This window comes from Nocardia noduli (assembly GCF_019038455.1).
Classification (GTDB): Bacteria; Actinomycetota; Actinomycetes; order Mycobacteriales; family Mycobacteriaceae; genus Nocardia; species Nocardia noduli.
Genome location: NZ_JAFMPL010000028.1, coordinates 1 through 56249, shown reverse-complemented (window position 1 = coordinate 56249; position 56249 = coordinate 1). Strand labels below are relative to the sequence as shown.

General features: G+C 67.1%; 58 protein-coding genes (1 of these 58 running past the window's edge). 28 read left to right on the top strand and 30 right to left on the bottom strand.

The window, feature by feature from the left end; genetic code table 11:
- The 3 genes in view from zwf to tkt are tightly spaced (at most 5 nt apart) and all read right to left on the bottom strand, a layout consistent with a single transcriptional unit that may run on beyond the window.
- A protein-coding gene (gene zwf, locus JZ792_RS17810; protein ID WP_216911585.1) for a glucose-6-phosphate dehydrogenase crosses the window boundary here: on the bottom strand, positions 1-523 show its beginning. Its footprint begins 1034 nt before the window's first position; the window shows 523 of its 1557 coding nt (coding positions 1-523); the start codon lies at positions 521-523; its stop codon lies off the left edge, out of view.
- A 3-nt stretch (positions 524-526) separates the two neighbouring features.
- Entirely contained in the window at positions 527-1663 is a 1137-nt protein-coding gene (gene tal / locus JZ792_RS17805; protein WP_216911584.1) for a transaldolase, read from the bottom strand.
- 5 nt (positions 1664-1668) lie between these two features.
- Positions 1669-3810: a transketolase gene (gene tkt / locus JZ792_RS17800; protein ID WP_216911583.1), complete on the bottom strand. Its 2142-nt coding sequence runs from the start codon at positions 3808-3810 to the stop codon at positions 1669-1671.
- 403 nt (positions 3811-4213) lie between these two features.
- Here tkt and JZ792_RS17795 point away from each other — a divergent pair, with 403 nt between their 5' ends.
- Positions 4214-5230: a heme o synthase gene (locus JZ792_RS17795; protein WP_308165338.1), complete on the top strand. Its 1017-nt coding sequence runs from the start codon at positions 4214-4216 to the stop codon at positions 5228-5230.
- 7 nt (positions 5231-5237) lie between these two features.
- On the opposite strand, the gene JZ792_RS17790 is transcribed toward JZ792_RS17795, so the two are convergent.
- Positions 5238-6668, bottom strand: a complete 1431-nt coding sequence (locus tag JZ792_RS17790) for an FAD-dependent monooxygenase (RefSeq protein WP_216911582.1) — start codon at positions 6666-6668, stop codon at positions 5238-5240.
- A gap of 88 nt (positions 6669-6756) precedes the next feature.
- Between JZ792_RS17790 and JZ792_RS17785 the strand changes: the two genes are divergently transcribed.
- Positions 6757-7359 carry a TetR/AcrR family transcriptional regulator gene (locus tag JZ792_RS17785; RefSeq protein ID WP_216911581.1) on the top strand — a complete coding sequence of 201 codons (603 nt, stop codon included), beginning with the start codon at positions 6757-6759 and terminating at the stop codon, positions 7357-7359.
- An 81-nt stretch (positions 7360-7440) separates the two neighbouring features.
- Here the strand turns inward: JZ792_RS17785 and JZ792_RS17780 are convergent, their stop codons facing one another.
- Positions 7441-8406, bottom strand: coding sequence for a quinone oxidoreductase family protein (locus JZ792_RS17780; RefSeq protein WP_216911580.1), 966 nt, complete (start codon positions 8404-8406; stop codon positions 7441-7443).
- Between the two features lie 59 nt (positions 8407-8465).
- Here JZ792_RS17780 and JZ792_RS17775 point away from each other — a divergent pair, with 59 nt between their 5' ends.
- The gene (locus JZ792_RS17775) at positions 8466-8816 is read left to right on the top strand and encodes a hypothetical protein (RefSeq protein ID WP_216911579.1); all 351 of its coding nucleotides are present in this window, start codon (positions 8466-8468) and stop codon (positions 8814-8816) included.
- A 3-nt stretch (positions 8817-8819) separates the two neighbouring features.
- On the opposite strand, the gene JZ792_RS17770 is transcribed toward JZ792_RS17775, so the two are convergent.
- Entirely contained in the window at positions 8820-9065 is a 246-nt protein-coding gene (locus JZ792_RS17770; RefSeq protein WP_216911578.1) for a hypothetical protein, read from the bottom strand.
- Positions 9066-9202: 137 nt separating this feature from the next.
- On the opposite strand from JZ792_RS17770, the gene JZ792_RS17765 reads away from it, so the two are divergent.
- Positions 9203-9679 (top strand): GNAT family N-acetyltransferase, encoded by a 477-nt coding sequence (locus JZ792_RS17765; RefSeq protein WP_216911577.1) that lies wholly within the window; start codon positions 9203-9205, stop codon positions 9677-9679.
- A gap of 206 nt (positions 9680-9885) precedes the next feature.
- Here JZ792_RS17765 and JZ792_RS17760 read toward each other — a convergent pair whose 3' ends face one another.
- Positions 9886-10266, bottom strand: coding sequence for a GFA family protein (locus JZ792_RS17760; protein WP_216911576.1), 381 nt, complete (start codon positions 10264-10266; stop codon positions 9886-9888).
- 233 nt (positions 10267-10499) lie between these two features.
- The gene (locus tag JZ792_RS17755) at positions 10500-11057 is read right to left on the bottom strand and encodes an AAA family ATPase (protein ID WP_216911575.1); all 558 of its coding nucleotides are present in this window, start codon (positions 11055-11057) and stop codon (positions 10500-10502) included.
- A 184-nt stretch (positions 11058-11241) separates the two neighbouring features.
- Between JZ792_RS17755 and JZ792_RS17750 the strand changes: the two genes are divergently transcribed.
- The gene (locus JZ792_RS17750) at positions 11242-12207 is read left to right on the top strand and encodes a TIGR00341 family protein (protein ID WP_308165337.1); all 966 of its coding nucleotides are present in this window, start codon (positions 11242-11244) and stop codon (positions 12205-12207) included.
- Between the two features lie 12 nt (positions 12208-12219).
- Here the strand turns inward: JZ792_RS17750 and JZ792_RS17745 are convergent, their stop codons facing one another.
- Positions 12220-12846 (bottom strand): ABC-2 transporter permease, encoded by a 627-nt coding sequence (locus JZ792_RS17745; protein ID WP_216911573.1) that lies wholly within the window; start codon positions 12844-12846, stop codon positions 12220-12222.
- 192 nt (positions 12847-13038) lie between these two features.
- Between JZ792_RS17745 and JZ792_RS17740 the strand changes: the two genes are divergently transcribed.
- From JZ792_RS17740 to JZ792_RS17725, 4 genes are all read left to right on the top strand, one after another.
- Entirely contained in the window at positions 13039-14949 is a 1911-nt protein-coding gene (locus tag JZ792_RS17740) for an alkyl/aryl-sulfatase (protein ID WP_216911572.1), read from the top strand.
- A 169-nt stretch (positions 14950-15118) separates the two neighbouring features.
- Positions 15119-15610 carry a MarR family winged helix-turn-helix transcriptional regulator gene (locus tag JZ792_RS17735; RefSeq protein ID WP_216911571.1) on the top strand — a complete coding sequence of 164 codons (492 nt, stop codon included), beginning with the start codon at positions 15119-15121 and terminating at the stop codon, positions 15608-15610.
- Positions 15603-17246 (top strand): MDR family MFS transporter, encoded by a 1644-nt coding sequence (locus JZ792_RS17730; protein ID WP_254189966.1) that lies wholly within the window; start codon positions 15603-15605, stop codon positions 17244-17246. Before JZ792_RS17735 ends, JZ792_RS17730 begins: the two co-directional genes overlap by 8 nt.
- Positions 17247-17606: 360 nt before the next feature.
- Positions 17607-17996 (top strand): VOC family protein, encoded by a 390-nt coding sequence (locus tag JZ792_RS17725; RefSeq protein ID WP_216911570.1) that lies wholly within the window; start codon positions 17607-17609, stop codon positions 17994-17996.
- 73 nt (positions 17997-18069) lie between these two features.
- Here the strand turns inward: JZ792_RS17725 and JZ792_RS17720 are convergent, their stop codons facing one another.
- The 4 genes from JZ792_RS17720 to mptB all read right to left on the bottom strand — a co-directional run bounded on the left by JZ792_RS17720 (position 18070) and on the right by mptB (position 22624).
- Complete coding sequence (locus tag JZ792_RS17720) at positions 18070-19044, bottom strand: COX15/CtaA family protein (protein ID WP_216911569.1); 975 nt, start codon at positions 19042-19044, stop codon at positions 18070-18072.
- Positions 19045-19106: 62 nt separating this feature from the next.
- Entirely contained in the window at positions 19107-19898 is a 792-nt protein-coding gene (locus tag JZ792_RS17715) for an ABC transporter permease (RefSeq protein WP_216911568.1), read from the bottom strand.
- Positions 19895-20827, bottom strand: coding sequence for an ABC transporter ATP-binding protein (locus tag JZ792_RS17710; protein WP_109526955.1), 933 nt, complete (start codon positions 20825-20827; stop codon positions 19895-19897). Before JZ792_RS17710 ends, JZ792_RS17715 begins: the two co-directional genes overlap by 4 nt.
- A 54-nt stretch (positions 20828-20881) precedes the next feature.
- Entirely contained in the window at positions 20882-22624 is a 1743-nt protein-coding gene (gene mptB, locus JZ792_RS17705; RefSeq protein WP_438804341.1) for a polyprenol phosphomannose-dependent alpha 1,6 mannosyltransferase MptB, read from the bottom strand.
- Between the two features lie 205 nt (positions 22625-22829).
- Here mptB and JZ792_RS17700 point away from each other — a divergent pair, with 205 nt between their 5' ends.
- The 8 genes from JZ792_RS17700 (at position 22830) to JZ792_RS17665 (ending at position 29969) form a co-directional block, all read left to right on the top strand.
- Positions 22830-23723 carry a helix-turn-helix transcriptional regulator gene (locus tag JZ792_RS17700; protein WP_216911567.1) on the top strand — a complete coding sequence of 298 codons (894 nt, stop codon included), beginning with the start codon at positions 22830-22832 and terminating at the stop codon, positions 23721-23723.
- Positions 23720-25180, top strand: a complete 1461-nt coding sequence (gene sufB, locus JZ792_RS17695) for a Fe-S cluster assembly protein SufB (protein ID WP_216911566.1) — start codon at positions 23720-23722, stop codon at positions 25178-25180. Before JZ792_RS17700 ends, sufB begins: the two co-directional genes overlap by 4 nt.
- Positions 25180-26391 (top strand): Fe-S cluster assembly protein SufD, encoded by a 1212-nt coding sequence (gene sufD / locus JZ792_RS17690; protein WP_216911565.1) that lies wholly within the window; start codon positions 25180-25182, stop codon positions 26389-26391. Before sufB ends, sufD begins: the two co-directional genes overlap by 1 nt.
- A 39-nt stretch (positions 26392-26430) precedes the next feature.
- Complete coding sequence (gene sufC, locus JZ792_RS17685) at positions 26431-27207, top strand: Fe-S cluster assembly ATPase SufC (RefSeq protein ID WP_216911564.1); 777 nt, start codon at positions 26431-26433, stop codon at positions 27205-27207.
- Position 27208: 1 nt separating this feature from the next.
- Positions 27209-28471, top strand: a complete 1263-nt coding sequence (locus JZ792_RS17680; protein WP_216911563.1) for a cysteine desulfurase — start codon at positions 27209-27211, stop codon at positions 28469-28471.
- Positions 28472-28474: 3 nt separating this feature from the next.
- Complete coding sequence (gene sufU, locus JZ792_RS17675; RefSeq protein ID WP_216911562.1) at positions 28475-28975, top strand: Fe-S cluster assembly sulfur transfer protein SufU; 501 nt, start codon at positions 28475-28477, stop codon at positions 28973-28975.
- On the top strand, positions 28972-29376 hold the full coding sequence (locus JZ792_RS17670; RefSeq protein ID WP_216911561.1) for a metal-sulfur cluster assembly factor: 405 nt from the start codon (positions 28972-28974) through the stop codon (positions 29374-29376). Before sufU ends, JZ792_RS17670 begins: the two co-directional genes overlap by 4 nt.
- A 161-nt stretch (positions 29377-29537) precedes the next feature.
- A complete protein-coding gene (locus JZ792_RS17665; RefSeq protein ID WP_216911560.1) occupies positions 29538-29969 on the top strand; it encodes a DUF4189 domain-containing protein in 432 nt (143 codons plus the stop codon).
- Positions 29970-30038: 69 nt separating this feature from the next.
- Here the strand turns inward: JZ792_RS17665 and JZ792_RS17660 are convergent, their stop codons facing one another.
- On the bottom strand, positions 30039-30671 hold the full coding sequence (locus JZ792_RS17660) for a hypothetical protein (RefSeq protein ID WP_216911559.1): 633 nt from the start codon (positions 30669-30671) through the stop codon (positions 30039-30041).
- Positions 30672-30792: 121 nt separating this feature from the next.
- Entirely contained in the window at positions 30793-31284 is a 492-nt protein-coding gene (locus JZ792_RS17655; RefSeq protein WP_216911558.1) for an SRPBCC family protein, read from the bottom strand.
- An 86-nt stretch (positions 31285-31370) separates the two neighbouring features.
- Between JZ792_RS17655 and JZ792_RS17650 the strand changes: the two genes are divergently transcribed.
- Positions 31371-31709 carry an ArsR/SmtB family transcription factor gene (locus tag JZ792_RS17650; RefSeq protein WP_216911557.1) on the top strand — a complete coding sequence of 113 codons (339 nt, stop codon included), beginning with the start codon at positions 31371-31373 and terminating at the stop codon, positions 31707-31709.
- Positions 31702-32217: an SRPBCC family protein gene (locus JZ792_RS17645; RefSeq protein ID WP_216911556.1), complete on the top strand. Its 516-nt coding sequence runs from the start codon at positions 31702-31704 to the stop codon at positions 32215-32217. Before JZ792_RS17650 ends, JZ792_RS17645 begins: the two co-directional genes overlap by 8 nt.
- Positions 32218-32252: 35 nt before the next feature.
- Here the strand turns inward: JZ792_RS17645 and JZ792_RS17640 are convergent, their stop codons facing one another.
- The 9 genes from JZ792_RS17640 to JZ792_RS17600 all read right to left on the bottom strand — a co-directional run bounded on the left by JZ792_RS17640 (position 32253) and on the right by JZ792_RS17600 (position 41215).
- Complete coding sequence (locus tag JZ792_RS17640; protein WP_216911555.1) at positions 32253-32813, bottom strand: GNAT family N-acetyltransferase; 561 nt, start codon at positions 32811-32813, stop codon at positions 32253-32255.
- Positions 32814-32847: 34 nt separating this feature from the next.
- Complete coding sequence (locus JZ792_RS17635; RefSeq protein WP_308165336.1) at positions 32848-34404, bottom strand: polyamine aminopropyltransferase; 1557 nt, start codon at positions 34402-34404, stop codon at positions 32848-32850.
- A gap of 5 nt (positions 34405-34409) precedes the next feature.
- Complete coding sequence (locus tag JZ792_RS17630; protein WP_216911554.1) at positions 34410-34829, bottom strand: DUF4247 domain-containing protein; 420 nt, start codon at positions 34827-34829, stop codon at positions 34410-34412.
- Positions 34830-34905: 76 nt separating this feature from the next.
- A complete protein-coding gene (gene ku, locus JZ792_RS17625) occupies positions 34906-35835 on the bottom strand; it encodes a non-homologous end joining protein Ku (protein WP_216911553.1) in 930 nt (309 codons plus the stop codon).
- Positions 35836-35942: 107 nt separating this feature from the next.
- On the bottom strand, positions 35943-36575 hold the full coding sequence (locus JZ792_RS17620) for a TetR/AcrR family transcriptional regulator (RefSeq protein WP_216911552.1): 633 nt from the start codon (positions 36573-36575) through the stop codon (positions 35943-35945).
- Between the two features lie 155 nt (positions 36576-36730).
- Positions 36731-37669: an alpha/beta hydrolase gene (locus tag JZ792_RS17615; RefSeq protein ID WP_216911601.1), complete on the bottom strand. Its 939-nt coding sequence runs from the start codon at positions 37667-37669 to the stop codon at positions 36731-36733.
- A 71-nt stretch (positions 37670-37740) separates the two neighbouring features.
- Entirely contained in the window at positions 37741-39102 is a 1362-nt protein-coding gene (locus tag JZ792_RS17610; protein WP_216911551.1) for a flavin-containing monooxygenase, read from the bottom strand.
- Positions 39103-39255: 153 nt separating this feature from the next.
- Positions 39256-40389, bottom strand: coding sequence for a lycopene cyclase family protein (locus tag JZ792_RS17605; RefSeq protein WP_308165335.1), 1134 nt, complete (start codon positions 40387-40389; stop codon positions 39256-39258).
- A gap of 61 nt (positions 40390-40450) precedes the next feature.
- Positions 40451-41215 (bottom strand): SDR family oxidoreductase, encoded by a 765-nt coding sequence (locus JZ792_RS17600; protein WP_216911550.1) that lies wholly within the window; start codon positions 41213-41215, stop codon positions 40451-40453.
- Between the two features lie 260 nt (positions 41216-41475).
- Here JZ792_RS17600 and JZ792_RS17595 point away from each other — a divergent pair, with 260 nt between their 5' ends.
- Both JZ792_RS17595 and JZ792_RS42060 read left to right on the top strand, forming a co-directional pair.
- Positions 41476-43107 (top strand): ABC-F family ATP-binding cassette domain-containing protein, encoded by a 1632-nt coding sequence (locus JZ792_RS17595; protein WP_109526973.1) that lies wholly within the window; start codon positions 41476-41478, stop codon positions 43105-43107.
- A gap of 83 nt (positions 43108-43190) precedes the next feature.
- Complete coding sequence (locus tag JZ792_RS42060; RefSeq protein ID WP_109526974.1) at positions 43191-43424, top strand: helix-turn-helix domain-containing protein; 234 nt, start codon at positions 43191-43193, stop codon at positions 43422-43424.
- A 173-nt stretch (positions 43425-43597) separates the two neighbouring features.
- On the opposite strand, the gene JZ792_RS17590 is transcribed toward JZ792_RS42060, so the two are convergent.
- The 4 genes from JZ792_RS17590 to JZ792_RS17575 all read right to left on the bottom strand — a co-directional run bounded on the left by JZ792_RS17590 (position 43598) and on the right by JZ792_RS17575 (position 46312).
- Positions 43598-44536 (bottom strand): MvdC/MvdD family ATP grasp protein, encoded by a 939-nt coding sequence (locus JZ792_RS17590; RefSeq protein WP_308165334.1) that lies wholly within the window; start codon positions 44534-44536, stop codon positions 43598-43600.
- Between the two features lie 36 nt (positions 44537-44572).
- Complete coding sequence (locus JZ792_RS17585; RefSeq protein ID WP_216911548.1) at positions 44573-45034, bottom strand: hypothetical protein; 462 nt, start codon at positions 45032-45034, stop codon at positions 44573-44575.
- Positions 45035-45321: 287 nt separating this feature from the next.
- Positions 45322-45738 (bottom strand): acyl-CoA thioesterase, encoded by a 417-nt coding sequence (locus JZ792_RS17580; protein WP_216911547.1) that lies wholly within the window; start codon positions 45736-45738, stop codon positions 45322-45324.
- Positions 45739-45805: 67 nt separating this feature from the next.
- Complete coding sequence (locus JZ792_RS17575; protein ID WP_216911546.1) at positions 45806-46312, bottom strand: cupin domain-containing protein; 507 nt, start codon at positions 46310-46312, stop codon at positions 45806-45808.
- A 98-nt stretch (positions 46313-46410) separates the two neighbouring features.
- Here JZ792_RS17575 and JZ792_RS17570 point away from each other — a divergent pair, with 98 nt between their 5' ends.
- The 4 genes from JZ792_RS17570 (at position 46411) to JZ792_RS17555 (ending at position 48878) form a co-directional block, all read left to right on the top strand.
- Entirely contained in the window at positions 46411-46938 is a 528-nt protein-coding gene (locus JZ792_RS17570; RefSeq protein WP_216911545.1) for a MarR family winged helix-turn-helix transcriptional regulator, read from the top strand.
- A 170-nt stretch (positions 46939-47108) separates the two neighbouring features.
- Positions 47109-47636 (top strand): YbaB/EbfC family nucleoid-associated protein, encoded by a 528-nt coding sequence (locus JZ792_RS17565; protein ID WP_216911544.1) that lies wholly within the window; start codon positions 47109-47111, stop codon positions 47634-47636.
- Positions 47626-47964: a hypothetical protein gene (locus JZ792_RS17560; protein WP_216911543.1), complete on the top strand. Its 339-nt coding sequence runs from the start codon at positions 47626-47628 to the stop codon at positions 47962-47964. The genes JZ792_RS17565 and JZ792_RS17560 overlap by 11 nt, the downstream gene beginning before the upstream one ends.
- Positions 47964-48878, top strand: coding sequence for a WXG100-like domain-containing protein (locus JZ792_RS17555; protein ID WP_216911542.1), 915 nt, complete (start codon positions 47964-47966; stop codon positions 48876-48878). Before JZ792_RS17560 ends, JZ792_RS17555 begins: the two co-directional genes overlap by 1 nt.
- Before the next feature lie 18 nt (positions 48879-48896).
- Here the strand turns inward: JZ792_RS17555 and JZ792_RS17550 are convergent, their stop codons facing one another.
- Both JZ792_RS17550 and JZ792_RS17545 read right to left on the bottom strand, forming a co-directional pair.
- Positions 48897-49463 carry a TetR/AcrR family transcriptional regulator gene (locus tag JZ792_RS17550; RefSeq protein ID WP_109526982.1) on the bottom strand — a complete coding sequence of 189 codons (567 nt, stop codon included), beginning with the start codon at positions 49461-49463 and terminating at the stop codon, positions 48897-48899.
- Between the two features lie 92 nt (positions 49464-49555).
- The gene (locus JZ792_RS17545; protein ID WP_216911541.1) at positions 49556-52372 is read right to left on the bottom strand and encodes an aconitate hydratase; all 2817 of its coding nucleotides are present in this window, start codon (positions 52370-52372) and stop codon (positions 49556-49558) included.
- Positions 52373-52728: 356 nt separating this feature from the next.
- On the opposite strand from JZ792_RS17545, the gene JZ792_RS17540 reads away from it, so the two are divergent.
- From JZ792_RS17540 to moxR1, 3 genes are all read left to right on the top strand, one after another.
- Positions 52729-53298, top strand: a complete 570-nt coding sequence (locus JZ792_RS17540; protein ID WP_216911540.1) for an Rv1476 family membrane protein — start codon at positions 52729-52731, stop codon at positions 53296-53298.
- A gap of 266 nt (positions 53299-53564) precedes the next feature.
- Positions 53565-54983, top strand: a complete 1419-nt coding sequence (locus JZ792_RS17535) for an NlpC/P60 family protein (RefSeq protein WP_216911539.1) — start codon at positions 53565-53567, stop codon at positions 54981-54983.
- 172 nt (positions 54984-55155) lie between these two features.
- Positions 55156-56249, top strand: a 1094-nt coding sequence (moxR1, locus tag JZ792_RS17530) for a chaperone MoxR1 (RefSeq protein ID WP_216911538.1), incomplete at its 3' end; no start/stop codon positions are given.

Below are 56249 nucleotides of genomic sequence, written 5' to 3'. Positions count from 1 at the left end.
GACGCCACGGTGTGCGGCCCTGCGCGTCGACGATGTCGGGCTGGGCCAGCTTGTGTTCGGAGAGCTGATCGAGCACCACCGGGAACATATTCGGCGGAATCGACAGGTAGAAGGCGTGATTGCCTCCGGTACCGCGTTCGGTGTCCAGATTCGCCAGCGTGGTGGCGAGACGGCCGAAGGCGGCGTCGTCGTCGAACGTGCCCTGTACGAATCGGATGCCCTCCGCCAGGTGGTCCCAGACCTCCTGGCGGAAAGGCGTGCGCGCGTGCGCGCGCACCGAATCGAGGACGACTTTCGCGAAATCCTCGTCCGCGTAGTCACGCCGGGCGAAGCCGACCAGGGCGAAACCGGGGGGGAGCAGCCCCCGGTTCGCCAGGTCGTAGATGGCCGGCATCAGTTTCTTCCGGGACAGATCCCCGGTGACACCGAAGATCACCATGCTGCACGGTCCCGCGATGCGTGGGACGCGCTTGTCCCGCTCGTCGCGCAGCGGGTTCTTCCAGATCTCTGCTGTGCCGGCCATGGATCAGGCGCTTTCGCCCGAAGCGGCGCCCAACTCCTCTGTCGTCGCGGAAAGTAGTTCCTCCCACGACTTCTCGAACTTGTCGACGCCCTCGGTCTCGAGCACGGTGAAGACGTCGTCCAGGTCGATTCCGACGGCGGACAGCGCGTCGAAGACCGCCTGTGATTCGGTAGCCGTCCCGCTGAGGGTGTCACCGCGGACATCGCCGTGGTCGGCGACGGCCTCGAGGGTCTTCTCCGGCAGGGTGTTCACCGTGTTCTTCGCCACCAGTTCGGTGACGTAGAGGGTGTCGGAGTAGTCCGGGTTCTTGACACCGGTCGACGCCCACAACGGCCGCTGCCGGTTCGCGCCCGACGCCGCGAGATGGGCGTAGGTCGAGGTGTGCGCGCCGCCGTCGAAGACGTCCTGGTACTCGGCGTAGGCCAGTCGGGCGTTGGCGACGCCCGCCTTACCGCGCAGCGCGAGGGCCTCGGGGGTGCCGATGGCCTCGAGGCGCTTGTCGATCTCGGTGTCCACGCGGGAGACGAAGAACGAAGCGACCGAGTGGATCCGGGCCGGATCGTGACCGGCGACCTTGGCCTTGGCGATACCGTCGAGGTAGGAGCCCATGACCAGGCGGTAGCGCGCGACCGAGAAGATCAGCGTCACGTTCACGCTGATGCCCTCGGCGAGCACCGCGCTGATGGCGGGCAGGCCCGCCTCGGTCGCGGGGATCTTGATGAAAAGATTCGGCCGGTCGACGATCTTCCACAGCTCGACCGCCTGCGCGGTGGTCTTCTCCGCGTCGAAGGCCAGGCGCGGATCGACCTCGATGGAGACGCGCCCGTCCACCCCGTTGGTCGATTCGAACACCGGGAGGAAGACGTCGCACGCGGCGCGCACGTCGTCGGTGGTGATCGTGCGGATCGCGGCGTCGGCGTCGGCGCCGAGGGCGGCGAGATCCTTGATCTGCGCGTCGTAGGCATGACCCTGGCTCAGGGCGCCCTGGAAGATCGTCGGGTTGGTGGTGACTCCGACGACACCGCGGGTGGCGATGAGTTCGGCGAGGTTGCCGGACTGGATCCGGTCCCTCGACAGGTCGTCGAGCCATACCGAGACGCCTGCGGCCGAGAGAGCGGCGACGTTTTCGTTCTGTGTCATGGGGGTTATCCCTTCACGTTTTCGAGCGTGCGCTGCGCGGCGGCGACAACGGCTTCCGCGGTGATCCCGAACTCGCGGAACAGGGTCTTGAAATCGGCGGAGGCGCCGAAATGCTCGATCGACACGATCTCGCCCGCGTCACCGGCGAACCGGTGCCACGGCATGGCGATTCCGGCCTCGACGGTGACTCGCGCGCGCACCGTCGGGGGCAGCACCTCGTCCCGGTAAGCCTTGTCCTGCGCGTCGAACCACTCGACACACGGCATCGAGACCACGCGGGTTCCGATGCCCTGTCCCTCCAGCGTAGTGCGGGCGGCCATGGCGAGCTGGAGCTCGGAGCCGGTAGCGATCAGGATCACCTGCGGCGTGCCGGTGGACGCCTCGGCGAGGACGTAACCGCCGCGTTTGACGCCTTCGTAGCTGGTGCCCTCGAAGATCGGCAGATCCTGACGGGTCAGCGCCAGCGCCGACGGTCCGTCCTGGTGCGGGGCGTCCGACGGCACGAAATGCGAGGTGCGCTCGCTGGAGTCGCGCTCGAGGATGGTGCGCCAGGCGTAGCTGGTCTCGTTCGCGTCACCCGGGCGGACCACGTTCAGCCCGGGAATGGCGCGCAGCGCGGCCAGATGTTCGATCGGCTGGTGGGTCGGGCCGTCCTCGCCGAGACCGATCGAGTCGTGGGTCCACACGTAGATCGCGGGTACCCGCATCAGCGCCGCGAGGCGGACCGCGGGACGCATGTAATCGGAGAAGACCAGGAAGGTGCCGCCGTAGGGGCGGGTCGGCCCGTGCAGCGCGATGCCGTTGAGGATCGAGCCCATCGCGTGCTCGCGCACACCGAAGTGCAGGGTGCGGCCGTACGGGTTGGCCTTCCACATGCCGGTAGAGATGGATTCCGGCCCGAAGCTCGGCGTGTCCGGCATGGTGGTGTTGTTGGATTCGGCGAGGTCGGCCGAACCGCCCCACAGTTCCGGCAGCACCGGGGCCAGCGCGGCGAGCACCTTGCCGGACGCCTTGCGGGTCGCCACGCCCTTGGGATCGGCCTCGTAGGTGGGCAGGTTCGCGGCCCAGCCCTCGGGCAGATCACGCTTGGCGAGCCGGTCGAACAGCGCCTTGTTGGCCGGGTTGGCCTGCGCCCACGCGTCGAAACCCCGCTGCCAGTCGCGATGGGCCTGCTGTCCGCGCTCGATGACCTCGCGGGTGTGTGCGATGACGTCGGGATCGACGTCGAAATTCTTCTCGGGATCGAATCCGAGCACCTTCTTGGTGGCGGCCACCTCGTCGACGCCCAGCGCCGCGCCGTGGGCGCCACCGGTGTTCATCTTGGTGGGGGCCGGGTAGCCGATGATGGTGCGCAGCACGATGATCGAGGGCTTGGAGGTCTCCGCCTTCGCGGCCGCGAGCGCGTTCTCGATGGCGACGACGTCCTCACCGCCCTGCACGACCTCGACGTGCCAGCCGTAGGCGGCGTAGCGCTCGGCGACGTCCTCGGTGAAGGCGATGGTGGTGTCGTCCTCGATGGAGATCTTGTTGTCGTCGTAGATCAGCACGAGGTTGCCGAGCTGCTGGGTGCCCGCCAGCGACGACGCCTCGGAGGTGACGCCCTCTTCCATATCGCCGTCGGAGGCGATCACGTAGACGAAGTGGTCGAACGGGCTGGTCCCCGGCGCGGCCTCGGGATCGAACAGGCCGCGTTCACGCCGGGCCGCCATCGCCATGCCCACCGCCGAGGCCAGGCCCTGACCGAGCGGGCCGGTGGTGATCTCGACGCCGTCGGTGTGCCGGTACTCGGGGTGGCCGGGGGTGAGCGAACCCCATTTGCGCAGGTTCTTCAGATCGTCGAGTTCGAGACCGAAGCCGGCCAGGTACAGCTGGATGTACTGGGTCACGCTGGAATGGCCGCAGGACAGCACGAAACGGTCCCGGCCGACCCAGTGCGGGTCGCTCGGATCGTGACGCATCGTGCGCTGGTAGAGCGTGTAGGCCAAGGGCGCGAGGCTCATCGCGGTACCGGGGTGACCGTTTCCGGCGTTCTGCACCGCGTCGGCGGCGAGGACGCGGACGGTGTCGACGGCCTTGGTGTCCAGATCCGTCCAGTCGTCCGGGTGGTTCGTCTGAGTGAGGGCGCGGATGTCATCTGTCACTGGCACGACCGAGGTTCTCCTGACATTGGTTTCGTCGACGGCGGTGTTGTTGGCGGCCCGATTTCTGCCGCGAGACGCACGGCGGCTGCGCGATGCGTGTCCGAGTGTCGACACCAGCCTAGATGTGCCCTCTGACCGGCATTGCGGGAACCCGGCTCTACCGGGGCCCGTGTCGCTGATTCACCGCGTGGCGTGGCGCGCCGGTGTCCGTTTTGCCCGTGTATGCGGGGCCGGTGCGCTACACGGCCGTCGGAGGCTGCCAGGGGCGAGGAGAGGAGTGCGGTCGGCGAGGGTCTACCATCCTCTGTAGTAGTAGCCGCGCCGCACTGTGCTGTGCATCGGAACATCAGGACCGAGCGCGCTGCTCGTTCCATTGCCGGATGTGATGCACAGCGTGCGAGGAGAGATAGTGCGGATTGGGCAACAGCCGGGTGGCAGCGGTGCGCACGGCTCCTCCGCGACGGCGCACGATACCTCCGCCTCCGCTTCCGAGCAGGTCGAGAAATCGCGGGGCGACGGCGTGGTCTCCCGGGTGCTGCGTCGCCCGCTGGCCTACATCGCGCTGACCAAACCACGCGTCATCGAACTGCTGCTGGTCGCGACCATCCCGACCATGCTGCTCGCCGACCGCGGCACCGTCGATATCCGGCTCATCCTGGTCACCCTGTTCGGCGGCTGGATGGGCGCGGCGAGCGCGAACACGCTCAACTGCGTCGCCGACGCCGATATCGACAAGGTGATGAAGCGGACCGCCAAGCGTCCGCTGGCCAGGGAAGCGGTTCCCACCTCGCACGCCGCGATCTTCGGCGTGACGCTCGGAATCGCCTCGTTCGCCTGGCTGTGGTGGCAGGCCAACCTGCTGAGCGGCGTGCTCGTGGTCGCCACGATCCTGTTCTACGTCTTCGTCTACACCCTCGGGCTCAAACGGCGTACCTCCCAGAACGTGGTGTGGGGCGGCGCGGCCGGATGCATGCCCGCGCTCGTCGGCTGGTCCGCCGTCACCGGCGGTATCGGCTGGCCCGCGATCGCGCTGTTCGGCGTCATCTTCTTCTGGACGCCGCCGCACACCTGGGCGCTCGCCATGCGCTACAAGGAGGACTACCGCGCGGCGGGCGTGCCGATGTTGCCGGTGGTCGCCACCGAGCAGACCGTCACCAAGCAGATCGTCATCTACACCTGGCTCACCGTGCTCACCACCCTCGCGCTGGTCCCGGCGACCGGGGTCGTCTACGCCGCCGTGGCGCTGGTGGCCGGAGCGTGGTTCCTGCTCATGGCCCACCAGCTGTACTCCGGCGTGCGACGTGGCGAGTCGGTGAAACCGCTGCGCCTGTTCCTCCAGTCGAACAATTACCTGGCGGTCGTGTTCTGCGGCCTCGCGGTGGATTCGGTGCTCGGCTGGGACACGGTCGGCAGCTTCTTCGGCTGATCCGCCGTCAGTCGCGGCGGGCGAGGTACCCGTCGGGACGGATCTCGACGATATCGCCGTCGGTCGCCGCGTAGGCGTCGAAGGCGTGCCCGTCGACGTCGACCACGTACCGCCCGCTCGCCGTCGTCCCCGGCCGGATCACCCGATACACCTTGGCGTCGGTCGCCCTGGGCAGTTCGCCCCTGTCGCCGAACACCAGCACCGTGGCGTGCGGCCCGCGGAACAGGTCGAACAGCCGGACGGGCTGCCCGTCGACATCCTTCAGCGGCGCGTCCGGGGCCCGATCGCCCGCGACGAGTCGGCCGGTCGCGCCGGGTTCGCGATAACTCACGCTCAACTGGCGGGCCTCCTCGCCGCGTTCCATGGCGTCGGCCTTGCCTTCCACCAGTTTGTCCAGCAATTCGGTGCTCAGGCCGAGGACCCGCGCGGCGACCGTGCGGCGTTCGGGTTCGTAGGTCCGCAGCGGCACGAGATCTCCCAGCAGCGCCGCGGCCAGCTTCCAGCCGAGGTTGTACGCGTCCTGGATGCCGGTGTTCATGCCCTGACCGCCGGTCGGCGGATGGACGTGGGCCGCGTCGCCCGCGAGGAAGACCCGGCCGTCGCCGAACCTGGCGGCGAGCCGGATATTCGGCCGCCACACGGTCACCCAGGTCAGGTCGGTGAATTCGAGATCCATCGTTCCCGTGTAGCGGTCGGCCATGACCTGGAGCACCGCGAGCGTGGGTTCGGCGTCGGCGTCGAGCGGCGCGCCGAATTGGAAATGACGCCCGCCGGGCAGGGGCGAGAGCGCGAAACCCTCCATCGGGCGTTCGGCCGAAGCGGCGAACCAGTGGCCGTAGTCGTGGTCGAGCACATCCGCCCGCACATCGCCGAGCAGCATCCGTATCGAATCGTCGGTGGAACCCTCGAACGGGATGCCGAGGGTTTTGCGCACGGTGCTGCGTCCGCCGTCCGCGCCGACCAGATAGGCCGCGCGCACCGTCTCGACGCCGTCGGCGGTGGTCAGCGTCGCGGTGACGCCGTCGTCGTCCTGCGTGAGGTCCGTCAGCGCGGTGCCGAGTTCGACGCGCACGCCGAATTCGGCCAGTCGCGCGCGCAGGATCGCCTCGGTGCGTGACTGCCCGAGGAACCACGGGTTGGGATAGGGGATCGCGGGGGTGGGTTCGGCGGGCTCGAACATCCGCCGTTCGCCGACGAACTCGCCGCCGAAGTAGGCCCGCATGACGGGGGCGGGAATGCCCGCGTTCGTCACCGCTTCCAGGACGCCGAGATCGTCGAATACCTCGAGGGTGCGGGGCAGGATGCCGTCGCCCCTGGAACCCGCGAAGAACTCGTCCGCCTTGTCGACCACGCGGACCGGGATGCCGCGGCGGGCGAGATCGATGGCGAGGGTCAGGCCGGTCGGCCCCGCACCCGCGATGAGTACCTGGTTCGTCACGATTCCTCCAAGAGTGAATTTAATTTCAGTGAATCTGAATTCAGTATTGGACTTGGTAGGTTCTGCTGTCAAGAGGAGGTGGGTGCCGGTGGCGACGAGTAGGCAGGAACGGTCGGCCGAAACGGAGCGTGCGCTCAAGGACGCCGCGCAACGGCTGTTCGCCGAACGCGGCTACCTCAACACGAAGATCACCGACATCACCGCCGCCGCCGGACGTGCGGCGGGCTCGTTCTACAACCATTTCGCGAGTAAGGAAGAACTGCTCCAGGCCTTGCTGCGGGATCTGGCCGACGCGGGGGACGTGCGCGCCGAACATCCGGACCACAATCCGGATTTCAGCGATCCGGACGCCGTGCGCTACCACATCGCCGGTTACTGGCATTTCGCCCGCGAGCACGCCTCGGTACTGCGCGCCGTCGGTCAGGCCGCGGCCGTGAACGAGGATTTCGCGCGTCTGCTCCAGCAGTTCGGCGTCGAACAGCGGGCCGATATCGCCGACCACCTGAAAGGTCTGGTCGACAACGGATTCCGGTTACCGAGCACCCCCGACGCCAGCCTGGCGGTCATGTTCATCGCGACACAGGGACTGCTCGCGGCGGTGGAGGACGGCGCGGTCGAACTCAGCGACGAACAGGCGATCGACGGGCTGACCCGATTCGTCTACCGGGGACTGACCGGACGCGATTACTGACACACGGCGGATCGGATCTTCGCGGATTCCGTCACCGACGCGATCACCGCGGGCGCGTCGCCGATCGAGGACGCGCCCGGGTCAGGGCAGCAACACGATGGATCCGGTGGTCCGGCGACCTTCCAGATCCCGGTGCGCCCGCTGCGCCTCGGCCAGCGGATACGTCGCGCCGATCCGGACGTGCAGTGAACCGTCGGCGACGGCGGCGAGCACATCGCCCGCGCGCCAGAGCAATTCGGCCCGGTCACGGGTGTAGTGGACCAGCGTCGGCCTGGTGACGAACAGTGAACCCGCCGGATTGAGTCGTTGCAGGTCGAACGGCGGGACCGGTCCACTGGCCGCGCCGAACAGCGCCAGCGTGCCCCGGACGCGCAGCGAGGCCAGACTCGTCTCGAAGGTCGACCGGCCCACCCCGTCGTAGGCCGCGGCCACGCCGATTCCGTCGGTGAGCGCACGCACGCGCTCGGCGAGATCGTCGGTGTAGCGCAGCACTTCCGCGGCTCCGGCGGCGCGCGAGAGCGTCTCCTTCTCGTCGGAGGACACCGTCGTGATGACCCGGACCCCGCGCGCGACCGCCATCTGGGTCAGGATCAGACCGACCCCGCCCGCTCCCGCGTGCACCAGGATCGACTCACCGGATTCCGGTTTGTAGACCGATTCGATCAGATAGTGCGCGGTCATGCCCTGGAGCAACACGGACGCGGCGACCGAGGCGGGCACGCCGTCGGGAACCGCGATCGCCACCGCCGCGTCCACCACGACCCGCTCGGCGTAACTACCGGGCGCGGCGGCCCAGGCGACCCGGTCGCCCACCGAGAATTCGGACACCTCCGCACCGACCTCGGCGATCACGCCCGTCCCCTCCGCGCCGGGGATGTACGGCACGGACTGGGGATAGACGCCGGTGCGGATATAGGTATCGATGAAATTGATACCTATGGCCTCGGTCTCGACGAGCAGCTGACCGGGTCCGATCGAAGGCCGCGGCACCTCCGTGTAGGTCAGGACCTCGGGACCACCGTGTTCGGAAACCTGGATGGCACGCATGGACTCCGTTCTACACCCGTGGTCGATGAGCCGGCCTACCGGTCGGTAAACTCGGCGGAATGAGCGTTGAAACTGCCCCGGTCGAAGCCAAGTTGTCGGGTGCCCTGGTGGATTCCGTCAAGGGTTTCCTCGCCGAGCACGGCGGTTCGGCCACGGCCGTTCTGCAACCCATCGGGCGCCTCGGCGTGCGTGTCACGCTGGTCGGCGAGGACGGCGTCATGGGTGATCGCGTCGTCGCCGATCTCGCCACCGCCAAAGCGCTCGTCGAGGCCGTCGACGGGCTCACCGAGGCCGACGAGTGGGATCGTGCGCTGACCTCGATCGTCACCCCGCGCAAAGGCCACTGGGCGCAGATGGCGGGCTGGGTCGCCCGTCAGACCCGCTTTCCCAAGGCGCGCAACGAGAGCTGAGCTCTACATCCGGTCGTCGGCGGGATCGAGCAACTCGCCGACGCCCCAGTGCAATATGCGCCCGGCCACCGCGAGATAGGCGACGACCGCCATCGCGATCAGCACCGTGCCGTAATCGGCGGCCCAGCCGGGAATCCGATCCGATCCGGCCACCGCGACCAGCACCATGATCACGCCGAGCATGACCGCGAGCGACGCCAACGGTGCGGTATCGGGCCTGCCCGGACAGCGGGTGGGGCGATTCGTCATCGGACGGGCCTCTCTTCTCACGCAACACCGCGCTCCGTCCCTCGCGGTGTGGTCTGTTCATCGCCGAACGTCACCGATTCGTTATCACCACGCCTCATATTCGTGATCAGAACTTCCGCCCGATTACCGTGACTTCGATGCAGAGGGTGCGGATCGCCCCCGCCGACCCCGAAGATCGCGGCGTGGCCGAACTGCTCTTCGCCGCGATCGGCGGTGATCGCGCCCGTCTCGCGGCGGCCACTCGGCGCTACCTGATCGACGGACCGACCGAACTCGTCGCGGCGACCATCGGCGACGAACTCGCCGGTGTCGCCGGGTACGAAATCCGCCGCGACCGCCTCGTGCTCCTCCATATCGCGACCGCCGACACCCGCCGTCGATCCGGCATCGGTCGCCTGCTCGTCGCGGAGATCGGCTCGCGCCACCCCGATCTGCCGGTGGTCGCCGAAACCGACGGCACATCCGTGGACTTCTATGCCGCCATCGGATTCACGACCGTGCCTCTCGGCGAGAAATACCCCGGTGTCCGACGGTTCCGGATGACGCTGGCCTCCGATTCGGCCCGCGCTAGGGCTGGGCCCGCCGCAGACGATGCGGGAACATCGAGCGTGTGATCGGTGGGTGGCCGGTGCTGGAGGCATTCAGGTGAGGCGTCGCGATCCACCCGCGCTCGGCTCGGCGCAGGTCCGCGAGGTCCTCGACACCGGAATGGTCGGCCTCGACCAGGGTGTGGTGTCGAATCCGGCCGCGCCAATCGGTACGAGCGCGTCGTCGATCTGGAGTATCCGCAAAACAGCGGGCAAGCCGGTCCGGTCGATGATCAAAGGCGGGAGACGGTTTCGATGATCGGCAACCACGGCACCGCGTTGTCCTTGAAGGACTGGTGTACCGGTGTCAGCGCGGTGTGATCGTCGAGCGACATCATCGTGACGCCGATATCGTCGCTGCCGTCATCGATGGCGGCCACCGTGGATCCGCAGTCGGGGCAGAAACCGCGTCGGGTGGACTCGAAGGTGTTGTACCAGCGGGGTTCACCGGCCTCGCCGGTCCAGGTGAAGCTGTCGGCGGGGAAGCCGACCCAGGCCATCACCGGTCCGCCGCTCAGACGCTGACAGTGCGGACACGAGCACAGGTGCGGCCAGTCGGCCTCCGCGTCGGCACGGAATCGGATCCGTCCACACAGGCAGCCACCTTCGTACATCGGTCACACTCCTCGGCTCGAATCGGGTTGGCGCAATGGAGAATCGACGTCCGCCGCGGCGGCACCGGCCAGAGTAGAGCAGGGGACCGACACGGGAGGGAAGTTCCCGCGTGACCCTTCCGTGTGGAGTGCCCGACCCGCTGTTCGGGGCCGAGCACGATGAAGTTCGGAGCGACCGTCTTGCCGATGTCGGAGTTACGGCGGTGGGAGGCCGCGGATCAGCGGTGAGACGGCTACCGAGAGACCTCGGCCGGTCGCGTCGCGAATCGGAGCACGGTGGTGATGTCCGGCCGGTAACCCTCGGTGGTGTCAATGATCAGTGTCGGTACGTCCATCGCGATCGGGACGAAGGTATCGGCTCCCGCGTCGATGCTCGCGATACGGTCGGCGTCGTTGTGCGCGTGTCGGTGCGGGTCTGCGCCCATCCGACGGGTCATACGCGCGCGGGTGACGAGTGTCGGTGCGGTGCAGTGGACGACACGAATATCGGCGATCTCGGCGAGTGGCTGTAGGTTCGGGCGCCAGAGGCGGTCCTGGAACGCGGCCTCGGCGACGACCCCGATGCGCGCTTCGGCCAGGACGGTGAGGGTGGCGAAGAACGCGGTCAGCACCGGGATATCGAGGTGGGAGTATCCGGAGTTCTCCGACGAGCGGGCGGTGGCGACCATGCCTTGTTTCAACTCGTCGCGGATGATCGCGGGGCAGCCGATCCCGAGGGCCAGGGCGTGCGCGAGAGTGGTCTTGCCGGTGCCGGGAGGTCCGCTGACGACGGTCAGGATCGGTGCGGCCATAGGCGCATTGTGGCAGTTCGGCCGTGACCGCAGGCGGGCGGCACTGGATCCCGGCATCGAATTTTCATCCTTCCCGGGTGACGTTCGATGTTCGTGGCCCCGCGCATACTCGGCCGGGCCGTCGCTCGTTTCCGGCGAGGGCTCGGAGCGCTCGAACGTGTCGATCGATCGAGAAGGAGCGGCCGTGCAGGTGCTGCTACCGCCGAGTCAACGGCGGACATCGGAAGAACTGGTCGAGCGGCTCGATCTGGACGTCGGGGACACGAAAGCCAAACGCTCCGCGTTCTGGATCATGCTGACCCTGTCCAGCGTCATCGCGGTCTCCGGTGTCATCGGCGATTCGACGGCGACGGTGATCGGCGCGATGATCGTCGCGCCGCTGTCGCTGCCGATCCTCGGTGTGGCGCTCGGCATCGCGATGGGCCGGGTGGCGTTGATCGCACGGAGCCTGCTGTTGGTCGCGGCGGGGGTCGTGCTGGTCATCGTGATCGGGTACCTGTTCGCGCAATTGCTACCGAATCCGACGAATGTGCTGGCCAATTCGCAAGTGACCGGGCGTACTTCACCGAAGTTGATGGATCTCACGGCGGCTCTGGCGACGGGGTCGGTCGGTGTGATCGCGCTGATCCGGCGCGATGTCGGCGATGTGCTGCCCGGTGTCGCCATCGCCATCTCCTTGGTCCCGCCGCTGGGTGTGGTCGGGGTCTGTCTGGGCTCGCACGCGCCGGGTATGGCGTTGGGCGCGTTCGTGTTGTTCGCGTCCAATATGGTCGCCATGATCGTCACCGCGACCGTGGTGCTCGTCGTGACCGGGTACGCGCGTGAAGCCGGGGTGGGCGAGGCCCGTCGCGGTCGCGCCTACGCGGTACTCGCGGCGGCACTGGTGCTCGTCGCGGTGCCGATGGTGGCGAACTCGCTGTCGTCGCTGTGGGCCGATCGGATCGCGACCGCGACCAGGAGCTGGCTCGACGCGGTGCCCGGCGCCGAGGTCAGGCAGGTGACGGTGCACAGCGACACGGCGACCGTCGAAGTGCTCGCCCCCACCGACCTCCCGCCGATCAGCGAACTACAGGACCGGGTGAACCGGGTCGTGCCGTGGAACCCCCGGGTCGTTCTCGTGCACACGGTCGGCAGTCGGGTGGACGACTGACTCGCGGCGCGTTCATCTGCTCGGCCATTTCCCGCCGATATTGTGGCCCTGCTCGTGCGGTTCGTCGTCACCGGCGAGATGTTGGATTCCCAGTTTCTCGGCGAACAGATGGCGCTGGGTGATCCAGCCCGCCGCCGACAGCGCGATCCATGCGGCAGTGAAGGTGACCTGCTGCCAGCCCGGATCGGGGTCGTGCAGGAAGGCCATGGAATCATCGATTCGGGCGAGGCCGCTGAGCATCATGCTCGCGCCGCCGATGGAGGTCAGCCACAGCAGGGCGCGGGCGCGGAACTTCTCGGCGAGGAACGCACCGGTCACGCCGACCGCGAGTATCACGATCATGCTCAGCGCCCAGTTCTTGTCGCCGGGTTGCAGGACCGTGGCCAGCTTCGCCCCGACCATCGCGCCGGTGAGCCCGCCGATCAGATACGACGCGAATCCGAAGACAAGTGCCGTGATCACCCACGCGGCGACTGCCCCGATCAGCCCGAACAGCAACAGGACAGTGAACGAGGGTTCGAACAGGTCGGCGATCAACCAGCCGAGCCCGAATCCGATCGCCAGCAGTCCCAGATGCACGGATCGGACCCCGTAGAAGCACAACAGCGCACCGACCAACGTCAAAACAATGCCCGACATCCGTCATCCCTTCGGCCCGCGTCCTCGTCCCGAATGAAATCCCGCACATTCACAGTAAACCTATTTCCCTCGCCGCGACCGGCCGCGACCGCCTTTCACCCGTCACGGATGACGTCGCGGGTACGCGCCGAGATTTGACTGTGGTCGACCCGCCGTGTCACGTGGGCAGGCGGCAGCGACGAGAGGTGTGTCATGGCCGATTCGACGAAGCCGGCGACCGAATTCACGGCCGATGTGAACGCGGCCGCGGTGGCGAAATACGCGATGGACGACCGCGCCGATTTCTACGACGTCGATCGCGGATTCATCGCGGAGTTCCCGCCCCAGCTGTACTCCGACGACGGTCTGCTGATTCGCGACACGTCCCTGCTGGATTACATCAGCGACGACACACCCGCTCCGGCATCGGTGAACCCGAGCCTGTGGCGACAGTCCCAACTGATCAAACGCGGCGGTCTGTTCGAAGTCGTCGAAGGTCTCTACCAGGTCCGATTGGGGGCACACCTGACGATCGTCGACGCTCCCGACGGCTTGGTCATCATCGACACCACACCCAGCCGGGATATCGCGCAGGCGGGGCTGGCACTGTTCCGTCGCGAACTGGACAACGACAAACCGGTGGTCGCGGTGATCTACACCCACACCCATTTCGACCATTACGGCGGGGTCAAAGGCGTTGTCGACGAGGCGGATGTGGTGGCGGGGAAGGTGCCGATCATCGCGCCGGGCACGATCGCCTCGTTCAACAAACACGCGATCGGTGAGAACGTGATCACCGGCAACGCCATGTCCAGGCGGATGGGTTACACCTTCGGTCTGCTGTTGCCGCACTGCGACTGCGGGCTGGTCACCCTGGGACTGACCAGCAGCAACGAACCCAGCGAGAACCTCCGCCTTTCCTATATCGCGCCGACCGACCCGATCACGAAAACGGGGGAGACCCGCGACCTGGGCGGGTGGACCTTCGAATTCCTCTACGCCCCCGATACCGAGGCGCCCGAGGAAATGCATATCTGGATTCCGGAGATCAATGCGTTGACCTGCGCGGAGAACGCGAATCACTCCATGCACAACATCCAGACCATTCGCGGCGCGCGTACCCGCGACGCCCGCAATTTCGCCCGCTATCTCGACGAGACGCTGGTTCGGTGGGGCGCGCGAGCGCAGGTGCACTACGGCCCGCACACCTGGCCGGTCTGGGGCAACGACAATGTCGTTTCGTTCCTGGAGAACCAGCGCGACATGTACAAATACATCCACGATCAGTCACTGCGATTGGCCAATCAAGGGTTGACCCCGCTGGAGGCGGCCGAGATCGTCGAGCTGCCCGACGCCCTCGGCAAGAAGTGGTACAACCGCTACTACCACGGCGGACTGCACCACAATGTGCGCGCGGTCTTCCACAAGGAACTGGGCTTCTGGGACGGCGATCCGGCCACCATCCTCCCGCTGCTTCCCGACGACAACGCCAAACGCCATGTCGAATTGATGGGCCGCGACACCATTCTCACCGAGGGACGTCACGCGATCGACACCGGCGACTACCGATGGGCCGTGCAGATCCTGCACCACCTGGTCTTCGCCGACCCCGACGACACCGAGGCCGAGCAGTTGCAGGCCGACGCCTACGAACAACTCGGCTACCAACAGGAAGTACCGCAGTATCGGGCGATCTTCCTCACCGCGGCCAAGGAATTGCGCGAAGGCGTGGCCAGCGAGGGCCAGATCAACACCGACAATCTCGACACGATCCTGGCCATGCCGATCGATCTGCTCTTCGACTACCTCGGGGTGCACATCATCGGGGACCGCGCCGCCGACGTCGACATTCGGATCAATGTCACCTTCGCCGACGGCGGCGGCGACTGGACGATGTGGGTGCGCAACGGCGTCCTCAACGCCCGGGCCGGACACGCCGCCGACGCCGGATTCGCCGTCAGCGGTCCGAAAGCGGCCCTCGCGGCACTGTTGTTGCAGCCGAAACAGGCCGTCGCCGTCATCGGCAAGTACGACCTCGCCACCGAGGGCGACATCGCCGTGCTCGATGAACTCGCGGGCGTCGTCGACGAATTCGACGCGCATTTCGATATCTCCACTCCCTGAGGAGGGCCCGCGGTCTGCTTCGGTTGCCCGCCGAGGTCTGCCCGACGCCGCTGACGTGGACGGCGTCGGGTGATCGTCGACACTCGACCCCCGAAAAGTAGTTGATTAGCGAAAGCAATGATAATATAGTTGTGTTCCGCAAGTAAGTATTCTCGTGCTGGGAGTGGCCATGGCTGTGTCATCGGATACGGCGCAAAGCCTGATCAAGGAGCTCTACCTGATGGGCCGGGCGATGCGTGTCGTCCTGTTGCATCCGGAGGAGGGGCAGCTGCTTCCCGGCGGGGTCGGGGTGCTCGGCTCGCTCGAAGCCAGGGGCGAATGCCGCCAGGTCGATCTGGCGACGGATCTGTGTATCAGTCCGTCGGCGTTGAGCAGGCATGTCGCCGAATTGGTCGGGGCGGGCTACATCAGCCGTCACGCCGACCCGGGCGACGGCCGCGCCACGCTCATCCGGATCACCCCGGAAGGGCGCGAACTGCTGTGCCGCGTCCGGGTCTCCCGCGCGAGGGGATTGCAGACCGCGCTCGCCGACTGGAGCGAGGGTGACGCCGAACAGGCGTACCTGGCCGTCGCGCAGCTGAGAAACGCACTCATCGCACATCACACCGCACCGGGACAGCGTCGCCCCGGTCCGAAACAGAATCAGGAAGCAGATGTCTAGTTCAGTCGAGGCGGTGACACCGCGTGATCCCTTCGCGATGACGCACCGCGAAATCCTCGAGGCGATGACCGGACTGCTCGCGGCGCTTTTCACGGCGCTGCTGAGCACCACGATCGTCGCGACCGCCCTGCCCACCATCATCGGTGACCTGAAAGGCTCGCAGACCGCCTACGCCTGGGTCATCACCACGGCGCTGCTCGCCAACGCGGCCTCCACGCCGATCTGGGGCAAGTTCGCCGATCTGTTCAACAAGAAGGTGCTGGTTCAGACGGCCATCGTCATCTTCGTGCTCGGCTCGATCGTCGCCGGTTTCGCGCACAGTGTGCCGCTGCTGCTCGTGGCGCGCGTCGTGCAGGGTGTCGGCATGGGCGGTCTGACCGCGCTCGTCGTCGCCATCATCGGTTCGATCGTCGCGCCCCGTGAGCGCGGCAGGTATTCCGGTTACATGGGCGCGGTCATGGCCGTCGCCATGTCGGGCGGACCCATTCTGGGCGGCGTCATCGTCGACAGCCCCCTCGGGTGGCGCTGGTGCTTCTTCGTCTGCGTGCCGCTGGCCGTCATCGCGCTGGTGCTGTTGCAGCGGACCCTGCGTCTGCCGACCGAACGCAAGACCGGTGTCTCCATCGACTGGCTCGGCGCCGCGCTGCTGACCGGTGGCGTGTCGGTACTGCTCATCTGGGTGTCCTTCGCGGGCAAGGCGGGCTACTACGACTGGATCTCAACTGAGTCCGCGCTCTACGTCGGCGGCGGTCTGCTGCTGTTGCTGGCGATGGTGTGGGTGGAATCGCGGGCCGAGTCGCCCATCATTCCGCTGCCGATCGTCACCGAGCGCACCACCGGCCTGGCGATCATCGCCTCGATCGCCGTCGGTATGGGTATGTTCGGCGCGACCACATTCCTCGGCCAGTACTTCCAGACCGCGCGCGGATTCTCGCCGACGATCGCCGGTGTTCTCACGATCCCGATGGTCGCGGGCATGCTCGCCGGTTCGGTGGGCTCGGGACAGCTGATCACTCGCTTCGGCAAGTGGAAGGGTTTCGTCGTCGCAGGCGCCACCTCGCTGGTGATCGGCCTCGGACTGCTCTCGACGATCGACCACGCCACGAGCCTGTGGCAGGTCGGTATCTACATCGCCCTCGTCGGACTCGGCGTCGGCATGATGATGCAGAACCTGGTGCTCGCGGTGCAGAACACGGTGAGCGTGCACAATATCGGCGCCGCCTCCAGCAGTGTCGCGTTCTTCCGCACCTTCGGCGGCGCGATCGGAGTCTCGGTGCTCGGTTCGGTACTGGCCACCCGGGTGGGCGAACTGTCCGCACAGGGCTTCGACCGGATCGGCGTCCAGGCGGGCTCCTCCGGCGGCAATCTCGACATCGGCGCACTGCCCGCGCCCATCGCCGCGATCGTGCGCGCCGCCTACGGTGACGCCACCGGACGGATCTTCCTGATCGCGGCAGGCGCGGCGATCGTCGCACTGCTCGCCGCGATGCTCCTGCCGAACAATCCGCTGCGCCGCACCATCGACATCGACCCGGACCTCGATCCCATGCGGGCCGAGAACGATGAGGACGACGCCCCGGTGGGCGAGTTCGACGGTGACCGGCAGAAGGTCGGCGCCGGTTCGGGCTCGGCGTAACCGCTCGGTAGTTCTCGCACCGCCCTCGATGATCACCGCCCCCGCTGTCGCAGCGGGGGCGGTGGTCTGTGTATGGGCGGCTGGGTCCGTGTATCGCCATGAGGTGGCGTCCGCCTATAGGTGCGTCGCGGGCAGGAAGTGCGGGCGCGCGTCGTGGTGAATGCTCACCTGGCGCCCTGTGAGAGTTCGGCGGGGGCGTGTCCGAGTTGCCTGCGGCCTGCGCGGACAATCTCCCGCCGAACACGCAGGATTCCCTCATTCGGGGCGCGGATTGTCCGCGGAGGCCGGGTTCCCAAGTCGACCGAGCCGACCGAATAACTCTGTACAATGTACTGAGTTATTCGGTGTCGGAGGAGGAATATGAAGGTCGTCGAGTCCATCGCCTGTCTGAATGTCGATGATGTGCCGGGTGCGGTGGCGTTCTTCGCGAAGTACTTCGGGTTCGAGGAACTGTTCGCGGCCGACGGGTTCGCGTCGCTGTCGCGCCCCGACTCGGGCATGAAGATCGCGCTGCACCGCAGGGGGTTGGAGGTCCTGCCGGAGGGGTTTCGGGATCAGCGGATGTCGGGGGTGATGCTCGCTTTCCAGGTCGACGACCTCGAAGCCGAGGAGCGGCGGTTACAGGCGGAGGGTGCGCCGTTCCTCTTGCCGATGACCCGGCAGGAGTGGGGCGAGAGGGCGCTGCTCGTCGCGGGGCCGGACGGGATCGTCGTCGAACTGTGCGACTTCCCGGAGGCTCCGGGAGCGTAATCCCTTGTCGATCGGAGGCGGGGTCCGAGATCTGTCCGCGCGGACAGAAGCGGTTCTGTGAGTCGCTTGCCGCTCAGACGGCCTGGGCGGCCGCGGCGGGCAGTGGCGCGGTCACCTTCTCGCGCGTGCGCAACGAAGCCCAGAGTGCGGCGGTGGCGGCGGTGCACGCGCCCGCGCCCGCGACGTGGAAGACGACGAGCACGGCTGGGACGTCGGTGAAGTACTGCACGACGCCGATGAGCGCCTGCGAGCAGACCAGCGCCAATAGGGTGAACAGCCGGGCGCGGACGGCGGGGGTGATGCCGACGGCGAACAGGCCGAACGCCAGGCCGATCAGCAGCGCCAGATAGCCGACCAGCAACTGGGAATGCAGGTGGACGAGCGTGACGATCTCGACCTCGAGTCGCGCGACCGGGCGGTCGATGCTCTTGTCGCCCGCGTGCGGTCCGGCGGCGGTGACGAGCGTGCCCGCGACCAGGACGGCGGCCAGCGCGGCGGCGCTGAGGGCGGTGAGCCAACGCAGCGGCGCGGGGGCGCGCACGGCTTCTATTCCGTCGTCGGGTTCGGAGACCTTGGCGTACAGCACGGTCGCCAGCCACACCATCAGCATGGAGACGAGCAGGTGCACCGCGACGGTCCACCAGAGCAGTCCGGTGCGGACGGTGATCCCGCCGATGACGGCCTGCAATACCGTGCCGCCCGGCATCAGCCACGCGTACACCAGAACGTCGTGGCGGCGTCGGGCCCTGATCACGGCGAGCACGATCAGTCCGGCGAAGAGGCTGACCACGAAGGTCAGCATGCGGTTGCCGAATTCCACCGCCTGGTGCACGACCGCGACTTCGGACACCCCGATGGGGGTGAAACTGCCGGGGAAGCATCGCGGCCAGGTCGGGCAGCCGAGTCCGGAGGCGGTGACCCGGACGATCGACCCGGTGACGGCGATCCCGGCCTGGGTGAGGATCACCGCGAACGCCGTCAGCCGCTGCACTCGCAGTGAGGGCAGCGGGAGGCGATCGACAAGTCCGACGAATGCGCGATACAGCACCCGACGATGGTAGCGGCAGCCGATCCGGCCACCGCACCCGGACTACTACAAGGCGTCGTTAGTCAGTGGAAGCGGAAGAATCGCGTGCCGAGGAAGGCGCAGACCGCACCCCACACCGCGAGCACGACGAGCCCGAACCAATCGATGGAACCGCGCAGCGCTTCCTCCAGCGTGACGGCGAGCGCGCCGGAGGGAACCAGCCGGGCCAGCACGTTCACCACGGTCGGCAGATCGTCGGAGGCGAAGACGATACTGGCGATGCCGAGCATGACGAACCAGAGCACATTCGCCAGCGCGAGCACGACCTCCGCCTTGAGGGTGCCGCCGAGCAACAGGCCCATGGTGGCGAAGGTGAACGTGCCGAGGGCGATCACCAGGGCGCCGAGCAGCAGGCCGGTCGGCTCCGGTCGCCAGCCCAGCGCGACGCCGATGAGGCCGAGCACGATCGCCTGGAGCACCACGACTATCAGCACCGCGGCGCTCTTGCCCGCGATGATGCCCCAGCGCGGAAGTGCCGTGGCGCCCAAGCGTTTCAGCGCCCCGTATCGGCGATCGAAACCGACCGCGATGGCCTGGCCGGTGAACGCCGTCGACATCACCGCGACCATCATCACCGCGGGCACGATCGTGTCCACCCGGTCGTCGCCGAGTCCGCCGAAGGGCAGCAGGGCCAATCCGACGAGCAGGGTGATCGGGATGAACAGCGTCAGTAGCAACTGTTCGCCGTTGCGCAGCAACAGGATCAGTTCGAGTCGGGTCTGCGCGAGCAGCATGGCGGTGCGCGCGGCCGGGCGCGGCGCGGGGGAGAAGGTGCCGGGCGCGAAGCGGTTGGCCGCGGGATCGACGTTGGTCATCCGCGCAGATCCCGTCCGGTGAGTTCCAAGAAGACGTCCTCCAGCCGACGCTGATCGATGCGGATATCGGTGGCGAGGACATTGAGCCTGGCGCACCACGCCGTTGTCGTCGCCAGCACCTGTGGGTCGATCTCGCCTTCGATCAGGTAGGAGCCCGGCGTGGTCTCGCGTGGCGAGAACCCCTCCGGCAGCGCTGATTTCAGCAATTCGAGATTCAACTTCGGCGGGGCGGTGAAACGCAGTTGCCCGGCCGCTCCGTGCGCGGTGACCTCGGCGGGCGTGCCCGCGGCGACGATCTGCCCGTGGTCGATGATGATGAGCTGATCGGCGAGCTGTTCGGCCTCGTCCATCAGATGCGTGGTCAGTACGACGGTCACCCCGTCGCGGCGCAGCGCGTCGATGAGTTCCCAGACGATGAGGCGGGCCTGGGCGTCCAGACCGGCGGTCGGTTCGTCGAGGAAGACGATCTCCGGGCGTCCGACCAGCGCGCACGCGAGGGCGAGGCGCTGTTGCTGCCCGCCGGACAGGCGACGGTAGGGGGTGCGCCGATTGTCCTGGAGACCGAGTGTGCGCAGCAGCCAGTCCGGATCGAGCGGATCGGCCGAGTAGGCGGCGACCAGTTCGAGCATCTCCCCGGCGCGGGCGCCGGGGTAGGCGCCGCCGCCCTGCAACATGACACCGATCCGCGAACGCAGCCGCTCGGAGTCGGCGATCGGATCCGCGCCGAGTACCCGGACCGATCCGGCGTCGGGGGTGACGAACCCCTCGCACATCTCGACGGTGGTGGTTTTGCCCGCGCCGTTGGGGCCGAGGAGCGCGAGCACTTGGGCCCGTTCGACGTCGAAGGACAGGCCGTCTACCGCGGTGGTCTCGCCGTAACGCTTGACGACTCCATCGACGCGGACGGCGGGTCCAGAGGCAACGGTCACGGTGTCACACCGTATGCCTCGGGCCGATGTGACCTGGAAGACACCCCCGCACGGTCAGTCGCCCGACCTCGCCGCGGGCAGCGCGCTCTCCGCGCCGGATCTGTTCAACCGCCACGGCAGCGATTTGCGGGTGGCCAGAATCATCAGCAGGCAGGTGACGATGGTGATCGCCGCGGCGTAGATGAGGACGAACGGGGTGATATCGCTGCCCGACGGCATCAGCAGTACGGCCACCGTCGCCGAGGCCACCGTCGCCGGGACGCGGAAGGCGGGGCGGTTGGCCCACGCGGCCAGCGGCACGATGCCCCACAGCAGGTACCACGGCTGCACCACCGGGAACAGCAGCACGACCGCGCCGAACGCGACACCGAGCGCGCCGACCGGATGCAGGCGACCGCTCCAGGTCGCGATCAACAGCCGCACCACGATCAGCGCGGCGGCGGCGGCGGCGATCGGGCGGGTGATACTGAGCAGCGCGGTGGTGTGATCGCCGAGACCGAGCAGGACGCCGCCGAATCCGGTGGCGACGCCGAGGGCCGTCGGCAGTGACATCCAGCTGCGCACCGTGCTCGCCGTGTTGAGCGTGTCGATCCAGCCGAATCCGAGTCCGCTGCCGAAACACACCGCCAGCAGCACCGTCGCCGTCGTGGCGCCGAGTAGGAGCGCCGCGCTGCATATCGCGCGCCAACTGCCGCCCCACCGTCTGCTCAAGGCCATCCAGACGAAGGCGAGCGCCAGCATCGACGGGATCTTGACGGTGGCCGACAGCGCGATCACCGTCGTGCCCGCCAGTAACAGGGTCAGCGTGTGACCGCGTATCGGGCCGGTGCGACCGAGCGCGGCCAGGCACAGTTCCAGCCCGACCAGCATCAGGCCGATCATCATCGCCTCGTTGTGCACGCCGGACACCAGGTGGAATATCACCAGCGGATTCGCGGCGCCCAGCCACAGGGCGGCGACACCGGACACGCGGCAGCGCTGCGCCAGACGCGGCAGCGCCCACACGATGCACGCGATGCCGACCAGCGCGAGCAGGCGATGCAGTAGTACACCGGCCAGAATGTTCTCGCCGGTCAGTTCCGCGATGCCCTTGCCGAACCAGATCGACAACGGCCCGTACGGCGCGGGGGAGTTCTGCCAGATATTCGGGACGCTGCGGGTGAGCACATGGTCCTGGCCCAGTCCGGTCACCGGGCCGACGTCGTAGGGATCGAGTCCGCGCGCCGCGATCTCGCCCTGGGCCAGATAGGAATACACGTCCTGGCTGAACATGGGCGGCGCGACCGAGAGCGGAATGATCCACAGCAGCAGCGTGCGATCCAGTTGCGACCGACTGAGCCTGCGGACCCGATTCGATTGCAGGCCGAGGGCGAACCGGCCGAGCAGCAGCCAGGCCAGCATGACGATGACGGTGCCGAGCATGGTCACCGCCAACCCGGAACTGTGCACCCGGGCGGGCAGGCCGAGGATGGCCTTGCCGTAGGTGGGGTTCTGCAAGGTCGGCTGCGCGCCGAGTCCGAGCGCGCCGATCGCCATCATCACCGAACCGGTCGCGCCGAGCAGTCTGACCCGGCGCAGCTGGCCGGTCTCGTTGACATTGAGACCGGCGGCCTCGGGTTCGTTGACGTGCAGCGCTTCGCTGACGGTGTGATCGGGCGGAACATCGAGTCCGATGACGCGCCTGCCGAGGGCGACGACGGAGGCGAACGGCTTGGTCGCGCGCAGTCGGGTCAGGGTTCTCGAGGGGGCGGATCGATCGTCATCGACACCGTCTGCACCCTGTTGGCCTGACTTCACCGGGTCAGCGTAGCCGATCGGGGGTGGGCGTTCCGTGGTCGGAAGCACGGCGCTGATCCCCTGTTCGCGACGGGGTTCGGGGGCGCCCGAGCTGGTCGATCCCACGTCGCGCGGACCCGATACGTGGATTCACGCGGTGTGCTGCGCGTCACTCACGACGGCGGTCGGTCACCGCGCGCAACCGACGTTTAGCACGGTCACACGTATGGATGTCCGATTTTCCGCAGGTAGAGCACTACTTCTAGTCAGGGCACCCTTATTAGATTTCGGGAACGAATTCCGCCACACTGATGTTGTGAAAAGCGTGGGCTTGCGGAAAAACGACGGAAGGCCCGGTCGTCCGGCCGGTGCCGCGTCCTCCGCTGCCTCCGTTCCGGCGGGCGCGGAAGGACCGACGCGAGCTGCCATCGTGCAGTTGCTGCTCGAAGAGGGGCCGATCACCGCGACCGCCATCGGAACGAGACTCGGTCTCGCCCCCGCGGGCGTGCGCCGTCACCTCGACGCCCTGATCGACTCCGGTCAGGCACGCGCGGCTCGTTCCGCGCCGTGGCAGCAGAAGGGGCGCGGCCGTCCCGCCAAGCAGTACCAGCTGACGGCGACCGGCCGAGGCAAACTCGGTCACGCCTACGACGATCTCGCGGGTGCCGCGATCCGGCAACTCGGTGAGATCGGCGGCGAGCAGGCGATCACCGAATTCGCGCGCAGACGGGCACGCACTATCGTGGCCGGGATCGACGCGATCGGGGAGCACACCCCGGAGAAAACCGAGGCCAAGGCCGAGGAGATCGCCGAAGCGTGCACCGAGGCGGGTTTCGCCGCCACCACCCGCAAGGTGGGTGCGGGCGTGCAGATCTGCCAGCACCACTGCCCGGTCGCCCATGTCGCGGAGGAATTCCCGCAACTGTGCGAGGCCGAGCTGGAGGTGTTCCGCGAACTGCTCGGCACCCATGTGCAGCGGCTCGCCACGATCGCCAACGGTGACTGCGCGTGCACCACGCACGTGCCGCTGATGGTGATGCCGACCCCGAAAACCTCTCCATCCTCCGTCGCACAGCCCGCGGCGGTACGAACGAACGACTCCGGAAGGAGTGCCGAATGACGACGACCTCCGCGGCGAGCCGCGAATCAGCCGCTGTCCAGGTTCAGCCTTTGACTCAGGAAGAGACGATTGCTTCCTTGGGGAAGTACGGTTACGGCTGGAGCGATTCGGACGCGGCCGGTGCCAGCGCGCAACGAGGCCTGTCCGAGGCTGTCGTCCGCGACATCTCGGCCAAGAAGAACGAGACCGAATGGATGCTCGAACAGCGACTCAAGGCGCTGCGCATCTTCGATCGCAAGCCCATGCCGAACTGGGGTTCCAGCCTCGACGGCATCGACTTCGACAACATCAAGTACTTCGTGCGCTCGAGCGAGAAGCAGGCCGAGAGCTGGGAAGACCTGCCCGAGGACATCAAGAACACCTACGACCGGCTCGGCATCCCGGAAGCGGAGAAACAGCGTCTGGTCGCCGGTGTCGCCGCGCAGTACGAATCCGAGGTGGTCTACCACTCGATTCGTGAGGACCTGGAGAAGCAGGGTGTCATCTTCATGGACACCGACACCGGTCTGCGCGAGCACCCGGAGATCTTCGAGCAGTACTTCGGTTCGGTGATCCCCGCTGGTGACAACAAGTTCTCCGCGCTGAACACCGCCGTGTGGTCGGGTGGCTCGTTCATCTACGTGCCGCCCGGCGTGCAGGTCGACATCCCGTTGCAGGCCTACTTCCGGATCAACACCGAGAACATGGGCCAGTTCGAGCGGACCCTGATCATCGTCGACGAGGGCGCCTACGTGCACTACGTCGAGGGCTGTACAGCGCCGATCTACAAGTCGGATTCGCTGCACTCCGCGGTGGTCGAGATCATCGTGAAGAAGGGCGGCCGCTGCCGCTACACCACCATCCAGAACTGGTCGAACAACGTCTACAACCTGGTCACCAAGCGGGCCAAGGCCGAGGCGGGCGCGACCATGGAGTGGATCGACGGCAATATCGGCTCCAAGGTCACCATGAAGTACCCGGCGGTCTGGATGACCGGCGAGTACGCCAAGGGCGAGGTGCTCTCGGTGGCGTTCGCCGGCGAGGGCCAGCACCAGGACACCGGCGCGAAGATGCTGCACCTGGCGCCGCACACCTCATCGACCATCGTGTCGAAGTCGGTGGCGCGCGGCGGCGGTCGCGCCTCCTACCGCGGCCTGGTCCAGATCAACAAGGGCGCCTACGGCTCGAAGTCGACGGTGAAATGCGACGCGCTGCTCGTCGACACGATCAGCCGCTCCGACACCTACCCCTACGTCGATATCCGCGAGGACGACGTGACCATGGGGCACGAGGCGACCGTCTCGAAGGTGTCGGCGGATCAGCTGTTCTACCTCATGAGTCGCGGTATGAGCGAGGACGAGGCGATGGCGATGGTGGTGCGCGGCTTCGTCGAGCCCATCGCCAAGGAACTGCCGATGGAATACGCGTTGGAACTGAACCGGCTCATCGAGCTGCAGATGGAAGGAGCCGTCGGCTGATGGCGACTGGCGTAATCGGAGCGGTCGAGGGCGAGAACCCGACGATCAAGCCGATCCAGAACCCGGGTGCCGGCGCGGCGACCAACAAGGGCGAGGTCTTCACCTCGTTCGATGTGGACGCCTTCGAGGTGCCTTCGGGTCGTGACGAGGAATGGCGGTTCACCCCGCTGCGCAGGTTGCGCGGTCTGCACGACGGCAGCGCGACCCGCGACGGCGCGGCCACCGTCGAGGTAGGCGCGGTCGAGGGTGTGACGGTGGAAACCGTCGCACGCGACGACGTGCGCTTGGGCCGGGCCGGTGTGCCCTCGGACCGGGTCGCCGCGCAGGCGTATTCGGGTTTCGAGACCGCCACCGTGGTGTCGGTGCCCGCCGAGACCGAGGTCGCCGAACCGGTCGTGGTCACGGTCACGGGTCCAGGCGAGGGCAAGACCGCCTTCGGCCACCTGCAGATCGCGCTCGGCAATTTCGCGGTCGCCACGGTGGTCATCGACCAGCGCGGTAGCGGAACCTACGCCGAGAACGTCGAATTCGTGCTCGGCGACAGCGCCAAGCTGACCGTCGTCGCGGTGCAGGACTGGGCCGACGACGCCGTCAACGCGACCGCGCATCACGCGAAACTCGGCCGCGACGCCACGCTGCGCCATATCGCCGTCACGCTCGGCGGGGATCTGGTGCGCCTGACCGGCCGGGTGAACTACGACGGGCCCGGCGGCGACGCCGAACTGCTCGGCCTGTACTTCGCCGACGCGGGGCAGCATTTCGAACAGCGCCTGCTGATCGATCACTCGCAGCCCAACTGCAAATCTAATGTGCTGTACAAGGGCGCGTTGCAGGGTGATCCGCATTCGCCCAAGGGCGATGCCCGCACCGTGTGGGTCGGCGATGTGCTGATCCGCGCGGCCGCCGAGGGCACCGACACGTTCGAGGTGAACCGCAATCTGGTGCTCACCGACGGCGCGCGCGCCGATTCGGTGCCGAACCTGGAGATCGAGACCGGCGAGATCGCGGGCGCCGGACATGCCAGTGCCACCGGTCGTTTCGACGACGAGCAGCTGTTCTACCTGCGTGCCCGCGGCATCCCCGAGGATGTGGCCCGGCGGCTGGTCGTACGCGGGTTCTTCCACGAGATCATCCAGAAGATCGCGGTCCCCGAGATCAGGCAGCGGCTGGAGACGGCCATCGAGGTCGAACTCGCCGCCATCGGCGTCTGATCCGCACACATCAACTTCCCACGAAGGAATTCGAATTCGATGACCACCTTGGAAATCAAGGACCTGCACGTCGAGGTCGCCAACCCGGACGAGGCGGGCGAGCCCATCAAGATCCTGAACGGCGTCGACCTCACCGTGAGATCCGGCGAGACGCACGCCATCATGGGCCCCAACGGCTCGGGTAAGTCCACGCTGTCCTACGCGATCGCCGGACATCCCAAGTACACGGTGACCAAGGGCTCGATCACGCTCGACGGTGAGAGCGTCCTCGAGATGCCGGTCGACGAGCGGGCGCGGGCCGGGCTGTTCCTCGCCATGCAGTACCCGGTCGAGGTGCCTGGCGTCTCGATGTCGAACTTCCTGCGCACCGCGGCCACCGCGGTCCGTGGCGAGGCCCCGAAACTTCGCACCTGGGTCAAAGAGGTGAAGGAGGCGATGGGCGAACTCGAGATCGACGCCGCCTTCGGCGAGCGCAGCGTGAACGAGGGTTTCTCCGGCGGCGAGAAGAAGCGCCACGAGATCCTGCAACTGGGCCTGCTCAAGCCGAAGATCGCCATCCTGGACGAGACCGACTCCGGCCTCGACGTCGACGCGCTGCGGATCGTCTCCGAGGGCGTCAACCGCTACCGGGAGCGTGAGAACGGCGGCGTGCTGCTGATCACCCACTACACCCGCATCCTGCGCTACATCCAGCCGCAGTTCGTGCACGTCTTCGTCGGCGGCCGCATCGTCGCCGAGGGCGGCCCCGAACTCGCCGAGGAACTCGACGCCAACGGCTACGTGCGTTTCACCCAGACTGCTACCGCTGGAGCCTGATATGACAGCAGCGTCCGTGACGGGCAACGCCGTCGACGTGGCCCGAGTCCGGGCCGATTTCCCGATCCTGAGCCGCACGGTCCGGGACGGGAAGCCGTTGGTGTACCTGGATTCCGGCGCGACGTCGCAGCGACCGACCGAGGTGCTCGACGCCGAACGCGCTTTCCTGATCACCAGTAATTCGGCGGTGCATCGCGGCGCGCATCAGTTGGCCGAGGAGGCGACCGACGCCTACGAGGGCGCCCGCGCCGATATCGGCCGCTTCGTCGGTGTCGAAGCCGACGAGATCGTCTTCACCAAGAACGCGACCGAATCGCTGAACCTGGTGACCTACTCCTTCGCCGACGAGCGGTTCCCGTACCACGTCGGACCGGGTGACGAGATCGTCATCACCGAGTTGGAGCATCACGCGAATCTCGTTCCGTGGCAGGAACTCGCGCGCAAGACCGGGGCCACCCTGAAGTGGTACGCGGTGACCGAGGAGGGGCGGATCGATCTCGACTCGCTCGAATTGTCGCCCGCCACCAAGGTTGTCGCGTTCACCCACCAGTCCAATGTCACCGGGGCGATCGCGCCGGTGGCCGAGCTGGTGCGCCGCGCGAAGGCGGTCGGCGCGCTCGTCGTACTCGACGCCTGCCAGTCCGTGCCGCATATGCCGGTGGACTTCCGTGAACTCGGCGTCGATTTCGCCGCCTTCTCGGGGCACAAGATGCTGGGCCCGTCCGGTGTCGGCGTGCTCTACGGCCGCCGCGCGCTGCTCGAGCAGACCCCGCCGTTCATCACCGGCGGCTCCATGATCGAAACCGTCTTCATGGATCACAGCACCTACGCCCCGCCCCCGCAGCGTTTCGAGGCGGGCGTGCCGATGACCTCGCAGGTGATCGGATTGGGTGCGGCGGTGCGGTATCTCGAGGCCATCGGCATGGACGCCGTCGCCGCGCACGAACACGCGCTCGTCGACGCCACGCTTGCCGGTCTCGCCGCGATCCCCGGCGTGCGGATCGTCGGACCGACCGAGAATGTCGAGCGCGGTGGAGCGGTGGCGTTCGTCGTCGACGGCATCCACGCGCACGACGTCGGCCAGATCCTCGACGATCAGGGTGTCGCTATCCGGGTCGGACACCACTGCGCGTGGCCGCTGCACCGCCGTTTCGGCGTCGCGGCGACGGCGCGAGCGTCCTTCGCCGTCTACAACACGCTCGACGAGGTCGACGCATTGGTCGCGGCCGTGCGGAAGGCCAAGAGCTTCTTCGGGGTTGAATAACACATGCGTATGGAGCAGATGTACCAGGAAGTGATCCTGGACCACTACAAACATCCTCATCATCGCGGGCTGCGGGAACCGTTCGGCGCCGAAGTGCACCACGTGAACCCGACCTGCGGTGACGAGGTGACTCTGCGCGTCCACATCGGCGACGACGGTGATGTCGCCGACGTCTCCTACGACGGACAGGGCTGCTCGATCAGTCAGGCCGCGACCTCGATCCTGGCCGATCAGGTGATCGGGTTGCCGGTGCAGCAGGCGCTGAAGGTGGTCGACTCCTACAGTGAGATGATCTCCAGCCGCGGTACCGTCGAAGGCGACGAGGATGTGCTCGGCGACGGCATCGCGCTCGCCGGAGTATCGAAATACCCGGCTCGCGTGAAATGCGCGCTGCTGGGGTGGATGGCATTCAAGGACGCGGTGGTCCGGATAGCCGCCGAGGAAGGCACAGGGACAGCGGAGGATGCCAAGCGGACAATGGGCACGAATGGGGCTACGTCATGAGTGAGACATCGACGACCGAGACAAAGGAGACGAGCGAAGCGGCCGGAACCGCCGAACAGCTCGAGAAGGTCGAGCTGTCGGCGGAGGAGATCAAACACCTCGAGGACATCGAGGAGGCGATGCGCGACGTCGTCGACCCGGAACTCGGTATCAACGTGGTCGATCTCGGACTGGTCTACGGTATCGCGGTCGAGAACGAGATCGCGAAACTCGACATGACCCTGACCTCGGCGGCCTGCCCGCTCACCGATGTCATCGAGGATCAGACCCGCAACGCCCTGGTCCGCAGCGGCCTGGTCGAGGACCTGGAGATCACCTGGGTCTGGATGCCGCCGTGGGGGCCGGACAAGATCACCGACGACGGCAGGGAACAACTGCGCGCTCTCGGCTTCACCGTCTGATTCCGGCGTCGTCGTAGCCGCCCCGTACCGCGGGGCGGCTTTTTCGTGCCGTGACCAGGTCGGGGAACGATAGCCGTCGGCTCCGAAAAGAATTGCTGGACAATCCGGTTCGACACGAGCAAGATCGCCCCGTTGTCGTTCTCTAACGGGGAGTTCTTTTCGTGTCCGTGTTGCGCAAGTCGGCCCTCGTGGTCGCCGTCTCTTCGACCGCCGCTCTCGCCATCGTCGGGGTGGGGTCGGGTCCCGCCGCCGCGGCGGGCAAGTACTACGGGACGCTGGCGGTGTCGAGGAGTACCGGCAAGGTGGTCGCGGCGGTCGATCAGTCGAGCCGGGTCCGCGCCGACGCCGAAGCCATCCGCGAATGCGCGGTCTACGACTGCGAATTGGTGCAGCGTTTCATCGACGGCTGTGCCGCGATCTCCAGGGGAGCCGACGGCGCGTACGGCTGGGCGGCGGCGGGCACCCGCACCGAGGCCGAGCAGGCCGCGATCGGCGCACTCGGCGAATCCGCTCCGCCCTTCCCCGATCTCGGCAGTGCGCAGGCGCGGCCCGCGACGGTCGCCCTCTCGGCGTGCACGTCGAACGCGAACTGATCCACGCGGAAACGTGAAAGGAGTGCGGACGTGGTCCGCACCCCTTTGTTCCGGAATGTCCTGCCGTGATTACGGATCGATGTGCACGCCACCGAGGATGGTCGTCAGGTCGGTGCGGTATCGCGGCAGATCCACGACCTTCACCTGGCTGCTCACCTGAACCGGGTGTACTCCCGTCGGGGCGCGGAACGCGAGTTCCAGATATTCGTAGTGGATATCGATACCGGCGCTGGACGCGGTTCCGGTGACCCGGAGACCACGGACGCCGCACACCTCGATGCTCTCCGAACCCGATTGACGCCAGCCCGGAGCCGTCGCACGCACCATGGTGAGATGCGCGAGGGCGGAATCGATATCGGCCAGCGGGTTGTACGTCGCGATGGTCACCATCGCGGAGCCCAGGCCACCGCTGTCGGTCGGCAGGTCGAAACGGTTCACCATGAATCCGGGGGAGGAGCCGTTGACCCAGGACAACGTCCAGCCCGGCAGTCGGGGGACGCGGATGGTGATCCGGCCCGGACGCTGTTCACTGGTGAACACCTCGTCGCTCGATTCGAAGGCGGTGCACACCGATTCGGTGGTCGCCACCGTCCGGGCTTCGGGTTCGGCCACGGGTAGTTCCGATGTGCCGCAAGCGATCACCAATGCCGCCGCGATACCGCCGAGTGCCAGGTGTTTCCCGGTACGCCACATCCCCGTCATGACCGCACAGCGTAACCGGAACGACCATCGATTTGTCGACCGCTCAGCAAGTGACCAGCGAGTAGCTAATTTCGCCGGATGGTGAGCGCCGTCGGGCCGTCCATCATTCGGGGCGTCCGTATTACCGCGAGGTCGTCTCGGTCCGTGCCCGTGACAGTGCGACGGCTTGCGGTTCGTCGTCGGGCAGGCCGGTTCCGGTGGTGATCAGCCCGCCGAGACTCTGTTCGATGTAGTAGGTCCAGCCCTTGCGGCAGGCCTCGAAACATTCGAATCGGGGGACCAGGCCGACGTGGGTGAAGCGGAGTTCGGCGCCGCCCTCGGTCGCGGTGACGTCGAAGCGGATCTCGGTGCCGTTCCATTCGGTCTGGTCCTCGACGAAGTCGATCCGGTTGTCCAGCACCCGCCAGACCACTCGTTGTCCGGGCACCACCTCGGTGACCTCGATGGTGCTGCGGTGCACGCCGGGAACCTCGTAGGTGAACACGTCACCCGGCCGGGCGGAGTCGCCCACGAGGGATCTGGACCACCAGCCGCGCACGTCGGTGACGGCGGCGGTGACGGATTCGGGGGTTCGATCGGTGCCGATGGTTGTGGTGAAACTCTGGTCGGTCATGGCTCACTCCGTTCGATGCGGGGAATCGGCCGCGATATTCAACCGATTGGTTGACAGTAGCGCCGGAATGCGGAATATTCAACCGTATGGTTGAGAGTTCTCGGGATCGTCTCGACGTGGTGTTCCACGCGCTGTCGGATTCCACGCGCCGGTCGATGTTGCGCAGCCTGGCGCGCAGGCAATGCAGCGTGGGTGAGCTCGCCGCACCGTTCGACATCTCGCTGGCGGCCGCGTCCAAACACATCAAGGTGCTGGAGCGAGCCGGGCTGGTGCGGCGCAGTGTGCGGGGGCGGACACATATCTGCCGACTCGACGCGGGCCCGCTGCGCGACGGTGTCGAATGGATGCGCTTCTACGAACGATTCTGGAACGAGAGCCTCGACGCACTGGAAACCGCACTGCTACAGGAGGATCAAGGTGAGTGAATACGGTGAGGTCGTCGACGCGGCCACGATCCGCGTCGAGCGGATCCTGCCCGGACCCATCGAGCGGGTCTGGGCGTATCTGACCGATGTCGACAAACGCGCCACCTGGCTGGCGGGCGGGTTGCTCGAACAGCACACCGGCGGTCGGGTCGACCATGTCTTCCGGATCCACGAACTCACCGGCGAGGGTGATCCGGCCGAGGTCGCCGATCGACGCCACGGCGAGGTGCTCGCCTGGGATCCGCCGCGCCTGCTGCGCCACACCTGGAGCACCGGGGGCGACCTCGCCGATTCGGTGGTGACCTTCGAACTCGACCCGGTGGACGACAAGGTCCGCCTGGTGGTCACCCACAGCAAATTGCCGTCACGGGACGAGATGGTGAATGTGGCCTCCGGCTGGCACACGCACCTGGACTTTCTGCGCGATCGTCTCGAGGAACGGTCACCGGCGACGTTCTGGCCGAAACTCGAGGAGTTGCGCGGCGAATACGAGACGATCCTGCCCTGAGACGACCGGGGTGAGCGTCGGCGTCGGCTGACCGGTCAGCGCGGACGGTTAGCTCGATTGTCGCCCGCCAGGCGTCCGCGTCGTATCAGCGCGCGTTTGGTGCCGGGGGCGATCGGGGGCAACCCCACATCCGGATCCGTCTCGGGCTCGGCGGGATTCGGGCGGACGAACAGGGTCACCGACGCCGCGGCGGTGAACCCGCTGCGCGTCATGAGGGTGGCCGAGGCGGTATTGCGGCCCTCCACATCGGTGACGATGCGGAGGGCGCCGCGGGCGAACAGCGCGTCCGAGCAGATGTCGACCAGTCGTTTGGCGATGCCTTGGCCCTGCATATCGGGGGCGACGGCGATCCACTCCAGGTAGCCCCAGTCGTCGCGGAGTTCGAATTCCATCGAACCGAGGACGAACCCGACCACCCGATCCGAATCCAGCGCCACCCAGCACGCCCCGTCCGGACTGTCGAGATGTTCGGCCACCGAGGTCAGCGACCACGACGTGTACGGCTTGGCGGTGACATCGAACACCTCGTGCCCGAGATCCAGCACCTGGCGTAGATGGCCGAGGCCCATCGGGACGATCGCCGTGACGGAGTCCATGCCGCCAGTTTGCCAGGGTCCGCAGCCGCGGACCTCAGCGCCACTCGTGCAGTTCGAGGTCGATGATGACCGGATGCATCAGCGTCGAGACCGGTGAACCGGGATCGCGGCGGTCGGGGGCGAAGGTCGCGGCGGCGGCCAGACTCGGCGCGTCGAGCGACCGGAGCGCGGCGGGCGGGTCGAGCCGAAGCCCGGGTTCGGTGTCGCGGGTGGCGAGCACGAAACCCCAGTCGCCGAAACTCGGCACATCGACGTGATACGGCAGGGTCCGCAGTTCGGCGGCGCGGACGGTGGTCTCGATACACCAGAACGACCGCGGCGCGAAGAAGGGCGAACCGGACTGGATGACGACCGTGCCGCCGGGGGCGAGCACGCCGGCGGTCATCGCGTAGAACTCCTTGGTGTAGAGCTTGGCGATCGAGGTCTGATCCGGATCGGGGAGGTCGACGATCACCGCGTCGAAGGCGCCGGGATCGGTGCGCAGCCAGGAGAAGGCGTCGGCGTTGATCACGCGCACCCGCCGGTCGTCGAACGCGTGGCGATTCAACTCGACCAGGCGCGGATCGGTGCGGGCGAGGGCGATCATCTCCGGATCCAGTTCCACCAGGGTGATCCGCTCGACGTCCGGATAGCGCAGGATCTCGCGCAACGCCAGGCCGTCACCCCCGCCGAGGACGAGAACCTCGCGTCGCGCGCCCGCCAGCGCGGGATGGACCAGCGCCTCGTGATAGCGGTACTCGTCGACCGAGGAGAATTGAAGATCCCCGTTCAGGAACAGCCGCACGTCCGGGGTGCCGAACGGTGACACCGACTCGGTGAGGACGATGCTCTGGTACTTGGTCTGTTCGTGCCACACGATCGGATGTGCGAACAGGGCCTGCTGCGCGGTGGCCTCGAAGCGGTCGGCGTAGAGATAGCTGCCGACGAGCACGCCCGCGACCACCGCGGTGAGCGCGCCGAACACCCATCGCGAGCGGCGCGGCAATTCCGTTCGGAACAGCACGAACACCACGGTGAGTCCGGCGACCGCGTTCACGACGCCGACGATCAGACTGCCCCGGATCTGCCCGAACAGCGGCAGCAGCAGGAACGGGAAAGCCAATCCGCCCAGCAGCGCGCCGACGTAGTCGGCGGCGAACAGATCGGCGACGGCGCTACCCGGTTCCTGTCTGCGGATACGTTGCAGCAGTTCCATCAGCAACGGAATCTCCGCGCCGATCAGGATGCCGAGCAGCATCGCGAGGAAGATCAGCGCGGAGGTGTAGATGTTGAGCCAGGCGTAGGCGGCGTAGAGCGCGAGCACCGAAAGCCCGCCGAGCAGCGCCAACGCCAATTCGACCGCGACGAAGGCCGCCGCCGCGTGCCTGCGCAGTGGTTTCGCGGCGAGCGCGCCCAACCCCATCGCGAAAACCATGACGCTCAGAGTGATCGAGGCCTGCGCGGCGGTGTCGCCGAGCAGATAGCTGCCGAGGGTGACCAGCGACAGCTCGTAGACGAGACCGCAGGCCGCGCAGATGAACGCGGTGGCGAGCAGGGCGACGCGAGCCGCTCTGACCCGCACCGGCAGAGGGCGTACGACGACGGCGGTCACTGTGCCTATTTCCCGCTCTGACTCCGGTATTGGTCGTTGGGCGGAGTATTCGGCCAGCCCCACTGCGACACCGTCGAATGGTGCCGGGTGTAACCGTTGCGGTATTGATCGACCAGGACCACCGATCCGGCACCGTTGGGGGACACCGTGATGATGTCGTCGCGATATTGAAGATAGTTGCGGTCGCCCGATTTCCGGTTGTCGAGCGGACGGGCGGCCCCCGTGATCGCGCTGGTCACCGCGGCGGGGCCGAGCGTGGAGGTGTACGCGCGCCCGTCGTTCGCCTGATCCAGCGTGGTCGCCCTGGTGTACTTGCCGGTGACGAAATCCCTGGCGGACCGGACATCGTCGCCGCAACCGGTGACCGATAGCGCGAGGGCGATCACCGCGACGATCCCGGTGATCGAGCTGGTCAGGCGTTTCATCTGTATCCCCCGTGGAGCGCCGAACGGGCGCCCGTCCGGTGGTGATGCGACTGGACGGGGACTCTATCAGGAAGGGTCAGGCCCCTTTTCGGGCCGCGGTCTTCTTCGCGGTCTTCGCCGCGGGCGTGCTCGCCTTCTTCGCCGCCGCTTTCTTGGCGGGGGTCTTCTTCGCCGGGGTCTTCTTCGCCTGTGTGCCCGATCCGCCGCTGTCTCCGGCGCCGCGACGTCCGCTCGCCTCCAGACTGCGCTGTAGGGCGGCGACCAGATCGACGACTTCGGCGTCCATCTCGGCGGGCGCGGCCTCCTCGTGGCTGACCACCTTGCCGGTGCCGCTGGCGATGGCCTCGTCGAGCACCTTCTTCAATTCGATCTGGTACTCGTCCTTGAACAGTGTCGGATCGAAATCGTCGGACATGGTCGCGACCAGGGTCTCGGCCATATCGATCTCCTGGGAGCGCGGTTCGGACACGCCGTCGAGGGATTCGAATTCGACCGCCCGGACCTCGTCGGGCCACAGCAGCGTCTGGAGGACCAGCACGCCGTCGCGCACCCGCATCGCCGCCAGCCTGGTCTTCTGTCTGAGGGTGAAATGCACCAGCGCGGTGCGATCGATGCGGTCGAGCGTCGTCGCCAGCAACACGTACGCCTTGGGCGTGGTCGAATCCGGCTCCAGGTAATAGCTCTTGTCGAAGAAGATCGGATCGATCTGATCCGACGGCACGAATTGCAGTACCGGAATCTCGTGCTTCTCGGCCACCGGCAATTTCGAGAAATCGTCGTCGGTCAGCACGACTTTGTCGCCTTCGGGGGATTCGTAGGCTTTGTCGATATCGGCGTACTGCACGGATTTCCCGCAGATCGTGCAGACCCGGTCGTATTTGATCCGGCCGCCGTCTGCGGCGTGGACCTGGTGAAAACGGATGTCGTGATCCTCGGTGGCGGTATAAACCTTGACGGGGACGTTGACCAGCCCGAATGCAATCGAGCCTTTCCAAATAGCTCGCATGGAGTCCATGATGGCCGACCCCGTGGGAATCCGCGAGCAGAGCCGCCCGCGGTTCGGTCACGGTCGGGTGTGGAATCGCGCAGCCACCTTTATGAAGGAGATTCGGCCTACACCGCGACCGTGCCGTAGATGGATCTGAGCCAGATCGCGACCAGGGCTTCGACCCGTTGTTCCACGGTGGGTGGGCCGTCGGCGCTGAATTGTTCGAACGCGCGTTCGTTGAGCTCGACCAGGATGGTGGCGAGGGCGACGCTGTCCGGGCCGTCCGGCGCGTTGCCGTTCGCGCGCTCGGCCTCGATCACGGCGGCGATCGGCTCGATGAAGGAGGCACGGGTGGTGTTCCAGAGTTCGGCCACCGACTGATTGCGCTGACGGGCGGTCACCATGGCCTGGAACAGGCGGCGGTGGCCCTCCCACGCCGCGAAGACTCCGCGCAGGGCGTCTTCGAGACGGTCGCGCGGTGAACCGGCGCCGTCGACCAGCAGGTGGGTCGCGTCGAGCACTTCGCGGTACATCTCCGCGCCGAGCGCGGCGACGCAGGCCGCCTTGTCCTCGAAGTAGAAATAGAACGCCGACCGGGTGACGCCCGCCGCCGCGGTCAGATCGGCGACGTTGATGTCATCGAGGACCTGCACCTTCAACTTCTCGTCCAGGGCCCGCAGCAGGGCGAGACGGCGTTGATCGCCGCGTTTGGGGGTGCGCCGGTCGAGCAGACCGCCCGCGTCGTCGGTCGCGGCCATCTCAGTTCTCCGACCGTGTCGGTGCCGATTCGTGCGGGAGGTGACGCATGTGTCGAGTGTGCCGTGGTCCAGGTGAGCCGTCCCACCGCACCCCGTCCGATGCGGTCGGCCTCTCCGGTGCTCGTCCGAATCTCATTGCGGTGCGGCCGGTTTCGTCACGATATCCGCAATGTTCGGGTCAGGAACGCGGCCTGATGCTCGCGCACCGCCTCGTGCAGGCGTTTGCCCGGATACACGTCGAAATGGTCGCCCGGGTAGTGCCGGATCTGCGCCCGCGCCTCGACCGCGGTCTTGACGGCCGCCCCGACCGGGACGCAGCGGTCGAAATCGGCGATCTGGAAAAGGGCCGGGCACCGCAGGGCCGTGGCGAAGCGTCGCGGGCGGTGTCCCATGGCGTCGAAGGCGATCGACGCGCTCACCTCGTTGCGCCAGGTGGGTCCGGCGATCGAGAGGTAATCGTCGTACGTGCCGGGCAGATTCAGCAGCGCGACCTCGTCGGGCCGCCCGACCGCGGGCAGCATGACCCGGGGACGGCGGGCGGCGGCGGCGCGTTTGTCCTCGGCGGCGCGCAGCAGCAGGCGCGCGGTCGTCGCGGTGCGGGTGGACAGTGACGCGGCCGGTTCCGCGGTCGGCGGTGTCGAGACGGCGGGGCGATCGGTGGCCAGACCCGACACCAGCGGTGTCAGCGCGATGATCGCGGCGATATCGGTGCGTCCCGCCGCGACCTCGAGGACGGTGCCGCCCGACAGCGAGACACCCCAGAGCACCAGTCGACGCGGATCCACCCCCGGCAGGCGCGCGGCGGTCCGCAACGCAGCGCGGTAGTCCTCGATCTGCCCCCGCAGCGAGATGACCTGGCGTGGTTCGCCCGCGCTCGCGCCGAAACCCCGGTAGTCGAACGCGAGGACGTCGAGTCCGGCTTCGGCCAGACGCGCGCCGAAGGAATCCAGTCCGCAGTCCTTGGTTCCGGCGAAACCGTGCGCCATGACGACGGCGGGTCGTCCCGCGTCGGTGGCCAGGCGGTCGTGCGCGGCGGGGAAATGCCAGGCGTCGCAATCCACGCCGTGGGAGTCGAAGGTGAGCGATCGGGGCATGGGGCTGTCTCCGTCGGGCTGATCGCCGGTGGTCCCGGCGGGGCTGATCGTCGTGGTGGGGCGCGGGTGCTTCACGCGCGCACCCGCGGGGTGATCGCCGCACCGCCGTCGAGCGCTCGGCGTCGGCCTTCGGGCAGTTCGCTCACCCGCATCTGCCGCTCGTAGGTGAAGAAGTCGACCTGCTGGGTGTGCCGTGGCCGGTCCAGGACGTGCCCGGTGTACATCTGCTCGTCCTCGGTGATGACCTGCTCCATCACCTCGGGTGTCGGCGGGCGGTATTCGCCCGCCGCGTAGGCGGCGATCATGCGCGCCTGGCATTCCACGAAAGGGAACAGCGTCGGCACCGACTGGGCGAAACCGGTGAACGCGAGATCGTCCATGCCCGGCACGAGGATGCGCTTGTAGAGGCGGATGCGATTGTCCGGCGCGCTGATCAGATCCGGATCGAAGAACGGGAAGGTGATGTTGTATCCGGTGGCGTAGACGATCACATCGAAGTCGGCGCTGGTGCCGTCGGCGAAATGGACCGTTCGGCCGTCGAGCCGCGCCACATCGGGTTTGGGGGTCACGTCACCGCAGCCCAGGCGCAACGGCAATTCGATCGACTGGGTGCCGTGCGCGTCCATGAACCGATGCGTCGGTTTCGGCAGACCCCACTGCTCCGGATTGCCCGAGATGAATTCGGCGAAGCCGTTCACCATCCAGCGGAACATCCGGCGCGGCATGAAAGGCAGTGCGGCGCCGTATTTGTCGACCGGCCTGCCCGCCATGTACTTCGGCACGATCCAGGACCCGGAACGGGTGGACAGATACACCGTGTTCTCGGTGGCGCGCGAGGACAGTTCGACGGTGATGTCGGCCGAGCTGTTGCCGATCCCGACGACGAGGATGCGCCGACCGTGCAGGTCGAGCGGTTCGCGCGGATCGATGTAGTGGTGCGAATGGATCGTCTCGCCGGTGAACGTGCCGGGAAAATTCGGGTAGCGCGGATCCCAGTGATGTCCGTTGGCCACCACGAGGAAATCGAAGTCACGGGCCGCTCCGTCGGCGGTGTGCAGTGTCCACCCGCCCTCGGCGTGATGTTCGGCGCGCACGACGGCGTTGCCGAATTCGATCCGGTCGAGCAGTCCGAAAGCCGCCGCGTACTCGTCGAGATAGGCCTTGATCTGCGAGTGGTGCGGGAAGTCCGGATACTCCCGCGGAATCGGGAAGTCCTGGAACGAGAGCCGGTATTTCGAGGTGTCGATATGCAGCGACCGGTACGCGCTCGAGTGCCCGTTCGGATTGCGGAACGCCCAGTTGCCGCCGATCCGATCCGACGCTTCGAAACAGGTGTACGGAATCCCGTAGTCCCCGAGCATCTTCCCCGCCGTGAGCCCGGCGATGCCCGCGCCGATGATCGCGGTGGACGGTGGACTGCCGGTCTCGCTCATGGTGATCCTTCGTTCCGGTCGGGTCGGCGGACTCGCCACCGACCCATAATCTGACGCGCGTCAAATATAACTGTCGCGCGTGAAATCGGACGAGAATCGCGGATATCGGCGTTGGAGGTCGGAACCCTCATCCGTGCTGCCGGGCACGTGGTGTCAACGATCCGGTTCGGGCGGAACTCCGGTGGTGCGTGCGGGAAGGACGAGTGGGCGGCGCAGGTGCGAGGGCACTGCGGCGAAAAGCGATCCCATCGCGGCCAGGGTTCCGGCGAGGTCGGAACGGCCGGACAGGTAGGCGCGTTGCCGCGCGGGCGGGAGCGTGAAGAAGGCGTCGAAGAATTCGGGCATGTCCCGTGGCGGCATGGCCAGGAGGGCGCGGAGTCCGGCGGCGCGCAGTGCGGCGACCGCGCGGGTGCGCAGTGGGTGCACGGGGGAGTCCGCGGCCACCGCGTCGGCGGCGGCAAGTGCCGCCGCGACGCTGTAACCCGTTGCCGGGTGCGTGAATCCGCCCGCGGCGCCGAACCGGTGACGGCCCTGGTGTCCGCCCTGTACCGGGAAACGGACCCGCTCGACGGTCTCGTCGCCGTCGAGTTCGATTCCCCGCGAACGCAATCGATGAACCAGGCGGTCCCTGAGTTCACGGGTGGACAGTGCGGGTCGTCCCGCCAGGCAGGTCTCCTCGAGCAGCATGGCGCCCCCGCCGAGCGGTACCACGTACAGGAACGACGGTGGCGCGTCCGTTGTCGCGCCGTTGTCGCGCCGCCAGTCCATGAAGGCCGGTTCGATGCCCTCGGTCCGCTCGGGACCGAGGACCACGCCGTAGGCGGTCTGCTCGGCGAGCGCGGGGGAGCGGGCGACGCCACGGGCGTCGATCACCCGGTCCGCGCCGAGCACGGTCCCCGACGCGCAGACCACCGAATCGCGGCCGAGTTCGGTCACCCGATCCGCCAGGACCGTCGCTCCGTCGATGTTCAGCGAGGCGCGCAGTCGCTCGGTGTCGAAGACGACGTAGCGTCGGTCCACCTCGTGACGGCGATATCCCCAGACGATCGGACGGTCGACGGTCGCGGCGACAACCCGGGGGTCGAGCCAATCGGGGAGTTCGTCGGCCCACGCCGCGTACGTCGCCGTCCAGCGCCGTAGCGGAACGGGATCGACGACGGTCACCGTGAGCCCGCGCGCCAGGCACCGCGAGGCCACGGCCCGGCCCGCGGGTCCGAGTCCGCAGACGACGACCCGCTCGCTCACCGCCGCCCGCCGCGTGAGGTCAGCGTCGGTGCTCCCGTTCACGTCGGTGCCGCCGTGGTCCGGTGCCGATCGGAGCGGTCCACGGGCGCCTACGGGACGTTTCTCACAGACCGCCGGTCGAGAGCAGCCCACCGTCCACGCGCACCGTCTCGCCGGTGATCCACGCGGCCTCGTCGGAGGCGAGGAAGGCGATCAGGCGGGCGACGTCCTCCGGCGAGCCGAGACGTTTCATCGGGTACACCGAGGCGGCCTTCTCCTCGTCGGCGGAGTACAGCGCGTCCGCGAATTTGGTTTTGACGACGCCGGGAGCGACGGCGTTGACCCGGATCTTCGGTCCGAGCTGCCAGGCGAGCTCGTCGGTGAGCCGGATGAGCGCGGCCTTGGAGGCGCCGTAGGCGGCGATCACGCCGGTGGAACGAATACCGGCGACGCTGGCGACGTTGACGACCGCGCCGCCGTTGTCGCGCATCCACGCCCTGTACGCCTCCTGGATGTAGCCCAGGGCGGCCACGACGTTCACGTCGAAGATCTTGCGCACCGCGTCCAGATCGGCCTCCATCAGCGACCCGTACACCGGGTTGATGCCGGTGTTGTTGATCAGGATGTCGATCGAACCGAATTCGGCGACGACCCGTGCCACCGCGGCGGCCCGGCTGTCGGCATCGCCGGAGTTGCCCGCGAGCGCCACGATCTCGCCCTTGTGGCCCAGCGCGCGCAATTCGGCGGCGGCGGCCTCGAGCGGTTCCGGTTTGCGCGCGGTGATCAGCACGTTCGCGCCGCGTCGTGCCAGTTCGGCGGCGACCGCCTTGCCGATACCCCGGCTCGCGCCGCTGACCAGTGCGCTTCTACCCAACAGATCGGTGCTCATGTGAGGGCACGTTACCGCAGCGATCTCGGCCTCCGGTCGAGGATGCGGACCGGCAATCTCCTGGAATTCGCGGCCTCGATCCGGCCCCGCGGAACCTCCCGCGAAGAGTTATTGCCGTCACATGAGCATCGCGCGGTGCATGGTGTGGGTTATATGGCGGGTAAAATCGGTGGTTCTTGTGGGTATCGCGTCGCACAATCGAGCAGCAACCGCCCAGCAGCGCCTATTCGCACCATTGTCTATTCGTGAGGAGCCCGTCTGTGATCACCGCGACCGACCTGGAGGTCCGGGCCGGAGTCCGCACCCTGTTGTCGGCACCTGGTCCGGCGTTGCGGGTGCAGGCGGGCGACCGGATCGGCCTCGTCGGACGTAACGGCGCGGGCAAGACGACGACCCTGCGGATCCTCGCGGGCGAGGGCGAACCCTACGCCGGAAAAATTCTGCGCTCCACCGAAATCGGGTACCTGCCGCAGGACCCTCGCGAGGGCAACCTGGACGTCCTCGCGCGTGACCGGGTGCTGTCGGCGCGCGGCCTCGACAGTCTCATCCGGGACATGGAGAAGCAGCAGGCGCTGATGGCCGAGGTCGCCGACGAGGCGGAACGCGAGAAGGCGATCCGTAAGTACGGCAGGCTCGAGGAGCGTTTCTCGTCACTCGGCGGCTATGTCGCCGAGAGCGAGGCGGCCAGGATCTGCCACAGCCTCGGTCTGCCGGACCGGGTGCTCGGGCAGGCGCTGCGCACGCTGTCCGGTGGTCAGCGTCGGCGAATCGAATTGGCGCGCATCCTCTTCTCCGCCTCCGACGGCAGCGGTGGCCGCTCCGATCGCATCCTGCTTCTGGACGAGCCGACCAACCACCTCGATGCCGACTCCATCACCTGGCTGCGCGGATTCCTACAGAGCCACGACGGCGGCGTGATCGTCATCAGCCACGATGTGGAACTGCTCGAGGCGGTCGTGAACAAGGTGTGGTTCCTCGACGCCGTGCGCGGCGAGGCGGACGTCTACAACATGGGCTGGAAGAAATACCTCGACGCCCGCGCCACCGACGAGCAGCGCCGGGTCAGGGAGCGAGCCAACGCGGAGAAGAAGGCGAGCGCGCTCAAGTCGCAGGCCGCCAAACTCGGTGCGAAGGCCACGAAAGCCACTGCGGCACAGAACATGGCCAAACGCGCCGACCGACTGCTGGCCGAACTCGACGATGTCAGGGTGGCCGACCGGGTCGCCAGGATCAAGTTCCCGGAACCGGCCCCGTGCGGCAAGACACCGCTGATGGCGGAGAACCTGACCAAACTCTACGGTTCGCTCGAGATCTTCACCGGCGTGAACCTCGCCATCGACCGGGGCAGCCGGGTGGTCATCCTCGGCCTCAACGGCGCGGGTAAGACGACCCTGCTGCGGCTGCTCGCAGGCGTGGAGACGCCGACCGCAGGCGGTCTGGTGGCCGGACACGGGTTGAAGGTCGGCTATTTCGCGCAGGAGCACGACACCCTCGACGACACCGCGACGGTGTGGGAGAACATCCGCCATGCCGCGCCGGACGCGGGTGAACAGGAATTGCGCGGTCTGCTCGGCGCGTTCATGTTCTCCGGTCCGCAGCTGGAACAGCCGGCGGGCACCCTGTCCGGCGGTGAGAAGACGCGTCTGGCGCTGGCGGGCCTCGTCTCCTCGGCGGCCAATGTGCTGCTGCTCGATGAGCCGACCAACAACCTCGATCCGATCTCGCGCGAACAGGTGCTCGATGCGCTGCGCACCTACGGTGGCGCCGTGGTGTTGGTGACCCACGATCCGGGCGCGGCGGAGGCTCTGTCACCGGAGCGGGTCATTCTACTGCCCGACGGCACGGAAGATCATTGGTCGGCTGAATATCTGGAATTGATTCAGCTCGCGTGATTCTCATCACAAGCACCCGTTGATCAGGGCCCGTCGAGTGCTTAGCCTGGAGTGACGCGCTGCTCGGCGACTCGGAGGAAGCCATGAGCGACAGGCCCACACAGAACAAGGCCCCATTGGGAAAGGGCACCCGCGTCACGGGGAAATCACGTGACCGTCTACAGAACCAGTTGAAGAAGCAATACGAGGCGGGTGCAAGCATCCGCTCGCTGGCACGCGCTACGGGGCGCTCCTACGGATTCATCCACAACGTGCTGGTGGAGTCGCATGTGCAACTCCGCAGCCGCGGTGGCGCCAATCGGCGAAAGAGCCAATAGCCGTCGATCGAACGAGACCTCCTGCCGTACCGCCGGTCCGAATTCGGATCGGCGGTACGGACGGACAATCATGCGCGCGTCGGCGTATCCGCCACGGGCACAACGGGATAACGACGTGTCATGAGGGCTTTACCGAGTCCGGGATGGTCGTGCCCGGCGAGGGGAAGAGCGGATCAGTACTCGGGAACCGCGCCGTCACCGTGCACGAGCAGATTGCTCAGGCTGCGGAACAGCGGTAGTCCGGTCTTGATCTCCAGGTAGGCGAACTGGCCCTGCGGGTTGACCTCGAGGAAGTAGTACTCGCCGTCGCGACCGAGCCGTAGGTCGATCACGCCGAAACTCAGTCCGAGCGCGCCCATCAGTGTGGCGAGAGATTTGCTCACCGAGGCGGGTAACTGCTCGCGCGCGAATTCGACCGAGGTGTCGAGGCGGGAATCGATGCGCCCGACACCGGCCTGCGAATCGATCCGCACCGTCCACTCCACGCCGTCGACCCACACCACGCGCAGGTCACAGGTGGCGTCGATGTAATCCTGGAAGGTGGTCGGTGAGGTGCGGATACTCGTGAGCTTCCCGAAGTCCGCGCGATCGATGATCCTGGTCTCCGCGAATTCGGCTCGCCCGGTCCCGGTGCGTTTGTAAACCACTGGGCCGGGACGGGATTCGGCGAAGCTGCGGGCCTCGTCCGGATCATTGGTGATCAATGTCTCAGGAACGGTGAAACCGGCGCGCAGCGCCGTCTCCAGTTGAACGATCTTGCGGCTCGCGGTGCGGTCGGCACCGGGATCGTTGATCCACGCGGCGGGAATCGACCACAGCATGCCCTGGCTGAAACCGTCGCATTCGGCTTGGCGAAAGGCGTCGTCGGAGGCCCGGATGCCGGTGGGGACCGCGGACAGATGCGGTCGACGCCACCAGACCGAACGGACGTCGTCGAGTCCGATGAGGTGCGACATCGAGCGCGTCGTGCCGAGCCGGTCGAGCCGGAAGCTCCCGTACTCGCGCGGGAAATCACGCAGGTCGAGATGAATCGGGCTGAGCCCGTGGTGTTCTCGCAGCGTCGCCGCCATCGCGGTGCCGTGTAGATCGTCGGTTTCCGAGACAATGAGCACCGAACCTCGCGGGCTTGCCACCATGCGCGGGGCCGCTCAGTCGAGGCTGTCGCAGTTGATGCCGTCGTCGCTGCTGTCGAGCGATTTCGTCTGGCAGTAGGTGTGGGTCGCGCCGCTGCCGGATGACCCGTCGGTGATTCGCATCCGTTCCGCCCAGGAATCCGTGAGTTGTTGCAGCAGTTCGTCTCCCAGCGCGGGGGACGGTTCCCCCGCGAGGGTCAGCGGCCGCTCGACCAGGTCGATGCGCAGCCTGCGGGTGAAATCGGCGGTGGCGCCGGGCCGGATGTCCACCAGGACCGGCCGCTCGTCGGCGGTGCGATCGTCCACGCCAGCGGAATCGAGTACGCGGAGCACATCGTCACGACGGAAGGTCCACGTCCCCTCGGCGACGCGGACGGAGATCTCACGTTCCGACTCGGCCACGAGCAGGCCTTGTAAAGCGGGAACGCGGTCACCCGTCGCCGGCGCGCCTCCTGGGAGGTGGATTGCGTCGGTCATGATGTGAACTCCGATCTGCTCGCGATTAGCCATGACCCTCGAGCGTGAACAGGATCATATCGTGCGAGGCCCCGTGACCGACCCGGTTCGGAAGATTTAAACCCCGGTGGCAAACAGATTAACGGGGGCCGGATAGGCTTGCACCGAAAGATTTTCGGTGGGTGCCCACCCCGCCTGTCGCTAACACGCAGCTATTTCATTGTGGGATTTGTCTTCCCGTGTTGCCGGGCGGTGGCGGTGCCACGAGGTCCGAACGATCGGGGTCCGAACGATCGGGGTTCGCTTGTTCAGAGTCCGAGGAGTTCGGGTCGCTCCGCGAGGGCGCGCAGTCGCGCTCCCGGATCGGCCACGAGTTTGCGCGCGGTGAGATCGAGTATGCCGCCGATCACCGAGATCTCCGCCGCGACGGTGTCGTCGAGTTTGCGGATCTCCTGCCGGATGCGGAACGTCTTGCCGCCGGACCACTCGAAAGCGCAGTCGATGGTGACCTCGTCGCCGCCGCGCAGTTCGCGCCTGTACTTGATGGTCGTCTCGAGCACGACGGGGCCGATGCCGTCGGCGATCAACTTCTCCTGTGCCACCCCGGCGGCGCGCAGGAGTCCCCAGCGCGCGTGCTCGCCGTATTGCAGGTACACGGCCTGATTCAGGTGCCCCTGGGTGTCGAGTTCGTATCCACGCACCATCACCTGGGTAGAGAAGCTCATGGCGGAGGCAACCCCGGCCGGACGCGGGAATGTTCCCGTGCGCCGGGATAGGTGTGTCACATCCGGTTCAGCGACGCTGGGCGGAGCGTCGCGCCCACCAGTCGGGCGCGTCGACGAAGTGATTGTCGAATTCGTCCTGGGCCGCCGCCAGATCGGCGAGGGTCGCCTCGCCCCTGCCGATGCGATCGAGCAGTCGGAAGTAGTCGAAACGTTCCACGCCCGGCATGAGGGCGATCAGGACGCGGGCCCCGCTGTCCGGCGTCGCGCCGAACGCGTGCGGCATCCGTTTCGGCACCACGACGGAACCGCCCGCCGCGACCGTGACGATCCGGTCGCCCGCGAGCAGTTGCAGTTCGCCGTCGGCGACGTAGAACAGTTCGTCGGAGCGTGTGTGATAGTGCGGAGCCGCGCCGTCCGCGCCGGTCGCGAGGGTGATCTCGACGGTGCTGACCGAGCCCTCGGTCGCGTTCGCGTCGATGAGCAGGCGAATCCGTGCCTGCTCCGTGCCGAGGATCTCGGCCTCGTGGGGGTGCCGGACGGCGATGTCGCGGTGTTCGGCGGCGGTGCTGCTCATGGTCACTCCTGTGGTTCTTCGTCGGTAGTTCTTCGACATATAGTTCGCCATCGAATGATTCGGTGCCGAACTATATCCCAGCGAATAGAATGCTGTCCATGGTTGCCAAGGATTCGGGTGCGACGCGATCCGACCCGGTCGACGCCATCACCGCGCAGTGGCGTCGCGAACGGCCCGATCTCGACCTGGAGGCGATGGCGATCCTCGGTCGACTCGGCAGGTTGACGCTGGTCGCGCAACGCCGGATCGAATCGGTGTTCACCGCGCACGGCCTCCAGCGCGGTGAATTTGATGTGCTTGCGGCCCTGCGCCGTTCGGGTGATCCGTTCGAACTGAACCCCTCGGTCCTCGCCGACACCCTGATGCTGTCGCGGGCGGGGATGACCGGACGGCTGGACCGGCTCGAATCCGCCGGACTGGTGCGGCGGGTGGCGGACGCCGCCGATCGACGCGCGATCCGCGTCGTCCTCACCGACGCGGGCCGCGCACTCGTGGACACGGTGGTCACCGATCACGTCGCGAACGAGACCGCGATGCTGTCCGTGCTCGACGCGCCGGATCGCCGCGAACTGGACCGGATCGTGCGGGTACTGCTGGAGCGGCTCGACCCCGGTTCACCTGTCTGACCGCGCGAATCGAGTAGTCGGTCACGCGCGCCGCGCACGGAACGCCGATCGGCAGGCTCGGCGATGTGAAGGCGAACGGAGGTGACCGTCGGGCCGATTTCGACATCGAGGGAACCGCGACCGGCTCCGCTGCGTCAGACCTAACGACGACAGAGCTGAAAGGTACGAATATGGGTTCGCGATTCGAATCAGACGAGCTGCGGGCTCGCACCGATGGTCTGCGAAGGCAGGTCGACGGCATGATGTCGACCTACGAACAGCAGTTGCGCGATATCGCCGCCGCGAAGTCGACGCTGGCGACGGTATCGTCGCAGGGCTGGTCCGACGACAGCCTGGTCCGAGTCACCGTCAACGGCGCCGGAATCCCGATCGACGTGTGGGTCGACGCCGGGGCGCTCAAACGATCCACTCCCGAAGGGCTTGCGGCCTCTTTCCTCCGGGCGGCCCAATCGGCCGCGCGGTCGGCCAAGGCCGATATCGACACCCTGCTGGCCCCGGTGCGCGAGGCGGCGGCGGAATTCGGTCCGCCGGAGCAGGTCTACGAGCACTTGCCGTTCGTCGGGGCGCTCGACGACATCCTCCCGCCACCACCCGAACCGGCCGCGCCCGCGCCGGAATGGCAGGATCCGGGGCCGTTGGACGACGAGGACGAAGGTCCGCACTGGAAGGGACTGGGGGCGAACCGCAATGGCTGGTGACGACTTCCGCATCGATACCGATCAGGTCGGCGCGCAGGCGGCGAAATTCGGCGAACTCGCCGGTGAACTGACCACGGGGCTGACCGATCTGGTCGCGGGGCTGTCCGCGATCGGAGATGCCTGGGGTGAGGACGAATTCGGTGAACGGTTCGCGGCGAACTACGTCGACAAGGCCGACGACGCCCTGACGAATATCGCCACGGCCGTACAGATGTTCCAATTCCTCGAGAAGGGCACCGAGGTCACGGCGAATACCTTCGGCGCTCTCGACGCCGATTTCACGAGCGTCCTCACCACGATCACCTCCCGGCTCGACGGGACGGCGTGATGGGTCTCGAGATTCCCGACGAACTCAAACCCGTTGCCGCGCTGGTCGTCTACAAATGGCCCGAAACCGACGAGACCGGGCTGCGTGGCGCCGCCGACACCTGGGATCGGATGGCCGATCTGCTGGATCAGGTGAATGATCTGGGCAGCGACGTGGTGAAGGTGGTCCTGGCCAACACCCGGGGCGACACCCACGACGCCATCGAGAACTTCTGGAACAAAGCGGGCGGCGACACCGGGATGCTGGGCGAGCTGTCCGAGTTCTGTCGTGAGTTGGCCTTCGTGCTGCGCGTGATGGCCGCGTTGGTGCTGGCGGTGAAACTGTTCATCATCGCGATGCTGGTGTATCTGGCGGTGCAGTTGGCTGCTGCCGCCGCCGCGGCGGTGCCGTCGCTGGGAACCAGCACCGCGGTCGGTGCGGCAGCCCAGGTGAGTACGCGAGTGGCGGTGACGACGGCGCTGCGCCAACTGATCCAGGACATCACCACCAAGACGATCGTGCTGGGCGCGGTCAAGGGGCTGGGTACCTCCTCCGCGATCGAAGTGGGGTTTCAGTCGCTGGAGATCAAACTCGGTGTGCGCGAGGGCTACGACTGGACCAGAGTCGGTTCTGTCGCGGCGCACGGCACGATCGCGGGCGCTGTCGCGGCCCCGGTGCAAAAAATCCTGAAGAACGCCGGGGTTCAGCTTCCGGGTGACAGCGTGACCGGCGGCAGCGTCGTCGGCCCCTCGGCGTTCATCAGTAAGAAGATCGGTCACGAGGTGGCGAATGTCGCGTGGGGTGAGGAGGCCACTGTCACCGGCCGCGGCACCGAAGTGGCCACCAAGGTGATCCGTCAGGAGATCGTGGACGCCCTGGCCGAATCCTCGACGCTGAATCAGGGTTCCAGTCTCGATCTCCCGCAGCAGAATTAGCCGGACATCGGTGCGCGGTCACTCCCGGCGGCGCACCGAGGCTTCCACGAGATCCAATACCGCGGAAAGGTTTTCGTTGGTGTGCCCCGACGCGATGCGGGCGATCAGACCGTCGAGCACGAGATCGAGATAGCCGAGCAGGACGTCGGTGGGTACGTCGTCGCGCAGTGCGCCCGCGGCCTTGCGGCGTTCCAGACGGGCCAGGGTCGCCGTGGTGAGTTCGGCGGACCGCTGGGTCCAGCCCGCGCGGAATTCGGGGTCGGTGCGCAGTCGCCGCGCGATCTCCAAACGTGTTCCGAGCCAATTGAACTGCTCGGGATGGGTGAGCATATCGCGCATGACCTGCACGATGCCCTGATTGGCCGCGACATCGGCCATCCGTTCGGCGTCCTCCTGGGCGAGGGCGAGGAACAGGGCGTCCTTGTCGCGGAAATGGTGGAAGATCGCGCCGCGTGAGAGGCCGATCGCTTCTTCCAGGCGGCGCACGGTGGCGCCTTCGTAACCGAATTCGGCGAAGCAGGCCCGCGCCCCGTCGAGAATCTGGCTTCGCCGGGCGGCGAGATGATCTTCACTGACCTTGGGCATGCGGACTCCTCGAGGCAATGTGCGAGAGTCCGCGCACCGCGAAACCGCGGTGCGCGGACCCGTACAACGACCGTGCAGTCGAGCGCCGCGATCTAGCCGCGAATCATGTTGCGCAGCACGAACTGCAGGATGCCGCCGTTGCGGTAGTAGTCGGCCTCGCCGGGGGTGTCGATGCGGACCACAGCGTCGAAGGTGATCTTGTCACCGTTCTCCTTGGTGGCCGTGACCTTCAGGGTCTTCGGGGTGACACCCTCGTTCAGCGCGGTGATGCCCTCGATGTCGAAGGTCTCGGTGCCGTCCAGCTTCAGCGACGCGGCCGACTCGCCGGCCGGGAACTGGAGCGGGACAACGCCCATGCCGATGAGGTTCGAGCGGTGGATGCGCTCGAAGGACTCGGTGATGACGGCCTTGACGCCGAGCAGGCTGGTGCCCTTTGCCGCCCAGTCGCGCGAGGAACCCGAGCCGTACTCCTTGCCGCCGAGCACGACCAGCGGGATACCCGCGGCCTGGTAGTTCTGCGAGGCGTCGTAGATGAACGACTGCGGGCCGCCCTCCTGGGTGAAGTCGCGGGTGTAACCGCCCGAGACGTCGTCGAGGAGCTGGTTGCGCAGCCGGATGTTGGCGAAGGTGCCGCGGATCATCACCTCGTGATTACCGCGACGCGAGCCGAGGGAGTTGTAGTCCTTGCGCTCCACGCCGTGCGAATCCAGGTACTGCGCGGCCGGGGTACCCGGCTTGATCGGACCGGCCGGGCTGATGTGGTCGGTGGTGACCGAGTCGCCGAGCAGCGCGAGCACGCGGGCGCCCGTGATATCGGTGACCGGGGCCGGATCCATCTGCATGCCGTCGAAGTACGGGGGCTTGCGCACGTAGGTGGAGTTCGGATCCCACGCGAAGGTGTCGCCCTCGGGGGTTTCCAGGTTCTGCCAGCGCTGGTCGCCGTCGAAGACGGTGGCGTAGGACTTGGTGAACATGTCCCGGCTGATCGCCGACTTGATGGTGTCGTCGATCTCCTGCGACGACGGCCAGATGTCCTTCAGGAACACGTCGTTGCCGTCGGTGTCCTTGCCGAGGGCGTCGGCCTCGAAGTCGAAGTCCATGCTGCCCGCGAGCGCGTACGCGATGACCAGCGGCGGCGAGGCCAGGTAGTTCATCTTGACGTCGGGGGAGATACGGCCTTCGAAGTTGCGGTTGCCCGAGAGCACCGCGGTGACCGAGAGGTCGTTGTCGTTGATCGCCTTGGAGATCTCCTCCGGCAGCGGGCCGGTGTTACCGATGCAGGTGGTGCAGCCGTAACCGCCGACGAAGAAGCCCAGCTTCTCCAGGTAGGGCCACAGGCCCGCCTTCTCGTAGTAGTCCGAGACGACCTGCGAGCCCGGCGCCATGTTCGTCTTGACCCACGGCTTGGAGGACAGGCCCTTCTCGACCGCGTTGCGAGCCAGCAGGGCCGCGCCGATCATGACCGACGGGTTGGAGGTGTTGGTGCAGGAGGTGATGCCCGCGACCACGACGGCGCCGTGATCGAGGACGAAGTCACCGCGCTCCGGATCCGACACCTTGATCGGCTTGGACGGGCGGCCGACATTGCCGTTGGCCGCGGACGGGAGTACCGCGTCGTCGTCGGCGAAGGACAGCACCGCCGGATCGGAAGCCGGGAAGGACTCCTCGATGGCCTCGTCCAGGTGCGTGTGCGGGGTGACGGCGGCGGGGCCGGACTCCGCGTCGTTCGTGTAGTTGTGGATGTCCTTGCGGAACGCGGTCTTGCTGTCCGACAGCAGAATCCGGTCCTGCGGACGCTTCGGGCCCGCGATGGACGGCACCACGGTGCTCAGGTCCAGCTCCAGGTACTCCGAGTACGCGGGCTCCTTGTCGGCGTCGTGCCACAGACCCTGCTCCTTGGCGTACGCCTCGACGAGCGCCAGCTGCTCGTCGCTGCGGCCGGTGAGGCGCAGGTAGTTGATGGTCTCACCGTCGATCGGGAAGATCGCCGCGGTGGAGCCGAATTCGGGGCTCATATTGCCCAGGGTGGCGCGGTTCGCGAGCGGAACCTCGGCGACGCCCTTGCCGTAGAACTCGACGAATTTGCCGACCACGCCGTGCTTGCGCAGCATGTCGGTGACGGTGAGCACCACGTCGGTGGCGGTGACGCCCGGCTTGATCTCACCGGTCAGCTTGAAGCCGACCACGCGCGGGATCAGCATGGAGACCGGCTGGCCGAGCATCGCGGCCTCGGCCTCGATGCCGCCGACGCCCCAGCCCAGCACGCCGAGGCCGTTGACCATGGTGGTGTGCGAGTCGGTGCCGACACAGGTGTCGGGGTAGGCCTGTCCGTTGCGGACCATGATCGTGGGGGCCAGGTATTCGATGTTGACCTGGTGCACGATGCCGACGCCGGGCGGGACGACCTTGAAGTCGTCGAACGCGCCCTGGCCCCAGCGCAGGAACTGGTAGCGCTCGCCGTTGCGCTGGTACTCGAGGTCGACGTTCAGTTCCAGCGCGTCCGCGCGGCCGAAGACGTCGAGGATGACCGAGTGGTCGATGACCATGTCGGCGGGGGAGAGCGGGTTGACCTTGTTCGGGTCGCCGCCGAGGGTGGTGACGGCCTCACGCATGGTGGCGAGGTCGACGACACAGGGCACACCGGTGAAGTCCTGCATGATGACTCGGGCCGGGGTGAACTGGATCTCGGTGTCGGGCTGGGCGTTCGGATCCCAGTTCGCGATCGCGCGGATGTGGTCTGCGGTGATGTTCGCGCCGTCCTCGGTGCGAAGTAGGTTCTCCGCGAGGACTTTGAGCGCGTAGGGGAGTTTTTCGGTGCCTGGCACGGCCGAGAGGCGGAAGATCTCGTAGGAGTTGCTTCCGACCTCGAGGGTGCCCTTGGCGCCGAAAGTATCGTTACTTGTCGTCACGTCAGCTCCACTCGTCTGTGAGGGTCGGCCACCGGCGGGGCTGTGCCGATGACTGGTTGTTCGAGGGCGTCCTTGGAGGGGCTCCAGCGCCCGTCGGGCGTCGGTTCCTCGCGCCGTAACTCTAACAGTACGCTTGTCCTATGAAACGCGCGGGGGGCGCTCTGTACGGCATGGTCGACGCCCGGTCGGCTCTGTCGCGTACTGTGCTCGAGAGCCAGCGTGGTCGGATCCCGGTCCGGCGGCGCGCTCCCGGGGCGGTCGCACGCCGCCCGCGTCGGACGGGAGCGGTGCTCAGCCCGCAGTGTTAAACGCCCATCGCATCGCACGCCGATGTGGCTCGACAGACCGGATGGAAGATGGCCCCCTCGCATACCTCGGTTTTCACCCCCATGGCCGCGAAACTGCCGCCCGAGATCACCGAAAGCGGTCTGAAGGCGATTCTGGCCGATGTCGAGGGCAATCGCGTCGCCACGCCGGTGGGTAAAGGGCAGTCCGGGCTCGAGACAGTCGTCGCCGAGGCGCAATCCCAGGGGATCCCGCTGAGCATCGTGGTGATTCCCGGTAATCCAGGCCACGACTCCAATCTACGGGACCTGGCCACCGAGGTCGGAAAACAGCAGCACGGCACCGTCGTCGTCCTCAGTGACGATTGGGTGGGCACCTACAGCGACTCGATCAGCCGGGTGACGCTGGAATGGGCCGAGGACGCGGCCAAGAGCAAGCAGGGCAATTCGGTCGAGGCCGCGCGCATCTTCGTCGGACGCCTCGAGGAACCGGAATCGGTGTCCTGGACCGCGATCACCCTCGTGCTGCTCGCGATCACCGTGCTCGCCACCGGCGGGCTCTACTGGGTGAAGGCTCGGCGTGCTCGGGAAGAACTCGCCCCCGCCGTTGCCGCGCGGCGTCCCGGGGACGCCGACAGGTAAGCGGTATCTGCCGCTTCCTTTTTACATAACGGTCGGTTCGTTTCGACCGGTCAATTCCTCTAGCGCATACGGCTAATTCTGGGCAATCCATAAATTACGCGCCTGTGATTCTGTTGCTGGAGTTCTCTTGGTGATGAATGTGTCGTACGGTTCGAATGATCGCCGATGGGGAACATGTGTTGACAAGGGCCTCTAGCTGACCACTGGGTTGGATGTGGCGACAGGGGCTCGTGTGGCTATGCCGGATTCGGGTCCTTGGAGGTGCGATGCGTAGTTTCGGCAACGGCAATCAACGCTCGTTTTCGATCGCTCTGGGTTTGCTGGTGGCGATGACCGTCCTCGTCACGGCGAGCCCGGCGGTCGGAGTGCCCCCCGCCCCGCCGAATCCGAGCGACAGCGAGATCTCCGCCGCGGACGCACAGGTCGACGCGAGGGTCGGCGAGGTCGGCGGGCTGATCAATCAGGTCGCGGTCGTCGAACAGCAATTGCAGCAACTCGACGACGCGGTGGCGGCCGGACGCGAACAGGTCAACAAGATGCTCGTCGACCTGCAGACCGCCCGGGACACCGTCGACGCCGCCGCCGAGGCCGTCGACGTCTCCGGCCACGAACTCGACCAGGCGGGTACCGCGGTCGCGCAGGCCAGGCGGGAATTCGACGAATTCGCCACCCAGGCCTACACCAGGCCGACCTCCGGCTCGATGGTCACCTATCTGTCCGCGCACAGTCCGGGCAGCGCCATCGACCGGTCGCAGATTCTCGGTCTCGTCGCCAAGGATCAGCGGCAGGTGCTCGACGGGCTGCGCCGGGCCCAGATCGAACAGGGCAACAGGAATTCCGATGCGCGCGAGGCGAAAGCGGCCGCCGACGCCGCCGAGGCCGAAGCCGAACAGCGCAAGATCGACGCCGAGAACGCGGTCGCCGCCGCCACGGCGCGGCTGGCCGAACAGAACGCGCAACGCGAGGGACTACTACAGCAGCGCGCGGCAGCGCAGAGCAGGCTGGACGCCGCGCGCACGAACGTCGACGGCCTGCAGAACCAGCGCGAGGCGTATCTGGCCTGGGACCAGCGGCGCCAGGCCGAGCAGACCGCCATCCTCGCCGCGGCGAGCGCCGCCGCGGCCCGGGCCGCCGCCGACCGCGCCGCCCGGGATCGCGCCGCCGAACTCGGCACCGGCAGACGCCCGCACACCGACCTGGAGAGTTCGACCCCGCCGCGCAAGGCCACCACCCCGCGCCCGTCGCGACCATCGCTGGGCGGAACCGCGGCGGTCGACACCGTGGTGGACCGGGCGATGTCTCAGCTCGGCGTCGTCTACGCCTGGGGCGGCGGTGACGAGGACGGGCCGACGCTTGGCATCCGCGACGGCGGCGTCGCCGACAGTCACGGCGATTTCCAGAAGGTCGGCTTCGACTGCTCGGGTCTGATGATCTACGCCTTCGCCGGGATCGGCGTCTCGCTTCCGCACTACAGCGGCTACCAGTACAACGCGGGCACCCGGGTGCCGATCTCCGACCGGGAACGCGGCGACATGCTGTTCTGGGGTCCGAACGGCAGTCAGCACGTCGCGTTGTATCTGGGTGACGGCACCATGGTCGAGGCGCCGGAATCCGGCGACGTGGTGAAGGTTTCCCCGGTGCGCGAAGGTGGCATCATGCCTTTCGCGGTGCGTATTCCCGGCTGACGGATCCCTTGTGGATCGGCCGCGGAATCCCTCGCGCGACAGCCTGGGAGAACTCCGTGCGTACCCTGCGAACAGACCATGAATTCGGCTGTTAGCGGAGCCGGTTGCGGCATGTGCGGCAATTACCTGGAATAGTTGGGTCAGCACGCACAGGACCAAGGCGAAAGCGGGGATGTTGGTGACTTCGACGGATGGTGTGAGCGGGGCGAACCTGGCGAAGGATGCGCCGGAGCCCGCGTCCACGCTGGAGCGAGACGTCCAGATTCTCGAGAAAGCGATCTACGAGGTCAAGCGCGTCATCGTCGGCCAGGATCGCCTGGTCGAGCGGCTGCTCGTCGGTGTCCTCGCCCGCGGTCACGTTCTGCTCGAGGGTGTGCCCGGTATCGCCAAAACCCTTGCGGTCGAGACGTTCGCGAAGGTGGTGGGCGGTTCGTTCTCGCGTGTCCAGTTCACCCCCGACCTGGTGCCGACCGACCTCATCGGTACGCGTATCTACCGTCAGGGCCGCGAACAGTTCGACACCGAACTCGGACCGGTGGTGGCCAACTTCGTCCTCGCCGACGAGATCAACCGCGCGCCCGCCAAGGTGCAGTCGGCGTTGCTCGAGGTGATGGCCGAGCGGCACGTGTCGATCGGCGGCAAGACCTACCCGATGCCCGATCCGTTCCTCGTCATGGCGACGCAGAACCCGATCGAGAGCGAGGGTGTGTACCCGCTGCCCGAGGCGCAGCGCGACCGCTTCCTGTTCAAGGTCGTCGTCGACTACCCGTCGGTGGAGGAAGAGCGCGAGATCATCTACCGGATGGGTGTCACCCCGCCGGAGGCCAAGGCGATCCTCGAACCGACCGAACTGATCCGGTTGCAGAAGGTCGCCGCCAACACCTTCGTGCATCACGCGCTGGTCGACTACGTGGTCCGGGTGATCGCGGCGACCCGCAAGCCGCTCGACTTCGGCATGCCCGATGTCGCGAACTGGATCTCCTACGGCGCCTCGCCGCGCGCCAGCCTCGGCATCATCGCCGCGGCCCGCGCCGTCGCCCTGATCCGCGGCCGCGACTACGTGGTGCCGCAGGACGTCGTCGAGGTGATTCCGGACGTGCTCCGCCATCGTCTGGTGCTGTCCTACGACGCGCTCGCCGACGAGGTGTCCCCCGAGGACGTCATCAAGCGGGTGCTCCAGACCGTCGGTCTGCCGCAGGTCGCCCCGCAGGCCGTCGCCCCGAATTCCGCCCCGGCCGCGCCCGCGGTGCCCGCAGGGCCTTCCGC

Coding starts and splice junctions, on each gene's coding strand:
- JZ792_RS17765 (WP_216911577.1), top strand. CDS start 9,203: ATGCAGAGGGTGCGGATCGCCCCCGCCGACCCCGAAGATCGCGGCGTG.
- JZ792_RS17745 (WP_216911573.1), bottom strand. CDS start 12,846: ATGTCGGGCATTGTTTTGACGTTGGTCGGTGCGCTGTTGTGCTTCTAC.
- JZ792_RS17555 (WP_216911542.1), top strand. CDS start 47,964: ATGGGTCTCGAGATTCCCGACGAACTCAAACCCGTTGCCGCGCTGGTC.
- sufC (WP_216911564.1), top strand. CDS start 26,431: ATGACCACCTTGGAAATCAAGGACCTGCACGTCGAGGTCGCCAACCCG.
- JZ792_RS42060 (WP_109526974.1), top strand. CDS start 43,191: ATGAGCGACAGGCCCACACAGAACAAGGCCCCATTGGGAAAGGGCACC.
- JZ792_RS17535 (WP_216911539.1), top strand. CDS start 53,565: ATGCGTAGTTTCGGCAACGGCAATCAACGCTCGTTTTCGATCGCTCTG.
- JZ792_RS17740 (WP_216911572.1), top strand. CDS start 13,039: ATGGCCGATTCGACGAAGCCGGCGACCGAATTCACGGCCGATGTGAAC.
- JZ792_RS17550 (WP_109526982.1), bottom strand. CDS start 49,463: ATGCCCAAGGTCAGTGAAGATCATCTCGCCGCCCGGCGAAGCCAGATT.
- JZ792_RS17735 (WP_216911571.1), top strand. CDS start 15,119: ATGGCTGTGTCATCGGATACGGCGCAAAGCCTGATCAAGGAGCTCTAC.
- JZ792_RS17775 (WP_216911579.1), top strand. CDS start 8,466: ATGAGCGTTGAAACTGCCCCGGTCGAAGCCAAGTTGTCGGGTGCCCTG.
- JZ792_RS17640 (WP_216911555.1), bottom strand. CDS start 32,813: ATGGACTCCGTCACGGCGATCGTCCCGATGGGCCTCGGCCATCTACGC.
- JZ792_RS17565 (WP_216911544.1), top strand. CDS start 47,109: ATGGGTTCGCGATTCGAATCAGACGAGCTGCGGGCTCGCACCGATGGT.
- JZ792_RS17650 (WP_216911557.1), top strand. CDS start 31,371: ATGGTTGAGAGTTCTCGGGATCGTCTCGACGTGGTGTTCCACGCGCTG.
- sufB (WP_216911566.1), top strand. CDS start 23,720: ATGACGACGACCTCCGCGGCGAGCCGCGAATCAGCCGCTGTCCAGGTT.
- JZ792_RS17655 (WP_216911558.1), bottom strand. CDS start 31,284: ATGACCGACCAGAGTTTCACCACAACCATCGGCACCGATCGAACCCCC.
- JZ792_RS17670 (WP_216911561.1), top strand. CDS start 28,972: ATGAGTGAGACATCGACGACCGAGACAAAGGAGACGAGCGAAGCGGCC.
- JZ792_RS17580 (WP_216911547.1), bottom strand. CDS start 45,738: ATGAGCTTCTCTACCCAGGTGATGGTGCGTGGATACGAACTCGACACC.
- JZ792_RS17680 (WP_216911563.1), top strand. CDS start 27,209: ATGACAGCAGCGTCCGTGACGGGCAACGCCGTCGACGTGGCCCGAGTC.
- sufD (WP_216911565.1), top strand. CDS start 25,180: ATGGCGACTGGCGTAATCGGAGCGGTCGAGGGCGAGAACCCGACGATC.
- JZ792_RS17585 (WP_216911548.1), bottom strand. CDS start 45,034: ATGACCGACGCAATCCACCTCCCAGGAGGCGCGCCGGCGACGGGTGAC.
- JZ792_RS17780 (WP_216911580.1), bottom strand. CDS start 8,406: ATGCGTGCCATCCAGGTTTCCGAACACGGTGGTCCCGAGGTCCTGACC.
- JZ792_RS17560 (WP_216911543.1), top strand. CDS start 47,626: ATGGCTGGTGACGACTTCCGCATCGATACCGATCAGGTCGGCGCGCAG.
- JZ792_RS17715 (WP_216911568.1), bottom strand. CDS start 19,898: ATGACCAACGTCGATCCCGCGGCCAACCGCTTCGCGCCCGGCACCTTC.
- JZ792_RS17570 (WP_216911545.1), top strand. CDS start 46,411: ATGGTTGCCAAGGATTCGGGTGCGACGCGATCCGACCCGGTCGACGCC.
- JZ792_RS17600 (WP_216911550.1), bottom strand. CDS start 41,215: ATGAGCACCGATCTGTTGGGTAGAAGCGCACTGGTCAGCGGCGCGAGC.
- JZ792_RS17620 (WP_216911552.1), bottom strand. CDS start 36,575: ATGGCCGCGACCGACGACGCGGGCGGTCTGCTCGACCGGCGCACCCCC.
- JZ792_RS17615 (WP_216911601.1), bottom strand. CDS start 37,669: ATGCCCCGATCGCTCACCTTCGACTCCCACGGCGTGGATTGCGACGCC.
- JZ792_RS17725 (WP_216911570.1), top strand. CDS start 17,607: ATGAAGGTCGTCGAGTCCATCGCCTGTCTGAATGTCGATGATGTGCCG.
- JZ792_RS17610 (WP_216911551.1), bottom strand. CDS start 39,102: ATGAGCGAGACCGGCAGTCCACCGTCCACCGCGATCATCGGCGCGGGC.
- JZ792_RS17630 (WP_216911554.1), bottom strand. CDS start 34,829: ATGAAACGCCTGACCAGCTCGATCACCGGGATCGTCGCGGTGATCGCC.
- JZ792_RS17755 (WP_216911575.1), bottom strand. CDS start 11,057: ATGGCCGCACCGATCCTGACCGTCGTCAGCGGACCTCCCGGCACCGGC.
- JZ792_RS17540 (WP_216911540.1), top strand. CDS start 52,729: ATGGCCCCCTCGCATACCTCGGTTTTCACCCCCATGGCCGCGAAACTG.
- JZ792_RS17770 (WP_216911578.1), bottom strand. CDS start 9,065: ATGACGAATCGCCCCACCCGCTGTCCGGGCAGGCCCGATACCGCACCG.
- JZ792_RS17760 (WP_216911576.1), bottom strand. CDS start 10,266: ATGTACGAAGGTGGCTGCCTGTGTGGACGGATCCGATTCCGTGCCGAC.
- ku (WP_216911553.1), bottom strand. CDS start 35,835: ATGCGAGCTATTTGGAAAGGCTCGATTGCATTCGGGCTGGTCAACGTC.
- tal (WP_216911584.1), bottom strand. CDS start 1,663: ATGACACAGAACGAAAACGTCGCCGCTCTCTCGGCCGCAGGCGTCTCG.
- JZ792_RS17660 (WP_216911559.1), bottom strand. CDS start 30,671: ATGACGGGGATGTGGCGTACCGGGAAACACCTGGCACTCGGCGGTATC.
- JZ792_RS17575 (WP_216911546.1), bottom strand. CDS start 46,312: ATGAGCAGCACCGCCGCCGAACACCGCGACATCGCCGTCCGGCACCCC.
- JZ792_RS17700 (WP_216911567.1), top strand. CDS start 22,830: ATGGATGTCCGATTTTCCGCAGGTAGAGCACTACTTCTAGTCAGGGCA.
- sufU (WP_216911562.1), top strand. CDS start 28,475: ATGCGTATGGAGCAGATGTACCAGGAAGTGATCCTGGACCACTACAAA.
- JZ792_RS17730 (WP_254189966.1), top strand. CDS start 15,603: ATGTCTAGTTCAGTCGAGGCGGTGACACCGCGTGATCCCTTCGCGATG.